The organism is Gammaproteobacteria bacterium (genome assembly GCA_022340215.1).
In the GTDB taxonomy this organism is placed as follows: Bacteria; Pseudomonadota; Gammaproteobacteria; order JAJDOJ01; family JAJDOJ01; genus JAJDOJ01.
In genome coordinates this window covers 1-41,751 of the sequence record JAJDOJ010000089.1, presented here as the reverse complement: position 1 = coordinate 41,751, position 41,751 = coordinate 1, and the positions used below count along the sequence as shown (strand labels likewise).

The 41,751-nt window shown below is 61.0% G+C and carries 30 protein-coding genes, 1 tRNA gene and 1 pseudogene; 11 read left to right on the top strand and 21 right to left on the bottom strand.

The window, feature by feature from the left end; all coding sequences use genetic code 11:
* Nucleotides 1-20: 20 nt before the first annotated feature.
* From LJE91_06870 to moaA, 5 genes are all read right to left on the bottom strand, one after another.
* Nucleotides 21-377 (bottom strand): plasmid pRiA4b ORF-3 family protein, encoded by a 357-nt coding sequence (locus LJE91_06870; protein MCG6868448.1) that lies wholly within the window; start codon nt 375-377, stop codon nt 21-23.
* A gap of 389 nt (nt 378-766) precedes the next feature.
* The gene (locus tag LJE91_06865; GenBank protein MCG6868447.1) at nt 767-997 is read right to left on the bottom strand and encodes a DUF4258 domain-containing protein; all 231 of its coding nucleotides are present in this window, start codon (nt 995-997) and stop codon (nt 767-769) included.
* A 155-nt stretch (nt 998-1,152) separates the two neighbouring features.
* Nucleotides 1,153-2,607 (bottom strand): glutamate synthase subunit beta, encoded by a 1,455-nt coding sequence (locus tag LJE91_06860; protein MCG6868446.1) that lies wholly within the window; start codon nt 2,605-2,607, stop codon nt 1,153-1,155.
* Between the two features lie 4 nt (nt 2,608-2,611).
* Nucleotides 2,612-7,258, bottom strand: coding sequence for a glutamate synthase large subunit (gltB, locus tag LJE91_06855; protein ID MCG6868445.1), 4,647 nt, complete (start codon nt 7,256-7,258; stop codon nt 2,612-2,614).
* Between the two features lie 449 nt (nt 7,259-7,707).
* A complete protein-coding gene (gene moaA / locus LJE91_06850; GenBank protein MCG6868444.1) occupies nt 7,708-8,715 on the bottom strand; it encodes a GTP 3',8-cyclase MoaA in 1,008 nt (335 codons plus the stop codon).
* A 244-nt stretch (nt 8,716-8,959) separates the two neighbouring features.
* Between moaA and LJE91_06845 the strand changes: the two genes are divergently transcribed.
* The 9 genes from LJE91_06845 to LJE91_06805 all read left to right on the top strand — a co-directional run bounded on the left by LJE91_06845 (nt 8,960) and on the right by LJE91_06805 (nt 19,982).
* Nucleotides 8,960-9,700, top strand: a complete 741-nt coding sequence (locus tag LJE91_06845; protein MCG6868443.1) for a pentapeptide repeat-containing protein — start codon at nt 8,960-8,962, stop codon at nt 9,698-9,700.
* A gap of 98 nt (nt 9,701-9,798) precedes the next feature.
* A tRNA-Arg gene (locus LJE91_06840) sits at nt 9,799-9,875 on the top strand.
* A 435-nt stretch (nt 9,876-10,310) separates the two neighbouring features.
* A complete protein-coding gene (locus tag LJE91_06835; protein MCG6868442.1) occupies nt 10,311-13,451 on the top strand; it encodes a multidrug efflux RND transporter permease subunit in 3,141 nt (1,046 codons plus the stop codon).
* A gap of 125 nt (nt 13,452-13,576) precedes the next feature.
* Entirely contained in the window at nt 13,577-14,638 is a 1,062-nt protein-coding gene (locus LJE91_06830; protein ID MCG6868441.1) for an efflux RND transporter periplasmic adaptor subunit, read from the top strand.
* Nucleotides 14,639-14,709: 71 nt separating this feature from the next.
* Nucleotides 14,710-15,057 (top strand): potassium channel family protein, encoded by a 348-nt coding sequence (locus tag LJE91_06825; GenBank protein MCG6868440.1) that lies wholly within the window; start codon nt 14,710-14,712, stop codon nt 15,055-15,057.
* A gap of 514 nt (nt 15,058-15,571) precedes the next feature.
* Nucleotides 15,572-15,751 (top strand): hypothetical protein, encoded by a 180-nt coding sequence (locus tag LJE91_06820; GenBank protein ID MCG6868439.1) that lies wholly within the window; start codon nt 15,572-15,574, stop codon nt 15,749-15,751.
* 250 nt (nt 15,752-16,001) lie between these two features.
* Nucleotides 16,002-16,676 carry a DedA family protein gene (locus LJE91_06815; protein ID MCG6868438.1) on the top strand — a complete coding sequence of 225 codons (675 nt, stop codon included), beginning with the start codon at nt 16,002-16,004 and terminating at the stop codon, nt 16,674-16,676.
* Nucleotides 16,677-17,171: 495 nt separating this feature from the next.
* The gene (locus LJE91_06810; GenBank protein ID MCG6868437.1) at nt 17,172-17,657 is read left to right on the top strand and encodes a DUF992 domain-containing protein; all 486 of its coding nucleotides are present in this window, start codon (nt 17,172-17,174) and stop codon (nt 17,655-17,657) included.
* Nucleotides 17,658-18,437: 780 nt separating this feature from the next.
* The gene (locus LJE91_06805; GenBank protein ID MCG6868436.1) at nt 18,438-19,982 is read left to right on the top strand and encodes a hypothetical protein; all 1,545 of its coding nucleotides are present in this window, start codon (nt 18,438-18,440) and stop codon (nt 19,980-19,982) included.
* 39 nt (nt 19,983-20,021) lie between these two features.
* Here LJE91_06805 and LJE91_06800 read toward each other — a convergent pair whose 3' ends face one another.
* From LJE91_06800 to LJE91_06745, 12 genes and pseudogenes are all read right to left on the bottom strand, one after another.
* Nucleotides 20,022-20,609, bottom strand: a complete 588-nt coding sequence (locus tag LJE91_06800; GenBank protein MCG6868435.1) for a PqiC family protein — start codon at nt 20,607-20,609, stop codon at nt 20,022-20,024.
* Entirely contained in the window at nt 20,609-22,261 is a 1,653-nt protein-coding gene (locus LJE91_06795; GenBank protein MCG6868434.1) for an MlaD family protein, read from the bottom strand. The genes LJE91_06800 and LJE91_06795 overlap by 1 nt, the downstream gene beginning before the upstream one ends.
* Entirely contained in the window at nt 22,254-22,895 is a 642-nt protein-coding gene (locus LJE91_06790; protein MCG6868433.1) for a paraquat-inducible protein A, read from the bottom strand. The genes LJE91_06795 and LJE91_06790 overlap by 8 nt, the downstream gene beginning before the upstream one ends.
* The gene (locus LJE91_06785) at nt 22,892-23,590 is read right to left on the bottom strand and encodes a paraquat-inducible protein A (protein ID MCG6868432.1); all 699 of its coding nucleotides are present in this window, start codon (nt 23,588-23,590) and stop codon (nt 22,892-22,894) included. Before LJE91_06785 ends, LJE91_06790 begins: the two co-directional genes overlap by 4 nt.
* 501 nt (nt 23,591-24,091) lie before the next feature.
* Nucleotides 24,092-24,682, bottom strand: coding sequence for a hypothetical protein (locus LJE91_06780; protein ID MCG6868431.1), 591 nt, complete (start codon nt 24,680-24,682; stop codon nt 24,092-24,094).
* Nucleotides 24,683-24,883: 201 nt separating this feature from the next.
* Entirely contained in the window at nt 24,884-25,360 is a 477-nt protein-coding gene (locus tag LJE91_06775) for a hypothetical protein (protein MCG6868430.1), read from the bottom strand.
* A gap of 16 nt (nt 25,361-25,376) precedes the next feature.
* Nucleotides 25,377-26,186, bottom strand: a complete 810-nt coding sequence (locus LJE91_06770; GenBank protein ID MCG6868429.1) for a DUF2092 domain-containing protein — start codon at nt 26,184-26,186, stop codon at nt 25,377-25,379.
* A gap of 69 nt (nt 26,187-26,255) precedes the next feature.
* Entirely contained in the window at nt 26,256-26,471 is a 216-nt protein-coding gene (locus LJE91_06765) for a hypothetical protein (protein MCG6868428.1), read from the bottom strand.
* Nucleotides 26,471-26,959 carry a hypothetical protein gene (locus LJE91_06760; GenBank protein MCG6868427.1) on the bottom strand — a complete coding sequence of 163 codons (489 nt, stop codon included), beginning with the start codon at nt 26,957-26,959 and terminating at the stop codon, nt 26,471-26,473. Before LJE91_06760 ends, LJE91_06765 begins: the two co-directional genes overlap by 1 nt.
* A gap of 312 nt (nt 26,960-27,271) precedes the next feature.
* A pseudogene (locus LJE91_06755) lies at nt 27,272-27,942 on the bottom strand (DUF1254 domain-containing protein).
* Between the two features lie 237 nt (nt 27,943-28,179).
* Nucleotides 28,180-28,479, bottom strand: a complete 300-nt coding sequence (locus tag LJE91_06750; GenBank protein ID MCG6868426.1) for a hypothetical protein — start codon at nt 28,477-28,479, stop codon at nt 28,180-28,182.
* A 163-nt stretch (nt 28,480-28,642) separates the two neighbouring features.
* Nucleotides 28,643-29,563 (bottom strand): copper-binding protein, encoded by a 921-nt coding sequence (locus LJE91_06745; protein MCG6868425.1) that lies wholly within the window; start codon nt 29,561-29,563, stop codon nt 28,643-28,645.
* Between the two features lie 201 nt (nt 29,564-29,764).
* Here LJE91_06745 and LJE91_06740 point away from each other — a divergent pair, with 201 nt between their 5' ends.
* Nucleotides 29,765-30,811 carry an AraC family transcriptional regulator gene (locus tag LJE91_06740; GenBank protein MCG6868424.1) on the top strand — a complete coding sequence of 349 codons (1,047 nt, stop codon included), beginning with the start codon at nt 29,765-29,767 and terminating at the stop codon, nt 30,809-30,811.
* 150 nt (nt 30,812-30,961) lie between these two features.
* Here the strand turns inward: LJE91_06740 and LJE91_06735 are convergent, their stop codons facing one another.
* Together LJE91_06735 and LJE91_06730 are read right to left on the bottom strand one after the other, a co-directional pair.
* Nucleotides 30,962-31,816, bottom strand: coding sequence for a hypothetical protein (locus tag LJE91_06735; GenBank protein MCG6868423.1), 855 nt, complete (start codon nt 31,814-31,816; stop codon nt 30,962-30,964).
* A 112-nt stretch (nt 31,817-31,928) separates the two neighbouring features.
* On the bottom strand, nt 31,929-32,852 hold the full coding sequence (locus LJE91_06730; GenBank protein ID MCG6868422.1) for a copper-binding protein: 924 nt from the start codon (nt 32,850-32,852) through the stop codon (nt 31,929-31,931).
* A gap of 236 nt (nt 32,853-33,088) precedes the next feature.
* On the opposite strand from LJE91_06730, the gene LJE91_06725 reads away from it, so the two are divergent.
* Nucleotides 33,089-33,505: an AraC family transcriptional regulator gene (locus LJE91_06725; GenBank protein MCG6868421.1), complete on the top strand. Its 417-nt coding sequence runs from the start codon at nt 33,089-33,091 to the stop codon at nt 33,503-33,505.
* A gap of 549 nt (nt 33,506-34,054) precedes the next feature.
* On the opposite strand, the gene LJE91_06720 is transcribed toward LJE91_06725, so the two are convergent.
* Entirely contained in the window at nt 34,055-36,178 is a 2,124-nt protein-coding gene (locus LJE91_06720; GenBank protein ID MCG6868420.1) for an AAA family ATPase, read from the bottom strand.
* A 1-nt stretch (nt 36,179) separates the two neighbouring features.
* Nucleotides 36,180-41,751 (bottom strand): DUF1998 domain-containing protein (locus LJE91_06715; GenBank protein ID MCG6868419.1); only part of this gene is annotated, 5,572 nt, incomplete at its 5' end.

Here is a 41,751-nt window from a genome sequence, read left to right as displayed (position 1 = left end):
CAGCTAGGCGATTTCTTGAATTAATACTCATGATCAGGATATTGCTCTGGATTCTCTCCTATTTTTTCGACGACCCTTGGATAACTTACGCCAGCCTCTTTTTGTTTTATCTTCTTTCTTGATTTAGTGATTCTGAAATACCAACTATCTCCATAGTCGAATAAGTAAAAAAGCTTTTTGTTTTTTGGCAAAGGAAACAAGTCGCCTACTGAATGTTCCCACAATCCTTGATTTTCATTATCAAATCTTCTTTTCTCGGAGCTATGAAATGAGTTCGCAATAAAAAATTCATACAGGTGATCGTTCTCGAAATTTACAGCATCTTGTATACAAAGATGCAAAGCCTCCAAATCAGAGTCAGATTCAATTTCAATCATCCTGTACCAATCCTCTGACGCCTTATCAAAACTCCCAAACACGCTTTCTAGCTTCAACGTAATTATCATTTTCTTGAGATCCTAGTGGCGCGATAAAGTCACGGGCAAGCTGGCGCCTACTGCGCCCGCAAGATGGCTTAGCATTGCTACGAGCTCGATGCGCAGTAGACGGTCAGCTTTACCCGCGTGTCAAGCCATTGCCTGATTGAAACTCACGACCTTAACGTTAAGCTGTTCTTTTACAACATGCTGCTCGGAAAGATATGCATCAAGTGCATCTAGAGTGTTTGCATGGAAGTCCCTCTCACCACGCTCTGTGCAAACCTCTGCTTGTACATTCTCAACGATATACAGTTTTTTGTTTAGCCAATGTTGGCGCTTAACGTTCTTTATAGTGCGTACACGGCGATGATTGTGAGATTGATGTCTTCCCGAAACATACATATTACGTGGATCAATCTACCATCTCTTGTTGGCCCCTCAATACGGTACCTCGTTCCTCTTTCGTCACGCGTCATTTTCTTGTCAATTTTGCCCTTTAGGATCGCGTTTTCCATGTCTTTTCTTTCAAGATCATCGTCCAACATCTCGTCTTCAGTATGGGACGAATTAAAATATATCTCGATCGATTATTCTTTGTCATATTTTCTTGATGTCAGACATTACCTGTCGTAGACGATAATTCGGGAGTATAGACGGCATCGTTCGCGCCAAGCGGACGGGGCGGCTCCCCGTGGTGCTGGAACCGGGTGAGGTGCGGGCGATAGGGCCCTGCTCAGCGCGGCAGGTCGCTGGATCCCATCAGGTATTCGTCGACGGCTCGGGCGCATTGGCGGCCCTCGCGGATTGCCCAGACGACCAGGCTCTGGCCCCGGCGCATGTCGCCCGCCGAGAATACCTTGTCGATCGAGCTACGGTAGGCACCCGGCCCCTCGGTGTCCCCCTGGACATTGCCACGGGGATCCAGTCCGACGCCGATCTCCTCCAGCATCCCCTCGTGCACCGGATGGACGAATCCCATCGCGAGCAGCACGAGGTCGGCCTTGAGTTCGAATTCGCTCCCTTCGACCTCGCTCATGCGCCACGCGCCGGTCTCGTCCTTTTCCCATGAGACCTCGGCGCCGTGCAGGGTGGCGACGCTGCCCTGCCCGTCACCCGTGAGGCGACGCGTGATCACCGACCACCTGCGTTCGCAGCCCTCGTCCTGGGAACTGGAAGTCCGCAGCTTGTTGGGCCAGTTTGGCCAGGTGAGCCCCTTGTCTTCCTTCTCCGGTGGCCTGGGGAGGATCTCGAGCTGGGTGACGGATAGTGCGCCCTGCCGGATCGACGTGCCGATGCAGTCCGAGCCGGTATCGCCACCGCCGATGACGACGACGTGCCTGTCCGCCGCCAGGATGGCCTCCGTTTCCGGGATCTCGACACCGGCAAGGCGGCGGTTCTGCTGTGCGAGGAACTCCATGGCGAAGTGGACGCCGCCGAGTTCCCTGCCCTCGACGGGAAGATCGCGCGGCTGTTCGGAGCCGCCGGTCAAGATCACGGCGTCAAAACGCTCCAGCAGCTTTTTCGCGGGCATGTCGACCCCGACATGGGTCTTGGGATGAAAATGCACGCCCTCGGCGCGCATCTGTCCGATTCGCCGGTCGATGAGCGCCTTATCCATCTTGAAGTCCGGAATACCGAAACGCAGCAGCCCCCCGATGCCTTCGTTCTTTTCATAGACCTCCACATGGTGGCCGGCTCTGGCCAGTTGCTGCGCACAGGCCAGGCCCGCGGGTCCCGAACCCGCAACGGCCACCTTACGACCGGTCCGATGCGGGGCGATCTCCGGTTCGATCCAGCCGTTTTCCCATCCCTTGTCGACGATCGAGCACTCAATTGTCTTGATGGTCACCGGCGAGTCGTCGATGTTCAGGGTACACGCAGCTTCGCAGGGGGCCGGGCAGATCCTTCCCGTGAATTCGGGGAAGTTGTTGGTCGAGTGCAGGACCTTGAGGGCCTGGCGCCATTCCTGCCGATATACCAGATCGTTCCAGTCGGGAATGATGTTGTTGACTGGACATCCCTGGTGGCAATACGGGATCCCGCAATCCATGCAACGGGCGCCCTGGCGGCTGACATCGTCGTCGGTCAGCGGGATGACAAACTCCTTGAAGTTCTGTATACGGTCCGACGGCGGGGCGTAGGTCCGCTCCTGGCGATCGTACTCCATGAATCCTGTCGGCTTGCCCATAAATCTAGTGGCCTCCCTGCATTTCTTCGGCGACGGATTCGTTCTCCCGTGCGGCCTTCATCTGCTCGAGGGCACGACGGTAGTCCACCGGGATCACCTTCACGAAACGGGGAAGGAAGGCCTCCCACTTTTCAAGGACCTCCCGGGCGCGGGTACTGTTTGTGTAGTGCAGATGCTGCTCCACCAGACGCCGAAGCCGGCTGGCATCGTGGCGGGTCATATCATGGCGAATATCCACCTTGCCGTGAGTCTCCTGGTCCCCGCCCTGATGATCGAGTTGCTCCAGGGCCTTGTCTTCCTCGGCGATCGGTTCCAGCTCGACCATAGCCAGGTTGCACCGTTGCTCGAAGCTGCCGGCCTCGTCGAGGACGTAGGCGATGCCCCCGCTCATACCGGCGGCGAAGTTGCGTCCGGTCGCCCCCAGCACCACGACGATCCCGCCGGTCATGTACTCACAACCGTGGTCACCGACGCCCTCGACGACCGCGATCGCACCGGAATTTCGCACCGCGAAACGCTCGCCCGCCACACCCCGGAAGTAGCACTCGCCGCTAATGGCGCCGTACAGGACGGTGTTGCCGACGATGATGTTCTCCTCAGGGACGATCCGGCTGACCGCCTGAGGATAGATCACGATGTGCCCCCCGGACAGTCCCTTGCCGACGTAGTCGTTGGCGTCGCCCTCGAGTTCGAGCGTGACCCCGGCGGCAAGCCAGGCGCCGAAGCTCTGTCCTGCGGTGCCGCGCATCTTGATGTGGATCGCGTCCTGCGGCAGGCCCTCATACCCGAAACGCCGGGCCACTTCCCCGGACAACATCGCGCCGACGGACCGGTTGCGATTGATCACCGGGGTCTCGATCCGCACCGGCTTGCCGCCGTCGAGAACGGACTGTGCCTGACGGATCAGTTCGTGGTCCAGGGCGCGCTCCAGCCCGTGGTCCTGTGTCTCGCAGTTGTAGACGGCAACCCCCGGCCCTGCCTCCGGGCGGCTCAGGATCCGGGAGAAGTCCAGGCCCCTGGCCTTCCAGTGGTCGATGGCGCGGCGCATGTCCAGACGATCGCTGCGGCCCACCATGTCGTCGAAGCGGCGGAACCCAAGCCGGGACATCCACTGGCGCACCTCCTCGGCGACGAAGAAGAAGTAGTTCACCACGTGATCGGGACTGCCGGTGAAGCGGCGCCGCAGTTCGGGGTCCTGCGTGGCGATACCCACGGGGCAGGTGTTCAGATGACACTTGCGCATCATGATGCAACCCGAGACGATCAGGGGTGCGGTCGCGAACCCGAACTCATCCGCCCCGAGCAGCGCGCCGATGACGACGTCGCGCCCGGTGCGCATCCCGCCGTCGACCTGGACCGCGATCCGTCCCCGCAGGCGATTGAGCACCAGGGTCTGATGCGTCTCGGCCAGTCCGATCTCCCAGGGAGATCCCGCGTGCTTGATCGAGGTCAGCGGGCTGGCGCCGGTACCGCCGTCGTAACCCGCGATGGTCACGTGGTCCGCATGCGCCTTGGACACCCCCGCGGCGACCGTGCCGACCCCGACCTCCGAGACCAGCTTGACGCTGATGCGCGCCCGGGGGTTGACGTTCTTGAGGTCGTGGATGAGCTGCGCCAGGTCCTCGATGGAATAGATGTCATGGTGCGGCGGCGGGGAGATCAGACCGACACCCGGGGTGGAGTGCCGCACGCGGGCGATGGTGCTGTCCACCTTGTGGCCCGGTAACTGACCCCCCTCGCCGGGCTTGGCGCCCTGGGCCATCTTGATCTGTATGTCGTCGGCATTGACCAGGTATTCGGTCGTCACCCCGAACCGGCCGGAGGCCACCTGCTTGATCGCCGAGCGCTTCGAGTCGCCGTTCTCCAGCGGTACGAATCGCTCCGGCTCCTCGCCACCCTCGCCGGTGTTGGACTTGCCGCCGATCCGGTTCATGGCAACGGCCAGCGTGGTATGCGCCTCGTAGGAGATGGAGCCAAACGACATCGCTCCGGTGGCGAATCGCTTCACGATCTCCGCCGCCGGCTCCACCTCCTCGAGCGGCACCGGTTCGGCGGCGGATTTCAACTCGAACAGGCCGCGCAGGGTCAGCAGGCGTTCGTTCTGATCGTTGACCCCGCTCGCGAAGGCCTGGTAGGTCTCGAAGTTGTTGGCGCGCGTTGCGTGCTGCAGTTTCGAGATCGACTCGGGGGTCCAGACGTGGTCCTCGCCGCGCAGGCGATAGGCGTAGTCGCCGCCGACGTCCAGGTGATCGCGATAGACGGGGGCATTACCGAAGGCGTCGCGATGCCAGCGTACCGCCTCCTCGGCCACCTCCCGCAGGCCCGCCCCCTCGATGGTCGTCGCGGTGCCGGTGAAGTAGCGCTCGACGAATTCGCTCGACAGCCCTACCGCGTCGAAGATCTGCGCCCCGCAGTAGGACTGGTAGGTCGAGATCCCCATCTTGGACATGATTTTCAGCACGCCCTTGTCCACGGCGCGGATGTAGCGGCGATGGATCTCCTCCTCGCCGAGGGTCTCGGGCAGGCCGTGACGTAACCGCGACAGCGTATCGAGCGCGAGGTAGGGGTTGATCGCCTCGGCGCCGTACCCGGCGAGCACGGCGAAGTGGTGCACCTCCCGCGCCGCCCCGGTCTCGACGACGAGACCCGCCGAGGTTCTTAGACCCGCACGCACCAGGTGGTGGTGTACCGCAGAGGTCGCCAGAAGCGCCGGTATGGCGACCCGGTCCGCGTCCATGCAGCGGTCGGAGAGGATGATGATGTTGTAACCCTCACCGACCACCTTCTCGGCACTCCAGCACAGGGCGTCCAGTGCCGCTTCCATCCCGCTCGCGCCCGCCTCGGCGGGGTAGCACATGTCCAGCGTAAAGGTACGGAATGCGCCCCCGGTGTAATCCTCGATATGGCGAATGCGGCCCAAGCTCGAATTGGTCAGGATCGGCTGCTGGACCTCCAGGCGCATGTGTGTCCCCGCCTCGTCGAGTCCGAGCAGGTTCGGTCTCGGGCCGATCAGAGACACCAGGGACATAACCAGTTCCTCGCGGATCGGGTCGATTGGCGGGTTGGTGACCTGTGCGAAATTCTGCTTGAAGTAGTTGAACAGCGGCTTGGCCAGATTGGACAGCACCGCGATCGGGTTGTCGGCGCCCATCGAGCCGATACCTTCTTGCCCGGCGACCGCCATCGGCATCATCAGGAGCTTGATGTCCTCCTGGGTGTAGCCGAAGGCCTGCTGCCGGTCCAGCAGCGTGCTCGAATCCGGGGCCATCGGCCCGACCTCCCGCGGGAGGCTGCGCACCTTGATCTGGGTCCGGTCCAGCCACTCCTGATACGGCTTGGCTGCTGCCAGTTCTTCTTTGATCTCGGCGTCGTCGATGATGCGGCCCTGCTCCAGGTCGATCAGGAACATCTTGCCGGGTTGCAGGCGCCACTTCTTGACGATGCGTTCCTCCGGGACGTCGAGTACGCCCATCTCGGAGGCCATCACCACCATATCGTCGTCGGTGATCAGATAACGAGCGGGACGCAGGCCGTTGCGGTCGAGGGTGGCACCGATCTGCCGCCCGTCCGTGAAGGCCACCGCCGCCGGGCCGTCCCAGGGTTCCATCAGGGCGGCGTGATATTCGTAGAAGGCCCTGCGACGATCGTCCATCAGCGGATTGTCGGCCCAAGCCTCGGGAATCAGCATCATCATCGAGTGGGCCAGCGAATAACCGCCATGAACCAGCAGTTCGAGGGCGTTGTCGAAACTGGCCGAGTCGGACTGTCCCTCGGCGATCAGGGGCCAGAGCTTGTCGAGGTCCTCCCCAAGCACGCTGGACGCCATCATGTGGCGGCGCGCGAGCATCCAGTTGACGTTGCCGCGCACGGTATTGATCTCTCCATTGTGGCAGATCATCCGGAACGGCTGCGCCAGTTCCCAGGTCGGGAAGGTGTTAGTGGAAAATCGCTGATGGACCAGCGCCAGGGCGCTGACCAGTCGCTCGTCTTTCAGATCCGGGTAGTAGCTGGCCAACTGATTCGCCAGAAACATCCCCTTGTAGAGCAGGGTTCGCGAGGACATTGAGGGGATGTAGAACTCCCCGCGACGTTGCAGACCCGAATCCCGCACCGCATTCTCGATCCGCTTGCGAATCACGAACAGCTTGCGCTCGAAGCTGTCCTGGTCGGGGCAGTTTTCGCCTCGGGCGACGAAAACCTGGGCAACGACCGGCTCCAGGGGCTTGACGCTTTCGCCAAGACAGGCGCTGTCGGTCGGGACCTGCCGCCACCCGAGAACGTCCTGCCCCTCTTCGCGCGCCATCGTCTCGACGAGCCCACGGCACTTCGCGGTCACTCCGTCGACCCGGGGCATGAAGATCATGCCGACGCCGTATTCCCCCGCGGCGGGGAGGGACACACCGAGCGCGGCGCATTCCACGCGGAGAAATGCATCCGGAATCTGGAGGAGGATACCCGCCCCGTCTCCGGCCAGCGGATCGGCGCCTACCGCCCCGCGGTGTGCCAGGTTCTCGAGTATCTTTAGGCCCTGCGCAACGATTTCGTGGCTCTGCCGTCCCTTGATGTTGGATACGAACCCGACGCCACAGGCATCGTGCTCGTTCTCCGGGTCGTACAGTCCCTGCCTTGGAGGCAACGTCCGCTGATTCATTGTATCACTCACCCTCTCGCCATCGATTTTCGGGGTTGCCGGAGTCGTTTGACACCTCCGGACGGGTAGAATTCTACGCGCAGCCAAAGCGCGCCCCCGTCCCTTTCGGGACGGTGGATGTCGGTTTCGCGTATCGACCTTCGTCCACCGGCACCGCGACCGCACCCTGCGTGCCGCGCGAATCTCCGAGGCCCGGGCCGTGTCAGGGCGCCTATCGGGGCTGAAAGGCCCGGGGCCTGGCACACTCCCGGAAGGCTGCTCCCGCCAGGGTCTCAGCACGCAGCGGCGGGAGAGTCGGATTGGTGGAACTCCTGAGTCCCGTGCCGGTCGCCGATGACGCCTGACCGATTGCGGGGTATCTCGCTTGCATAGGATAACTTAGCGCCAGTTTGCTGCAAAGCATCCCCACGGGAGGTAGGGTACAACGCTCGCTGCACTCAGGACCCGCCTCAGCCCCCGATATGGGACATCTCGACCCTGGACAAGGGCCTATCGGTTTGTTCGCCGCGGATCTCCGAGTAACGGTCAGTTCGCCGACTCCAGATTGCCCGCAGACAATCCAGGATCTCTGTGTCACTCCCCCCGCTTCTCAACATCGCGCGCAGGTCGTGTCCGCCGGTCGCGAACAGGCAGGTATAGAGCGAACCACTCGCCGAAAGTCTTGCGCGGCCGCAGCCGCCGCAGAACGGCTCGGTGACGGAAGCGATCACCCCGATCTCGCCCCCACCGTCGAGATAGCGCCAGCGCCGGGCAACCTCTCCCGGATAGTTGGGGTCCACCGGCCGCAGGGGAAACTCCTTGTGAATTCGCGCCACGATCTCCCGGGCCGGAACCACGTCGTCCATGCGCCAGCCGTTGGTGCATCCGACATCCATGAACTCGATGAAACGCACGATATGGGGTGTTTCCCGGAACTGCCTGGCCATGGGGACGATATCGCCCTCGTTGAGACCGGCCTTGACCACCATGTTGACCTTGACCGGGGACAGACCGGCGGCCGCCGCGTTGTCGATCGCGTCGAGCACTCGGCTGACCGGAAGACTGACGTCGTTGATCGCATGGAAGGTCTCGTCGTCCAGCGCGTCCAGGCTGACGTTGAGCCGCCGCAGGCCCGCATCGCGGAGCGTCCGTGCCTTTTCCCGGGTCAGCAGCGAGCCGTTGGTGGTCAGGCTGATATCGTCGATACCTTCGACCTTCGCCAGCATTGCCACGAGCCGCTCGACATCGCGACGCACCAGCGGCTCACCCCCGGTAATGCGGATCTTCCTCACACCGAGGGCGGCAAACAACCCCGCCACCCGCGCGACCTCCTCAAAACTCAGGAGATCCGAGCGCGGAATGAACCGGTAATGCGAGTGAAAGATATGCTTGGGCATGCAGTAGGTGCAACGGAAGTTGCACCGGTCCGTCACGGAGATGCGCAGATCGCGCAGCAACCGTCCGGATGCATCCTGCATCTCTGGTCGGGTTCCCGTCATCTGTGGTCGATCAGCATCCACGGGTAGACTTGACCCTCCATTCTAATCCCATTGCGGTCCCGACGATAGTTGGCCGACCCGGCCATCCTGATCGCGCGGATTCGCGTATAATTCCGGCTTTTCCCGTCAAGACCCCCGGATGGAACGCCCACACCCCGATCGATCCCGATGCGCCCCCGGCGCGCGATCCCTGCGCGCAGCTGCCACACTCGCCGAATTGTTGATGATTCCGGCCCTGCTCGCGATTCTGGCGATGGCCCCATCGGCCTGTGTGCAGGCCGCCTGCGAAGATCCGCCGGCCCGGGGCGTCCTCTGGCTGGACTGCGACCTCTCCGGCGCCGACCTTAACAAGGTGGATCTGCGCAGCGCCACACTCGTCCGCAGCCGTTTCGAAGGCGCCATCCTGACGGGCGCCAAGATGGACGGCGCCGATCTCGGGTTCGCGAACCTTTCTGGCGCGGACCTCTCCGGGGCCCGTCTGAAGCGGACCAATTTCACCAACGCCGATCTCGGCGGCGCCCTGCTGGTCGACAGTCTGCTGGACTCCGCCAAGTTCGGACGCGCCACCCTGGCAAAGGCCGATCTGTCCGGCGCACGCATGCCGGAAGCCACCCTCTACCAGGCCAATTTGAAGGGCGCGACGCTGAAGGGCACAAACCTCCAGGGTGCCAATCTGGAACAGGCGTCGCTGGAGGAAATCGATGGCAGCGGGGCCGACCTTTCCGACGCGAATCTCACCAGCGCCTCGCTGGAGGATGCGAACCTGAGCGGCGCGAACCTTGCCGGTGCGAACCTGCAACGCGCCAACCTGCAGTACGCGGATTTCAGTGGCGCCGACCTCAGCCGGGCCAGGCTCGAGGAGGCCGTGATCCTCGACGCCAACTTCGAAGACGCCCGGCTCGACAAGACCATGTGGGTCGACCGCCGCCGTTGCCGGGCGGATTCCGTGGGTGAATGCCGTTAGAGCAAGGGTTGCGGCGCGATCCGTTGGCCAGCCGGGAAAAGATGGGGAATCGCGGCGGTGGCAGGTGCCGTAACGGGGTTGCTATACTCGCTCGCCCTGCCCTCGTAGCTCAGCAGGATAGAGCAATCGCCTCCTAAGCGATAGGTCACAGGTTCGAATCCTGTCGAGGGCGCCACACACCCTTCCGAGCACGTCACAGGGTCAACGGGATAATTGCCCGAAAGCTTACCCGGCACCTGCCCGGGCGGCGAAACGGGTTGGCGTGGCAGGCGCAAGGGAATGGTCGAATCATGTTCCGCTCAATACTCGACGCACTCCCTCCTCTCGTTGCGATCGCGAAATATCCCGGGTGTGCCGCCATACAAGCGTATAATCATGAGTTTCTACCAATCAGCGCCCCAGAGGGGGTGGTTTGATGGAGTCCCCGAGGGGGCCAGTTGTCGCTAAAGGCCCTGTAACCGCGTCTGCTCCTGGCGCATCTCCCCAGCCTCCTGGTTACGGATGTAAGCACGGATGACCTGCCCATCCAGACCCTGCCTGCTCACACAGCAACCTCGGACCCAAATGGACAGCTTGCCCGTTTCCTGCCGCGGGTAAAGACCGGTATTCCATGAACTTCTTTATCAACCGCCCTGTATTTGCCGCTGCCATCGCCTTGATGATGATCCTGGCCGGGCTTGTCAGTATGTTCGTGCTGCCTATTGCGCAGTACCCGCCGCTGGTGCCCTCCCAGATCCAGGTCTCCACGCAGTATATCGGTGCCAGTTCCGACGTGGTGGCCAATACCGTCACCACGCCGTTGGAAGAACAGCTCAACGGGGCAGAGGGCATGGTCTATATGTCCTCCAACAGCACCAACAACGGCAATTCGCTCATTACCATGACCTTCGAGGTGGGCTATGACCAGTCCATCGCCCAGATGGAAGCGTTGACCCGCAGTAACCAGGCCCTGTCCCAGTTGCCGCCCGAGGTGAACCAGGTCGGGCTGACGATCGAAAAGCACTCCAGCAATATCGTGCTGATCGTTAACCTGACGTCCCCCAACGGCACATTCGACCAGGCCTTTCTGCAGAATTATGCGGACATCCATATCACTGATCGCCTCGCTCGTATCGACGGGGTAGCCTCGATCAACAATTTCGGTCTGCGTAAGTACGCCATGCGCATCTGGCTGGATCCGGACAGGCTGGCCAATATGGGCATGACGGCGATGGACGTGGAGAACGCCGTCGAAGAACAGAACAACCAGGTCGCGGCGGGCAAGCTGGGTGCCCCGCCGGCGCCTGATGGCCAGGCATTCGCCTTTCAGCTGAACGCCCTGGGTCGCCTCGAGAGCGTGCAGCAGTTCGAGGAGATCGTTATTCGCGCCAATCCAGACGGCACCGTGGTACGGATCAAGGATGTGGGGCGAGTGGAACTGGGTGCGGAAGACTACTCCTGGTCCACCAGCCTCAACAACAAGCCCACCGCCGCCATTGCCGTCTACCAGCTGGCCAACGCGAATTCGATCAGGATCGCCAAAGCGGTGCGCGAGGTGATGACCGACCTGGCGGTGCATTTCCCGGACGATCTGGAATGGAGCGTGCACTATGACACGACCCGCTTCATTGAGGAATCCACCCGCGAAGTCATTATTACGCTGGTGGAGGCCATCCTGCTGGTCATGCTGGTGGTGTTCGTGTTCCTGCAGAACTTCCGCAGTACCCTGATTCCGACGATCGCCATCCCGGTTTCGCTGATCGGCACCTTCGTCTTCATGCTGGCCTTCGACTTTTCTATCAACACCCTCAGCCTGCTGGGTCTGGTGGTCGCCGTGGCGCTGGTCGTCGACGATGCCATCGTGGTGGTGGAAAACGTCAACCGTCACCTGGAAGCCGGTGCCACCGATATGAAGAAGATTACCGAGCAGGCCATGTCGGAGGTGCGTGGGCCGGTCATCGCCACCACCATCGTGCTGATGGCGGTATTCGTCCCGGTAGCGTTCATCCCGGGCATGACGGGTCAGCTCTACAACCAGTTCGCCCTGACGATTGCCATTGCGGTCGGCCTGTCGGGTTTCAATTCCCTGACGCTGAGCCCGGCGCTCGCGGCGGTCCTGCTGCGCCCGGAGACTGGTGAAAAGAATCGCTTCTTTCGCGCATTCAACACCGCCTTTGACCGGCTCTCCAATGGTTACGCCAACGCGGTGAAGACCCTCTCCGGGGTCTGGGTGCCGGTAGGAATCGTCTTTGCCGGCCTGTGTGTCCTGGCCCTGGTCCTGTTCCTGTCGACGCCCTCCGCCTTCGTGCCGGACGAAGACCAGGGTTATGTGATGGTGTTAACCAAGTTACCGTCCGGGGCGGGCATACAGCGCACTGAGCAGGTGGTGAATCGGATCAACCAGATCGCGATGAGCTCGCCGGGCGTTGCCGACGTCATTTCCGTACCGGGTTACAACCTCATCGATGCGGTTCAGGACATGAGCGCAGCCTTCAGTTTCGTCGTGTTCAAACCCTATGCCGAGCGCAAGAGCCCTGAAACCCAGCTCGAGGGCATCATTGGTCACATTCAGTCCCGGGTGGCCGGGATCCCGGAAGCCGTCATCCTGGTGGCCAACGCGCCACCGATTCCCGGCCTGGGTTCCACCGGCGGTTTCAACTTCGAGATCCAGGACCTCAACAGTCTAGGCGTGGATGCGTTGGCCAAGGTGCTGCAAAATTTTCTCGTCGAGGCGCGAAAACGGCCGGAACTTGCCAAAGTTTATTCGACCTTCGACCCGGATGTGCCGCAGCGTTACCTGGAGGTCGACCGGGTGAAGGCCAAGACCCGTGGTGTTTCGCTGGACAATATTTTCAATACACTGCAGATCAACCTGGGGTCGCTGTACGTCAACCAGTATAACCAGTACGGACGGGTGTACCGGGTCTATCTTCAGGCCGAAAAGGATGCACGCTTCCAGGATGATGACATCACTCGGCTCATGGTGCGGAACAACGAAGGAAAGATGATCCCGCTGAGCGCGTTTGTCAGCATCCGGCCCATTACAGGGGCGTACAACATCCCACACTACAACGAATACAGCTCGGCCCAGGTCAACGGCGGCGCCGCGCCGGGTTACAGCTCCGGGCAGGCCAATGCCGCCATGGAGGAACTCGCCGATACGGTCCTGCCGGAGGGTTTTGGTTATGAATGGACCAACCTGGTCTATCAGCAGAAGGAGGCCGGCAACCTGGCGCCGGTGGTGTTCGCCATGTCGCTGATCTTCGTGTTTCTGGTGCTGGCCGCGCAATACGAGAGCTGGTCCATGCCCGTCATGATTCTGCTGGCCATTCCGCTGGGGCTTTTGGGAGCGATCGGATTCCTGGTGCTGCGGAACATGGATCTAGACGTTTACGGCCAGATCGGCCTGGTTATGCTGATCGGCCTGGTGGCGAAGAACTCTATCCTCATCGTGCAATTCGCCAAGGACCTGCACGAGCAGGGCGCGGGCATCGTCGACGCCGCGATGGAGGCGGCACGCATCCGCTTGCGGCCGATCCTGATGACTGCGTTCGCTTTTATCCTCGGCCTCATGCCACTGGTGCTGGCGAGCGGTGCGGGCGCCAATGCGCGCCGTTCTCTGGGTACCGCCGTAGTGGGCGGACTCACGCTGGCCACCGTTCTTATCCTGTTCGTGCCGATCTTCTATGTGGTGATAGAGCGCATGCGCGAACGCAAGACAGGGCGTCCGGCAAATACCTCCAGCGCAGAACCACAGGATCAGCAAGCCTGAAACAGGCCACTACCATGCATACAACAGTGCACAATCGATACTTGATCAAAGCAACGGTTCTTATCGCAGCGTGCAGCCTATTGCTGGGATTGGCGGGCTGTGAGAAATCCGAACAGAAACCCCAGATGCCCTCACCCGGCGTGGTTGTTTCCGAAGTTAAACACGAAACCGTACCCATCGTTATGGAGGTGGCGGGTACTGTTCAGCCGATGAAGACCGTAAAGATTGTGCCGCGCGTGTCGGGCTACATCTTCGAGCGCAACTTCACCGAAGGCACCAACGTCACTGAAGGTGACCCGCTATACCTGATCGATCCCCGTCCTTACCAGGCAAAACTCGAGTCGCTTCAGGCGCAACTCGCGCGGGATCAGGCGAGTCTTAAGTTGTGGGCCAGTGAAGCGGCGCGTTACAAACGGCTCGCCAGCAAGGGCGCCGGTTCGGTGGAAGACAAGGAAAAGGCTGTTGCCAGAGAGGCGGAGGCGCAGGCATCGATCGATAAGGACAAGGCGGATATCGAAAACGTCAAGCTCGACCTGAGCTTCACGATGATCGCCGCGCCGTTCAGCGGCCGCATTCAGGATACGCTGGCGCACGTCGGCGACCTGGTGCACGAACAGGAAACCGAGTTGACGACGGTGATTCAGATCGACCCGGTTTATGTCGTCTCCAACATCAGCCGCGAGCAGGTTTACCGGGTACAGAAACTGCAGGAACAGGGGTTGGCACCAACCGCGCAGAATGAATTTACCGCTGAGCTGGTCATGCCGGACGGCAATATCTATCCCCAGCAAGGTGACTTGAATTACATCAGCGGCCTGATTGACTCGTCAACCGATACACTGACAGTACGCTTTGAATTTCCAAACCCGAAACAGGGTGACCAGCGGTCACTCATACCGGGACAATACATACCGCTACGGATGATCGTTGGACACCAGCCCGACGCGCTCCTGATTCCCGAAAAGGCCTTGCTTCAGACCCAGGAGGGTACCCACGTCCTTATCGTTGGCAAAGACAACAAGGTCGAGAAACGCATGGTGACGACAGGCGCATCCCACAAACAGCAATGGATCGTCACGAAGGGCCTGAAAAAGGGCGAGCGCGTCATCTCTGAAGGCCTGCAAAAGGTTCGCCCGGGTATGGAAGTCAAGGTTACGGACGCTGCGGTTGACAAACCGGCATCCTGAAACTTAAACGCGAAAATCGCATCCGACCAGGGGCGATGACCTGCGCCTTTACTGAAAAGCGGGACAATCCCATGGAGTTCACTCTTGATTTTGTCCATTTGTTTGCTGTCGGGCTGTTTTATACTGGCCCGCTCTTGCTTGCGCTGTTACTGATCATTGTCATCCTGGGACACTTTATCGGGAAGATAGAAGGCTGGTCGAAACTGGACGCCTTGTATCATTCCTTCATCACTGCAACGACAGTCGGCTATGGGGATATACATCCCAGTCAAAAGCTGTCAAAGATTCTCGCGGTTATCATTGCATTCATCGGAATTGTTTTCACCGGGATCGTGGTTGCAGTTGCGATTCACTCAGCCACCCTCGCGTTCGAGAACACACACGATGCGGCGAAGATTGCTGAAGAAGCGAAGGAATGACGGCCCTCCGATCGGCGCTGAACCGGGTGGTTGTTTCCGGCTGCGTGGCTAGCGTGGTCACTTGACCGAATAGACTTCAGGATTCATATCGCTTCCTAATCCACAGGATGGTGGTAACTGTTCGATAGGTTGGAGGAGGCTCCACGATGTGGGAATCGAAGCCGCGATGCCGGCGCGCGACTCAATGATTGCAAATGAGCCAACGATGCTTAATCATATTGCCGGAGGTTGGGTTCGCCCGACAAAGCGTACGCGGACGGACAACGGCGGAGGCATGGGATCATGTCAGGTTGCGCTGCGCTGACCCGTATGTGGTTTATCTCGTTTTGTAAGGACTCGAATTGCGTGAGATCAGAAGCAGGACTCTGCGTCCGTATATCCGTGTTCTGTATGGTCGATTGATAGCGACCTGGCCTTGATGAAGTCCGGGCGCATCGTCCTTATCGACCTAACGGCATTATCAAACCGTAGGAGATCACACCACATAACCCACAGGGGGTTTGTCATGCCTTCAATGGAAGAGATCGAGATGGATAAACGCCGCAAGGCGCTTGACAAAGATGTCATATCGCTGGTTGATAAATATCTCAGTGAGATGGAATGGTCCATCCCCGATGCTGATGAAACAAAGGCGCAGCAGATCATCCTGGATGAGATCAGACAGGCGATCAACCGGATAGAAAGCCAGCCCTGAACTACGAACGAGCTTTCCTTGGAACAGTCTTTCCTTGGAACAGTAGAGTGTTCTACGCGGAAATCTGACTACATGGAGCCCATCACTGCGAAACTTTGGCTCGGCTAAGTGTCTGGCACATGGCCTTTTATTTCCAGAACGAGGAAAGGGGAAGAGGTTTGTTCCAGGGTAACGACAGGGCGCTCGGCTTGGGCAGGATTTTCTCGGCCCTGGCGCGAATTCGGTGGATCAGATTTCCGGGGCTGCGAACATGACGCTTATCGATCACTATTTCGCCATGGCGCGAGCATTCTTCGCGCATCTCGGAGCCGATGCCACCAGCACGCTGGATCACTACGGTGCGTTGGCGGAACCGGTACTGGATCAATATGGTTATATGGCGGTGTTCGGGGCCGTGCTGGTAGAAGGTTTCGGGATACCCGCCCCAGGTCAGACCATGCTCATGGCCGGGGCGATCCTGGCGGCGCGCGGGGGGATGTCCATTGGGCTGGTGCTGGGACTGTCTCTCCTGGCAGCGGTGCTCGGTAATACCCTGGGCTACCTGCTGGGGCGCTGGGGTGGTCGCCTGATTTTGGGAAAAGCGGGTGTCAGCGAGGCACGAATGCAGCGGGTGGAAAGCCTTTTCAATCGCTATGGCGGTGGTCTTGTATTTGGTGGCCGGTTTTTCGACGGTCTGCGCCAGCTTAGCGGCATCGTGGCGGGCACCCTCGAAATGCCGTGGTGGAAGTTTTCTATTTTTAATGTACTGGGGGCAGTGGCCTGGGTCGCGCTCTGGGGGTTGGGCGCATATTTTCTCGACAAGGACATCAAGGGCGTGTTCTCGGTGTTTCACAGTCTCGAGCCTTATCTGATCGTTATCAGCCTGCTCGCGGTGGTGGTTCTGGTGCTTTATCTGCGGCGTGGCCGAATGCGGATTGACAATTGACGCCAGGAACAGCGGGACCATATCCGCGCAGCGATAGAAAAACCGGGCGACAAACCAAGAACCCGATCAACCCCCGGAGATTGCGCCGCGCCGGGTCGTGCCGTTCGAAGCTCCGATAGGGAAGGGTTTACTCAGGCTGATGGCGCCGGCGGCGGTATACGCCAAGACCCGTCCCGGCGGTTCTTGCTCCAGGGGCGCCGACGCTTGAGACTGAGCCACCCCAGGACCGACACTGGCTCCGAACCCGCAGAAATCGGTCTGGAGGGAGCGAGTTTGGGCCCGGATGCTCCCCGCCAGCGGGACGGACCCGTTGCGGCGCGAACTCCGGTTTGGGGCGAACGTATACAATCCATTGAAAAATGGGTGTTTCAGATTGTGCGTCGATGTAAGGCATGGCTGTGCCTCAGGGTCGGTCGTTGTCAGGGAAACATCTACTCAATTTGCTGTTTGTCGTTTAAAATTTCGCTGGGCAAACAATTCAGGAGAACGACACTTATGAACTCATCGAAATACTTCGTACTGCTTCTGGGCGCGATCATGGCATTCGCGCCGGTGCAGACGGTCCTGGCCAAGAGGGGCGAAATCGGCGTTCTGAAATGCAAGACGGTACCCGGAACGCGGCACAATCTGTATATACGCAGCACCACGGACATCGTTTGTGACTTCGATCGCAAGGGTGGTGGCGTCGAGAAGTACAAAGGAGAGGCCGGCATCGCGCTCGGGTTGACTCTGACCTTTAAACAAAAGGAAGAGAAGTTCTACTACACGGTCCTGTCCGCCACCACGGACGTCAAGTCGGGCGCGCTCGCGGGCAAGTACGTCGGCGGTGCGCTCAGTGGTTCAATTTACAAGGGTGGTGGTGTGGAGGTTCTCATCGGCGGTGGCGAAAACAACTTCACGTTACAGCCATTGGTCGGGGAGACCGAGGAAGGCTATGGTATATCCGGGGGGCTCGGCTTCCTGTACATCGAGCCCAATTAAGGGAAAGGCGGCTACTTAGGCGATTTCTGTCAAATGACATACCATCCTGCTTGTCTTTGTCGTCCGTCCTCTGTGTTGCGACAACAGTGACATCGTTCGACGATGCGCCTGTGATCGCGCCTTGATAACGAACGAAAATCTGGCGCAATCTGGTATGCCATTTTCCGGCAATCGCCTAAGGGGAACTACGCAGGAATTGAGGCTGTCCCGGGGTATTCGGTACGAGGGCGTCTGCAGCATGAATGCTGCAGTACGCCCCTGAAGGTATGGATTCGCCGCATACCTCGAATCGAATCACCCGGGGCAGATTCGCCAGACACCGGACCATCCCAATGATGGGCATGGACTATGCCCGGTGGACGAATGGTGTTGTGTGTCTGACGGCGATCCGATTCAAACATTCTTCGCCACACCTTTCCAAAATCATCGGGCCAATCACCACCTTAAGTTGTGACCGACTTGAGGAGATGTGCGTCATATGATGTACCATCCGCTTGCGACCTTTAGGTTGCGATAACCGTTCCCTCGTTCGGGCCTGTGACGGTTGTCGTGCCTTGATGATCAACGAAAAGCCACTGCGATCTGGTATGGCGTTTTCCGGATCGCCTAAGGAACCTCTGAGCAAATGGCTGCGCCAGCGAATGCTGCGTTGCGTGGAACTGGCTTCCTCGCCTATCTGCTTGATATACCTGTCCGTGACGGGTATATGTCCAGGCCGATGCGCTCCGTGCGCCTTTCGCCGCATCCGTTTCTCTCAATTGTTCAGGGGTTTCCTAAGTGATGACCAGCACCGCCAATTTCATGAAAACCCTATTCGCATTAGGCGTACTGACGACCTTGCTTGTTTCCGGCTGCGCCGGCATACGGGGAAAGGAATCCCCCAAGGAAGTCGTCATAACGCCATCGTCGGTAGATTCGAATTTACGGGTCATTCAGTCCATCGAACCCCATCTGGACGAGCTTGACGCCGAGTTTCGCGCCTTTCCTCACCCAAGCAAGCAGGGCCGCGATTACTTTGATGCCGAGGAAATCGACGCGATGGAAGGTCTGCTGTTTCGCTTTCTGGCGAGTCAGACGACTCTCTGGGATCTCGTTGATTCATACGGCGGGCTGGATGCTAAATTCCCGGACGACGTAACGGATACGAAAGCACAGGTGCTTGCCATTACAGCGACGCTATTGATCGCTAGCCACACGGCATTTGTCGTTGAGCAGTTTGCCGAAGAACCGGTCGCTATCAAGCTGATGAATGAGCCCTTTTTCCGGTCGGAGATTCCTTTCGGGACCTATGATCGTATGCGGGCAAACATGACAGCCCCTGGCTTGCTTGATGCCGTGGCGGACGCCAAGAACCTGTACGCCAAGGAGCTGGCCGATCCGCAATCGGCACTTGCCGCGCTGGCCAGGTCAGACACCGCGTATTCGGACCTTATCGGACAGATTCCGGCGTTGCATGATGAAGCGCAGCGACGCCTGCAGCAGGTTGCCAGGCATTATCCGTCGCACGCCGCAGCCGAAGCCCTGGCCAAGGAGGATATCAGGGGACAACACAAGGTACTGTACGCGATTCGGGCGTCTTTGTTTAAAGATGTCAGTCGCTTGAAGAACCCCTCCGCGCACGTCCTGGTATTTAACGACGCGCAGAAACGCGAGATATTCAGCCTGCTGGAACCTGGAGATCTGGTCCTTACATACACCGCGGGTTACATGAGTGACATCTTCATACCCGGAGCGTTTAAACACGGTATCACGTACATAGGCGCACAAGACGATCGGGAATCGCTCGGCCTGTCTGCGGATGTATTGCCCCCCGACGATCGCTTCGATGTTCAGGAGCTGGCTGCGAATCTGCAGGAATCTTCCCTGCCTGACGGAACTCAGGCAGACATGATTGAGGCCGTGGCTGAAGGCGTGATTTTCAATGACCTTGAGCACATTATGGATACGCACATCAACCGCATGCTGGTACTGCGGCCGCGACTGAGTGATGCCGAACGAGCGGCCTTTCTGGTAGAGGTGTACTCGTACCTGGGAGACGGCTACGATTTTCGCTTCGACTTCGCCGATGCATCAAAGCAGGTTTGCACTGAAGTCATTTACCGCGCGATCGATGGCAAGGGCTCGATCGAATTTCCACTGACGGAGCGCGGGGGTCATGAAACCTTGAGCGCCGACGACATCGCGAATTATCACCTGAATTCGGAAGCGTTCGATTTTGTACTACTTGTCGAGCCGGACCCTGACAGCAAAACCAACGAAGCACTGGTTCTCGTCGGCCCGGAAGGTGAAGATCGAATGAAAGCACTCATGAAGGCAGCGAAATAGCGGTTGCCAGGGTCCCCGGTTGCTCGGAGGTCATGCGCGTCAGCGCGACGCACCCTCTAGCGTCCGCACCGCGTCCGCGATGTCCCGACTCAGGCGAGCGATCGCGCGGCTGTGCGCAGCGGCCAGCCCTTCGTAGCCTTCCTGCTGCACTTTCTCCTGCACGCTCGTACGCCCTGTCATGGAGTTGTCGTCCTTGTTTCGGCTCACGGTCCAAACCGCATCCAGCCTAGCGGACTCCCCCTGCGCCGATTCGAAGCGCTGCACCTCGATGGAGGCGCGATAGGCCGCGTCCCCGCTCAAGACCTGGAGAGATTGGGTCACCTTCCCGGTACCCAGCATCGCGACGAGGTTCTCGGCGACCACGCGCGAGATTTCGTCCTTCAGGGGCGACACCCAACGGTTGAACTCCTCGAGCCGCACCTGATTCGCGCCGATTGAGACGACCATCTCGGGACGATCGACCGCGGCCGGCACGGAGACCGGGCCTACGGACACGGACAGCTGGGATTCAGGTTCGGCGGCTGAAGTCGTGGCGCTCAGGGTATAGAAGCGCGACACCGGCGACGCACATCCCCCGACGAGGATCGCGACTAACGCAGAAACAAGGAGAGTAGCGGGTCGTCTCATCAGGGCTTCTCCGCGGATTTACCCCGAAGCAGCGCATCGGGGTGGAGTTCGAGATAGTCGCTGAGCACTCGCACCGAGCGCGCGGCGCGTGCCACCTCCTGCAGGGCGTCGCGCAGCTCGAGCTGACCCGGGGCATCCTTGCCGAGCAGGGTCGCGTCCGTGTTCTTGAGCACGCGGTCGGTGGTTGCAAGCACGCGGCGGAGTTCGACGATTGACGACTTCAACTCCGGGGTGATACCTGCGTCAATATGCTCGATCGCCTTGTTGAGCGTCTCGAGGGTCTTCTTGGTGTCGTTGCCGATCGCCTCGTAGGGGATCTTGTCCAGCTTGTCGAGGATTCCGGTGACCTTGGCCTCCAGGTCCGGCAGGGTGCTCGGTACCGTTGGAACCACCGGGATCTCCTTGTTCCAGTCGATCTCTGCCTTGGGAGCGTCCGGAAAGAAATCCAGGGCCACGTACCGCTGTCCGGTGATCAGGCTTCCGGTGCGGAGTTGGGCGCGCAGCCCCCATTCCTCGACCAACCGCTCAAAGAAGGCGTTCGCTTGTTGCTTGCTGCGAACGATATCCTCGCCGGTCGCCGTCTGCTGTGCGTTCAGGCGTGCGACGACGCGCTCCGGATAGGCAACAACCTCCACCCGCGCGCGCGGGTTTAATGTCTCCGGGTCCAGGTCGATCCCCACCTCGGTGATCTCGCCTGCCGGGATTCCGAGGAGCGTAACCGGGGCGCCCGCGGATAGCCCGCGGATCGACTCGCTGAAGTAGACCACGTAGTGTCTTGCAATCGTTTCTGGCTGCTTCATGGCGGTGGTCCGGTCGCCGTACAGGGTGAAGCTACTGTCCGCGGCGGCGGGCTCGCCTGAGGCAGCGAAGGTCGGCGTCTCGAACGCGACGCCACCGATGAGCAGCGCCACCAGCGATTGCGTGCGCACGTCCAGGCCGTCCGCGCCCAGAGAGACGTCGAGTCCGCTGGCGTTCCAGAAGCGAGTCTCCTGGGTGACGAACTGGTCATAGGGCGCGTTGACGAAGGCCTTGATCGTGACATCCTTTCCATCTGCAGCGAGATCGTAGGCCATTACTTGACCCACGCGGATACGGCGAAAATAGATCGGCGAGCCGATCCCCAGGGAGCCCATATCGCTGGCCTTAAGCACAAACTGCCGGCCCGGCTGATCGATGGTGATGACCGACGCCACCTTGAGCCCGGTAAACCTGCGCTGTCTCTTTTTCGAGCTACCCTTTTCGAAGCCGATATAGTTGCCGGAGAGCAGGGTTCCCAGACCCGAGACCCCGCTCAGGGTGATGCGCGGTTCGACAATCCAGAACTTGGCGTCCTCGACCATGAGTCCTTCCGCGTCCTTGTCGATCTGGGCGGTCACCCTGACCTTATCGTAATCCTCGTCCAGCTTAACCGCCGTCACCTGACCGATCTTCACGTCCTTGTACTTGATGAAGGTCTTTCCCGCCTCGACGCCCTCAGCCGCTTTGAAGACGATGGAAATCGTCGGCCCTTCGTTCAGGATGCGGTTGACCGCGATTCCGATCGCCACGACTGCGGCGACCAGCGGAATGAGCCAGATGACCGAGATCCGCACGCGCCTTCTCGGCGTCAGGGTTGCCCGGGGAAGGGTCTCGTGGTCGACGGGTTCAGGCATTTCGGAACTCCTTATCGACACCCGCGTCCCAGATCAGGCGGGGATCGAAGGTGCTTGCCGCGATCATCGTGAGCACGACCACCGCCGCGAAAAACGCCACCCCGGGGCCAGGCTGTATCGACATGAGGGGCTTTAGCTGCACCAGCGCGACGGTAAAGGTATCGACGAACACGTCCAGCATCGACCAGCGGCCGATGATCTCGACCATGCGATAGAGCCGGGTCCGCTCCCGGTTGCTCCGAATCGAGCCACGCTGCACCGTGATCAGCAGATAGCTGAGAGCGACCAGCTTGCCGAGCGGGACCATCACACTCGCGATCAGCACGATGAGGGCCAGCGGCCAGGACCCCGTGGTGTAGAGAAACACCACCCCGCCCATGATGGTGTCGTATTCGGTGGACCCGAGCGTGGTCGTGCCGAGCACCGGCAGGAGATTGGCGGGAATATAGCAGATCGCCGCGGCGGTGACGAGCGCCCAGGTGGTCTGGATGGACCGGGGGCGGCGCCATTCGAGCGCCATTCCGCAACGCGGACAATAGCCAGGTTCCGCCGCACTGGCCGGTTGCGACAGGAGACCGCAGGTCTCGCAGTTTACCAGTCCGGCCTGAGCCGCAGTCAGCGGGGATGTCCTCATGGTGTCGAGCCGGAGGACGGGGGCTCAGGTGTCGAAGTTTCAGGTGCCGGGAGCGGCGACTCCCCGTCGGCCCACTCGAGCCGCGCCCAGATTTCCTCCGGATTCAGGCTGACCGAAATGGCAGGAAAGAGCAGTATCAGGATGCCGACCGCGTACATGCCGATGTCAGGCTCCACCCGGGCCAGGTCCGCAATCTTGACGAGCGCGACCAGTATGCCGAGCATCATCACATCGACCATCGCCCATGGCTGCATCGCATCGGCCCAGCGCAGCATGTCACCGACCCACTGCGGTGCCGGCGGTCTCTTTGCCGCGAGGAGAACGATCAGCATGAACAGGATATAGCCAGCCGGGGCGATCAGCGCACAGAAGGCCACGGTCACGGCCGTTACCTCTTGGCCCTGGAGCCACATCTGGTAGGCGCCACCGCCGATGGTGGTGATTGCCTGGCGCCCCGCGACCGACAGCCCCATCAGCGGCATCGTATTGGCGACGATCAGGACCAGTAAGGCGGTGAGGGTGAGCGCGAGTGGAAGATCGCTCGGGGCGGAGCTCCGCGTCGCAAGCATCCGACCACAACGCGCGCACCGAGCCTTGCCCCCCGGGGGGAGTTCCGGAATGACCTGTAGCAGGTCGCAATCCGGACAGGCGCGGGCCGCGGGGTCCCCCTCTGGAGCGATCGGATCATCCGTCACGCAACGGCCACCTCCTGGCCCATTCGGCGAGTACCTCACTCAGCTAAGGCTAATGGTACTTACTTTGGTGAATCTGCCCCGCGGCATTCGATCCGAGGGACGCCGTGAATCCGTCCCTGGAGGCTCGACTGCAGCATCCCTGCTGCAGACGCCCTCGAATCGAACACCCCGGGACAGCTTCAAATCCTGCGCAGTACCGCTAAGCAAGTGCCATTTCAGTTAAGGCGATTTCTGTTCAATGACATACCGGATCGCGCCGGATCAAGATGATCAATGTACATAGCAAAGGTTTTCGCAACAAGGTGGCGTTCGCCGATGCACTCTACTTTCAGTATGGAGGACCGGGCATCTATCCCGAAGGGGTTTACGGGTAAAAATCACCCCAACAATCAGACGTAGCGCCCATTTTTCCTCATAGTGTCGGTTGACAGCGAGTCGTCGTTCTTTCGCTTCCGACGAATGGCCTTCCCCGGGCGCGAAGAACCAGATCTCAGACTTTCCTCAACGCAAACCTGGGCCGCGAAAACCGACACCCACGCCATGGAAGCCAGGCCCCACGCCACCCCCCGGGCCGATCCAGTCGATGAACAGGGCTGTCGCTCCGCCGCTCTTCGGCAGGGTTCCGTCGATCAGCCTGTAAGCGTAAACGAGATCGGCACCTTCGACGGCCGGCTGTTTGAGCTCGACCACGGCAAGTGTATTCTCGGCCTGTCCCGGCTCATAGACAGACAGTGTTGCATTCGGCGGATCCTCGCCGAAATTATCCTTTCCCCGGGTCCATTCCTTGAGAAAGTCGGCCATCTTCATATGCCCGGCCATGCGCACGGGCCGGTCCGTGAAGTACAGCGTTTGCTGGCCCACGTTCACGAGGCGCAACTTGTTCGCCGCCGTGTCCAATTTGAGGTCATCCGCCGTCTGCACGAACATGAATTGCAGTTTCTGCCCGCTGGCCTCCGTGGCGTTTGCCCCCATTGCGAACAGGTGCTGCGGTTGCCCGGGAGATCCGCCCCATAGGCCGAGCGCCAACAACGCCACCACCAGGTAACGCAGCCTAGGGAAGGGTTTCTTGTACTTCATCTGAATGTTCATCATGCATCTCCTAATCGAATGCCATGCCGATGTCTGTCTCAGTGCGGCGGGCGGCAACGTCCGGCATGATCGCCGCCCATCGTAAATCTCGCCTGACCAGGATCGGCATTGGCTGTTGTTACCGTCGGTAGTTGCTGCAGGCCTCGCCGGCAGGCCATCGGAACTCAGCAGCTAATCCTGTGCATCCAATGCTCAGGATATGACTCAAGGCTTCGCCGTCACATAGACCAGTTTGTTCCCCTCAAACACCGCGCGATAGAAGTTCCCGCCGCAGTAGTAGTATTCCACACCCCCCGCTGGCGTGGAGGTGCAGCCTGCGGGCAGGCTGGGCACAACGGTTCCGATCGGCAAGGGCTTGCCGTCGGCCGCTGGGGCAGAAGCCGGTGCGGGGGCTGGCGCAGCTGCGGGAGCTGGTTGAGGAGGGGGTGCAGTTGCCTGGTGACTCTCTTCGGATGCCGCCGCCGCACTGGCCGCCGCGGCGCCCGAGGCGCTGCCGGCGGCGTACCCGACAGCGAGCCCCCGACGGCGCATCCGTCGCTGCCTGCCAAATAATGCGTGCGCCTCCGAAACCAATTGGAAACCCTGCATCGGCATCGAGCTGGACGACCGGGGCGTCCAGTCAGCCATGAACACAAAGGTGGCCGTAGAGGCGAGTAAAACGAACTTGAAGACGGTCTTCATGAGCTTTTCTCCACTGTCAGCGCGCCGAACCACTTGTCTTTTCGAGCGGCAGGAACGAAATGGCCTGTGCCCCTTCAGGCGGGACAAACTCGAACGCGCTATCGGGCACCTTCGGGGCGAGGTTCCAGTCGCTCATGACGGTGACCGTGCTGATCTGCGCCGGTGTGCTGGTGTCGGTAACGACATACTTGCAAGGCAGGGGCCGATCCCCATCGGCAACCCAGATCTGAAAGTCCACATCGGGCCGACCGAAGGCCAGGTGATCACAGGTGACGCCTCCGATACTCGCCTTGCCGAGGACGACGGCGGAGGTGACGTCCTGCATCATGATCCCGAACGCATTGCGATAGACAAGATCGGACGCTGGAATAACGACCCCCAGGTCTTCGCGCGCATAGTCGAGCATCTTCTCGATCGTTGCGGGCGCGGGTTCCTTCGCATAGACCTCGTCGGAAGGATTGAACAGGGTCAGGGTCTTGCCATCGTAATAGAAATCCTGGCTGACCAGTTCACCCGCGCGTGCGGCATGCAGCTTGTTGGGCCGCCGAACCGTCACGTCCGCCGCGATATCCATATCGATCCTCTGTCCCGAGTCTAGCTGGTCTTCGAGGGTGTTTTCCGTGTGCACGCTGAACTGCGTCAGGCCGCCGATGTAGTCGGTCATACGCTGCAGAATCCGTGTGGCAGCCGGATCCACCGCGGCTGCCTGCGCCCGGACCTGCGGAATCGCAGTCATCGAGAGTGCGAGCACCCCGAGCGAGAACAACGCTGAAGCCATCCTAGAATTCATTACGCTCATACTGATCTCCTCGATCGATTGATTCATTTGCAGTCTGCCTGGATACCCACCAGCCCGCCATGAGGGTACCGGTGAACGGCACATCGGCCATGCCCGCTATCTATCGCCCGCCGCCGGCTTCGGCATGATCTGCAATACATAGAAGCCCTTACCGACCGCGGTCGGGAAGTAGATCCGGCCGCCGAACCCCGGAGGCGTGAGTCCATTGATGGACAGCGGCTCGAAGAAGTCAGATTCGGCGATGATTCTGCCCGTCGCGGCGTCGCGCCAGGTGAGCTGCTCCTTGTAGTTGTTCGTGAAGATGGCCGCCATCAACGGCTCCTTCCGACGTTCGACTTCGCATTCGTGAACAGCAGCACGCGCTTGTCCTTCGGCCCGATGACCGGCTGGAAGGTGCTGGTCACGTCGTCGACGACGAAGGCCACCTTCATCTCGCCGCTGGCCTGGTCGAGCTTGATGCCGGCCACCTTGCCCATGCCCATGTCGGCCGAATAGACCATGCCGTTCTCCGGATCGGCGCCCGCCTTCGGCGGGGCGAAGCTGAACCCGCCAGGCTTCAGCGGGCCGAACGGAAAGATTACCTTACTCCGCTTCGCGTCGTCGCGGTGGATCGCCGTGATGCTCGACGCGACCGTCTTGCTGCCGGCACCGTTGAGCTGGAACACGACCCAGTCGCCGATCACGCTCGGCGCGGTGGCAGTCGTCTGGCCCTTCTGGATCGGGAACACCACCCAGGAGTCGTCCGCCGAGAGCTTCCGCGCCGCCGGATCCCAAAGGTAGCGCCGCACGCTCTCCGCCATCCCGATTTAGACGGCGATCCGGTCGTGGAACTTCGTGACGATGCGCGGCGCCGTAGCAGGCTCCGGCAGCTCGATGCTGTCCAGCACCTCCAGCGTGTCCGGATCGACGGCGGAGAGCTGCGAGGCCGGCTGCTTCATCCCCAAGCCGCGCGGGCCGTGGAACAGCCCGTCGTGCCCGTAGCGCGTGTCGGTGCGGATGAAGTTCTCGAGCGACTTGTCGCCGAAGCGCTTCACGTCGATCGTGTTCAAGTTGCGCACCGGGACCAGCGCGGGTGGCTTCCACGACCCCTTGCCGAGCGGGTACACCGAAGGCTGCTCGGTCTTCGGCCAGTCGACCGCTGGTGCGGCGGGCGGCGCGGGCTGCCCGAGGAACGCCGACAGGGGCTGCACCTCGTAGCCGGCCTGGACCTTCTTGACGTTGTCCATGTCGGCCGGGTTGAAGAGCTGCGTACGGTAGATCACCAGGCTGAACTGGGTCTCGCTGAGGAAGGCCTTCTTGACGTTCTTCGGCGTCTCGCCCCTCCAGTCTCGGGCCCGGCGACGAGATAGCAGCCGGCGCCGTTGCCGGTGGTGCGGCTGCCCATGTACCCGTAGTTGTCGCTGTACAGATCCACGAGCTGCACGTCGTAGTAGCGCGCCTTCTCGATCTCGGGCATGCAGAGCACAAAGGGCTCCGCGCGCAGATCGAGGAACGCCATCGAGTACGGCGTGTCGCTGTTGGGCGTGCTGATGCCCGTGTCCTTGGGCGTGAACACGCGCGCCTCATTGTGGAGTTGGTTGATCGGCGCCTTGAACTGGCCCGAGTCGCGGTCGATGAAGAACTTGTACAGAACGTCGTAACCGACGATCATCGGGAAGCTATAGAGGTAGGCCTCCTCGGCGATCTGCCTGACCTCATCTCCGGTGAATTCCTCCTGGGACGCGTTCGGCGCCCCACCCAGTATCGGGGCAAGGACCACGCTCAGCAGCAGAGTGGTTAGCATGATTCTCGGCATGAGTTTTTCCTGTCTGAGAGAGACCGAACGCCGGCGCCCCCAGAGATTCACATCTCTTTTGAAGCTTTCAATTTCAACCTGTCAGCGCAATTGACCGAATTCGGTGAGGAGGCAACTGACGTCGCGGTCGACGCGTTGCCCTGCCATACTTTCTATGCAGGCGATCCCGTTTCGGAAACGGGGTGCTACCGGATCGAGTCTTTCGGATGCCAACAGCGCGTAGCCCTAGCGGCCGATACCGCCGCCTAGGCGACCGGGCTGGTTAAACCCCCGATCCCTTCCCGGTGCCACGCCACCGACATTGCCCGCAGCACCGGGCTGGTTCACTCCGGGATCCCCGCCGGGTCCCGTACCTCCGACATTGCCTGCCGCACCGGGCTGGTTCAATCCGGGATCCCCGCCCATGTTGCCGACTGCGCCAGGTTGGTTGAATCCCCAATCACGGGCGTACGTCGTGCCGGGCAGGGCGGCCGCCAGTGCACTCACAACCGATACGGACACGTGTTTTCTTGTCCCGATATTCATCGGATCACCTGATTTGACCGACGGGTTTTGTCCCGCCGTGATCATCACCTGCGATGGCCGCGGGTCACGGCTATCGCACCGCAAAGAAAACTCCCCGCTCGGATAGAGCCCTGCAAACTCACACAACGCGGTCAGACGTGAAGTGCCACACTCGAGAGATGGATCACTCCACGAGCTTGATCTTGATGCCTTCGGCGGCAAGCGTCAGACGAGCCCCTTTCTGCTCGGACTTGAGCTGCATCACCACGCCCTTGGTATTCTTCAGGGTCATGACGGAGCCACCCTTGACGAGCGCCGCACCCGCGGCCCCGGCGGCGTAGGTCCCCGCGAAGTCCTTCGGGTCGGTGAGCTTGTACACCTGCCCCGAGGCCTTGATGTCGGAGAAACCGACGTCGAGCAGGGAAAGACCCTTGACCTTGAACTCATGCACCGAACCGTCATACATGGTCAGTGTGCCATGGCCCCACTCGTAGCCGACACCGAGGGCCACCGCCTTACTCTCGAGCTTCACCTCGCCGGAGACCTTGGGCGCGGGCTCCACGGACACCGCGAGGTATTGAACGTAGGTCACGACCACCTCGTCGCCGACGTTGACTTTGCTCAGATCGATGTCATCGGACACCTTGAAGGTGGCAGTCCGCTCGGGCCCTTTCAGGGTTACTGTGCGCGACTTCTCGTCAACACCCTGCACGGTGGCCACCAGATCGAGGGTATCGGTCACCGTCGCGGCCGGTTTCTCACCCGGCTCGGCGCGGGTCACGGCCACCCCCTCGGTTCGCTCCGGGGCTCCCGCGCCCCTCGGCTCGAGGGCGATCGCCAGGCCATCGAAGTACCCGATGATCACGACATCGCCCTTGTTTACCTGTGCGAGGTTACGCACCTCGTCGCCCGCGACGAATGTCGACGTGGTGCCGTCCGGAAACCGCAACGTGACCGCACGGGTTGCTTGGTCGATGCTTTCCACCGTGGCGATGGTGACCGCCGCATCCGCGGCCGCCGCTTCTTTTTCGTCGGCCAGGGCCCCTGCGAACGGCACAAAGCTTGCTATCAGGAAGGAACTCAACAACGGTATCAGGCGCTTCATTCGGTTCTCCTCACTCGGTTAGGGGTCAGACAGGTTGAAGGCAAGTCCAGTATTACAGCGCCGTCGCGATAACCTGCCTATCAGGGTGGAATAATAGGACCCTCGAATTAGATCAGATCGGCGCCACGCATAGTATTGCCAGTTCAAGACAATAGATTGACAATTGCTGACAATCTCGCAAACCATGAAAGGAAACTGACCGTGGCGCGCAAGCTGGCGTATAGGTGTTCACCTGTGCATGACAATGGAGTTGTCCCGGATGGAACCATCCGCGTCAGCCCGCTGATGAACCTGCCTGAAATTCTGCGCGAATTCGATTGTGATCCACAGGACGTCTTCGCAAAGTCGGGGTTCACTCTGGAGCAGTTCAAGGAACCGGATACTGAAATTTCCTATGCCGCTGGCAGCAAGCTGCTGGCAAACTGCGTAGCGGTAACCGGAGTCCAGCACCTGGGGTTACTCATCGGTGAGCGCGCAAACATGTCTACCCTAGGTATCGCGGGTTTCATCGCGCGGTCCGCCCCCAATGTCGGCGCCGGGCTTCGTGATCTCGTGCACAACCTGGACCTGCACGATCAGGGCGGCTCGCCGACACTGGAAAAGCGTGGCAGCGTTACCTTACTGGGCTACTGCGTCCATCAGCCTGGAGCGGAGGCGCTCGACCTGATCTACGACATCGCTTTAGCTCAGGCTTGTAATATCCTGCGCGATCTTGCCGGAGCGAACCTGAACCTCTCCGAGGTGATGCTTTCGCGGCGAGCGCCGCACGATCTTGCACCCTACAGGCGGTTCTTCCGGGCGCCACTTCGATTCGACTCGGAGCAGAACGCCGTGGTGTTCCCGACCTGTTGGCTGGACCATCCGCTAACCAGTGCGGATCCGCTGCTTCACGACCATCTCGTAAAGGAGGCCAACGAGCTTCACAATCACCGACCCGAGGACACGATCGAAATATTGCGCCGGTTGCTGCGCAAGTCATTGCCAAGTCGGAAAATCGCGGTGAACCACATCGCCAGCCAGCTCTCCCTCCATGAGCGTACCTTGCTTCGGCGACTACATGAATCGGGCACGACCTACCGCCGCGAACTCGAAACCGTGCGCTACGAAGTCGCGCGGCAGATGCTTGCCGAGAGCCGGACGACTCTGCCAAAAATCGCGAAGGCACTCGGCTATACCGATGTCAGTACGTTCATCCGCGCCTTCAAACGTTGGTCGGGGACGACGCCGGCGCAGTGGCGCGAAACTTGAGGCTCATGGCCGCACGGCGTTCCACGGGTGTTTTCTCCAGGCCCTCGTCGGTGGATTCGGGCTTGCTGGCCTTACCCCGCTTCGCTGGAGTCACCTGATGCCCGCAGCGTTTTTGTCCGGCGCGTGGTATGCCATTCTCCGGCAATCGCCTTAAAACCGGAAGTTGGCACCCAGCGCGAAGCCACCGAAGCTAAGGTTGTCGACCAGCTCGTCTCCGCTCTGGCTGTAGTACAGATAACGGTAATCAAGCTGGATATCGCCCCAGTGGAAGGCATGACCGATTCCCGCAACACCCTGCCAGGTGAACGTGTCGGACCCGCCGCCGATATCCGCGTAAACGTTCGTGAACCAGCCGCCCCCGCCCAGGCGGTAGTTCCCTCTGACCGCCGCGATGCCGGCCCAGATGTTCTCCGACCGCTTCACGGTTCCCGTTCTGGAGAAGGTCACCGAATCTCCCTGCGGCCCAGTACCTGTGACCGTCCCCGTCAATTGCCAGTCGGTACTCGCATCCACGCCGAGGTAACGGAAGCCGGCGAGCACGGCGAGGTCGAGCTTTGGCTTCTGCACGACGGTGTAGCCACCCTCCAGCGTCCAGACCCAGCCCGTCAGCGAACTGCTGGTGCCGGCATCAAGGTTGGTCGTGGAGATATTGATCGGGCCCGAACCGGGATTGAAATCGACCCCCTCGACGGAGCTGTTCGCATCGGAGAAATTGAGATAGATGACATCGCTGCCGACGATCCACCGGCCCTTGCTCACCGTCCCGACGAGCATCAGGGCAAGATCGAGGTTGTCGAGAAGGTTGTCCGCGTCAATGCTCACGGAGGGGGCACTGCCACCCGATGACGGGGGCCCGTAGTTGAGGTCGCCGTTCAGACTCGGCAGCCACAGGTACGGCATGATCGAGAACTTCCAACGATCGTCCGGCTCCTGCGCAAACGCACGCAGCGGCAGCGACAGCACGAGGCCAACCAGCGTCGCGGCGAACAGGTGTTGTCTTACCACTTTTCTCTCCCGTCTTCGCAGAACAGGTGTTCCACATTCGGGGTACGCCTGCCTCCTGCAGGTGCACCCCGCGGTCATACATGAAGTGTCACGCCACAGAGACGCTCACGGATCACTCCTTCAGCTTGATCTTGATGCCCTCGGCAGCGAGGGTCAGGCGGACCCCTTTCTGCCCGGATTTGAGCTGCATCACCACGCCCTTGGAGTTCTTCAGGGTCATGACAGAGCCGCCCTTGACGAGGGCCGCACCCGCTGCTCCGGCGACGTAGGTGCCGCCGAAGTCCTTCGGGTCGGTGAGCTTGTACACCTGCCCCGAGGCCTTGATGTCGGAGACGCCGATATCGAGCACGGACAGCCCGTTGACCTTGAACTCATGCACCGAACCGTCATACATGGTCAGTGTTCCATGACCCCACTCGTAGCCGATACCCAGAGCCACCGCCTTGCTCTCGAGTTTCACCTCGCCGGAGACCTTGGGCGCGGGCTCCACGGAAACCGCGAAGTATTGAAGGTAGGTCGCGACCACCTCATCACCGACGCTGATCTCGCTCAGGTCGATATCGTCTGACACCTTGAAGATGGCAGTCCGCTCGGGCCCTTTCAGGGTCACTGTGCGCGACTTCTCGTCAACGGCCTGCACGGTGGCCACCAGTTCGAGGGTCTCGGTCACCGTCGCGCCCGGTTCCTCACCCGGCTCGGCGCGGGTCACCGCCACCCCCTCGGTTCGCTCCCGCACGCCGGCACCCTTCGGCTCGAGGGCGATCGCCAGGCCATCGAAGTACCCGATGATCACGACATCGCCCTTCTTCACCTGTGCGAGGTTGCGCACCTCGTCGCCCGCGACGAAGGTCGTCGTGCTCTCGTCCGGAAACCGCAGCGTGACCGCGCGGGTTGTTTGGTCGATGCTCTCCACCGTGGCGATGGTGACCGCCGCGTCCGCGGCTGCGGCTTCCTCGTCCTCAGCAGCCAGGGCCCCCGAAAACGGCGTTATGGACCCGATCAACAAGGCACTCAGCAGTACTATTACGCGATACATCGGTCTCTCCTTTTAAGCCATTGATAATTGTTCTTGCACTCGAGCCGTCATGACCGTCAATTCCCCAACGATGAACATCGACTCAGCGTCGCGGCTCGCATTTTCCGGTGAGGGAACCTCGGCCCAGCCAGTCCGGTTTCCCGTGCTCGAAGTGGAGTACGCACCGCCACACCGCTTCTTGACTGAAGTCAAGCCTCAGCAATATTCTGCACATGGTACTGTAGCATTTCCGGACAATTACTCGACAATATCGGACAGTTCGCAAAAGGGAATCGGAGATTGCCAATGCTGCGGGACAAAGAGCCACAACATCGAGGAACCGGGATCAAACTGCCCGGGTCGACGGAACCGTTCGCGTCAGCCCCCTGATGAGCGTGCCGGAGATTCTACGGGAGTTCGGCGGTGACCCGCAAACACTCTTCGACAAGGCGTGCCTCTCGAGGCGAGCGCCGCCGAACCGGGAGCCATATCGTCAGTTTTTCCGAGCGCCTATTCGGTTCGACTCGGAGCAGAACGCCGTGGTGTTCCGAACCCACTGGCTGGACCATCGGCTGAGCAGTGCGGATCCACTGCTTCAGCACCATCTCATGTCGGAAGCGAACGAACGCCACGCCCGCCGTAGGGAGGACACCGTCGCAAGACTGCGCCGGTAACTGCGCCGGTCACTGGCAAGCGGGAATTTCGCGGTGAGCAACCTGGCCAGCCAGCTCTGCATGCACGAGCGCACGCTGCATCGACGCCTTCAGGGGCCCCGAGCTGGTGACGCAGGAAACGCATCTCGAGAGCCCTGCGCACGCACGAGAGATACCGGTTCTCGTCTACGGGTTTGACCAGATAGTCGAACGCACCGGCCTTCATGCAGGCCACTGCCGTATCGATCTCCTGGGAGGCGGTCATGACCACGAACAGAACTATCGCCGCTGGCATGCCCGATCGGGCGATAAGGCGATTTCTGTCAAATGACTACCGTTTCCGGTGTCCTTCTTGTTGCAGACTGCGTGTCGCCTTGTGTTTCCGGAGAAAAAGGTCATCCAGAACAGTTAATTACAGCCGATGCAGAGGCGAAAAGGAGGGCTAATGGGGGTGTAACGATCTGCACAGGCAGGTGCCGAACGAGGCGGCGTCACGCCGCCAAACACCCATATCCAGTCGCTTAGGACCTTGAATGAGGAACTGCGCCGATCAGGACATGATACAAAGATTCAGCTTGGCGATTGGAGATACGGACTCTTCGTGCCGTAACTCAAGACGTACGCTTCCTTCTTTGCCCGGGTCACGGAAACATACAGCAGGGATCGCTCTTCCAGATCGGCCTGTCGGGCCTCGACTGGGTCCCCCCTGTCACTGGTCACCGCCTGAAGCGGTACGACCCCATCGTTGATGCTCGCGAGTATGACCCGATCGAACTCAAGGCCCTTGACGCGATGCATCGTGGCCACCCTGACGGCTTCCGGGTTCCCGTGGTCGCTTCCGTTGGCCTCTATACGTTGCGTCCTGATCCCCTCACCATCGAGAAACGACACGATTGCGTCGACCTCCCGACGGATTCGCGCGACCGCACAGGTATGGGACAACGGGCTTCCGTCCTGCGATGACTTACCCAACAGATCGACGATGAAACCGGCCTGTTGTTCCCAGGTTTCGAAATGTCTCAATTCGGGTTGGTCCCCGTGCGTCAGCGCCTTGTATCCCGCAGTGGTATCCCACCCTCCGTCGAGATCGTCTATAGAGCACCCCTCCAGCAGGCTGACCGCCCAGCGCCGAATCTCTTCCGTAGTTCTGTAGTTGATCGTCAGTCGGCTGGATCGCCCACGGATATTGATGCCGCATCGACCGAGCACGACCCGGTTTCGCCCGTAGATGCGCTGATGTCCGTCTCCGACGATGAAAAGGTCGTTGGCGCCCTCGGGAACGATCTTCCTCAGCAGCAGGAAGGCCTGGGTGCCCATGTCCTGCGCCTCGTCGACGATGACCGACACATATCCCAGCACGCCCCGCTCATGTTCCAGTAGGCACGCGGCGTCACGATAGGCATCGTCTACCTCTTTCTTCTTGTGGATCGTGAGCTGATTGCGGTATTCCTCGAAAACCGGCCAGATGGCGACCTTCATCGAACGGCTCAGGGCGATCCCGCGACCGATCCGCGACGCACGCTTGTACTGATCCACCGTCTCGATACTCTGGGGCTGGATGACGCGCTGCCACTCCTCGCGAAAGAAGGCATCCGGCAAATTGGCGTTCGCCGGTTTCAGATCCAGGGCGCGTTGCCAGAAAGGTTCGGCGTCCTTCCCGAAAGCGATGCTGTAGTCGTACTTTCGTTTTCGAAGGAATCGCGTGACCCACCGATCGAGATTGACGACCTCGATCCGCGACATCTGTTCCGGCGTGCAGATCGAACGCAGGTTCTCCTCGAGATCCGTCGCCAGGTTTCGGGTAAAGGTCGTGAACAGGACCTTTTTCGTGTCCGTGGCGACGTTCTCTGCCAGCCATTTCGCGCGATGCATGGCGACAACCGTTTTACCGGTACCGGCGCCACCGAGGACCCTTACCGGACCGTTCTTCGTCCCCCGAACGAGGCGGTACTGCGAGGGATGCAGAAAAACGCGCCAACGGTCCAGGGGCGCGTTGAGCATCGCCGCAAGCTCCAGCTCGTCTTCGACGACGACAAACCGCGATCTCGACTCCGAGCGGTCGAGGGCCTTTTCGAAGTCATCCGTATCAACCTCCGGCACGGAGAGCGGTTCCCGCTCGTTGATGATCTCATCGTACCGGCTGCCGGCAAGGTAGAGGTAGAGCCCTTCGTAGGCCTCGACGGGCAGCCGGTTCTCGATCTGATCGAGCCCGCCTTCCGTTGTCACTTGTTTCACCAGCGGAAGCAGGGCCTCGGGTACCCCGAGGCGGACGAGTTCCTTGTCTTTCAACGCATCGAACACGCCCGGCACCGAAGCGGGGGGTTGCGCAACGGCTGGTTCACCGGCACGCGTCTTCGCCTCGTAGACCTGTATGGATCCGGTCGCTGGATTGATGTCGCATTGGCGACGCATCGCCCAGTCGTAGGCCGCGTCGTGGTGGTCGACCCAGAGGAGGATGTAGACATCGCCCTCCCCGGGATTGAGCACGATCCCCCGGTAGGTCTGATCGATCCGGACCGAGCGCATGTTCTTGTCGGTCGCATTGGCGATCTTTTCGTAGTTGATGCCCTTGGCGTTCGGATTCTTCTCGAAGTTGGTGACGAACTTGCTGACCTTGGCGTGCTGTACTTTCGGAAGACGCGCGAACGCGGTGAAGAAGTCGGAGGAAATCGCGACTTTCGGCTTTTCCGCCATCCTATTGTCCCCCCAGGAGGTCGCTCACGACCCCTACCCATTGGTTTTCCGAATCCAGCACCAGTATCCGCCACCCCGACGACTCGAACATCGGCCCGAACTCCCGCTGATCGGCCAACAGCCCGGCGATCTTTTCTCTCGCCCATGCGAGTTCGGCCTCGCCCACGATTTCCCCGCCCTCATCCTGCAGTTCGTACGCGACGGAGGGTAGCCGATACCCGGATTCGGATAACCGTCTCAATCCGTCGTGAACCGCTTCCACCGCCTCCTCCAGTACCGCGTCAAGTACCGCGGAGACGGTCCCCGGGGGCGCCGCCGTTTTCGGCTTCGTCACGTCCCAGGCGTATCGCCAGGGAACCGGCTCGTACACCCCTGCGGCGCACCCTCGCGTACTGAAAAAACCGAAGGACGGCAGGAACTGGAGGAGGTTCCACGCGCGAAGCAGGCCTTGCCAGGCGGCCTTGTGAACATCGGGCTCGAAGTCGCGCGAATCGTCGAACGACACGCTGCCCCCCATGAAATCCGGCTTGGGACCCGCACCCCCTTGACCCAGCGCTTCGAGCGGAAGCACGCATCTCACGCTCAAGGGGTCGTCCTCGCGGTCCCAGGCGAGTCCGCCGTAGGCGCGATCCGCGGGTAACGCCGCGAGGGCCTGGCTGAATTCCTCGCTCCCGTTCGAAGCGAACCAGTTCTCGAACCGCTCCCGTACCGTCCCACCTCGCATCGCGCCCTGGTCGAACCAGCCGAGGCACCGGCAGAATGCCAGGCCGGTCCAGGCACGGGAGTCGGGGTTCTCCAGATAACGCATCAGCTGCGTCAATGGCGGCTGGCTGGCAACCTTCGCCAGGTCCCCGATTCCCAGCCTGCCCGCCAGCTCCTCCTGAAGGCCCCGCATCCGCGGTCGAAGGCCCTCGACAAACGGGTTCCGGGACTGGATCGCGGACTTGGCGAACTGCGCGTTGACGTCGTTCCAGGTGAGGCTCCACTGCAGATAGCGGCCGCTCTGTACGATCGCCAGACGCTTGGCGGTATCGTCCGCGAGTTTGTCCCGGTGATACTCGTAGCCGTCGAGAAACACGGCAACCGGCTTGAAGTCCTCCCCAGTACGCGCCGAACGCAACATGAAGTCCGGCTTGCTCGGGAACTGTACGCCATCCGCGGGCCCCACCTTCACCTGAGGCTCGATCGTATACACACACTCGCCGACACGCAGAAAATATCCGGGCTTGCCATTGACCACCTGGGGCTGTAACTGCACGTCCATGTCCCCGGAAGTAAAACGACGGAGCGCTTCGACGAAGCGCGCTTCAAGCTCGCTGTCCAGAACGGGGTTCGACTGGATGTCGCTGATCGTCGCGACCGACTCGAACCGGTCTCCGGCCTCCAGGATCTCGTTGAGCAACGATACGGCGGTGTCGCGGGAGGTCGTCTCCATCCCGTAACTGTTCCGATAGGCGTAGAGGCAGTGATAGCAGCCGTCGCTGTCGGTGTGGTTACACTCGCACCGGACCATGGTGTCCCGCGCCAGCTCGAACACCTCGAGCAGCTGCCGGCTCGACCGCATCAGTTCCTGCAGGTACCCGGTCCCTCCGGGCACCGAATCGAACAGCATGAGATAATGGCGACGGCCGCTTCCCTCACGCTCCGGTTCGTCGTAGGAAAGCAGGCGCAGGTGATCGACCTGCCCGCCGAACTTGCGCTTCAGGCCGAGCTGGATCGCGGCGATGAAGGAATTGAGTGTCCTGTCGTCGCTGCCCATGGAGGAACCCGGCATCAGGATCCGGATGGCCTCGGAGGAAAACTCCCGATACAAATAGAGGCACTCGACCAGGTTCTCCTCGTCGTCCTGGTTCCGCGCCTTGCAGGTGAAGGCATGCTTCTGTCCCTGCCTCGAACCGTCCTGGACCATGCCGCAATGCCGGCACAACCTGAATCCCGGGCGCTGGGCCTCGCGACCGGCGATCACGCTGGGCTCGGGCCCGATGCCGTACTCCCCGAAATTGATTTCGCGGAATCCCGACCTGCGAACGAATTCGAACCCGAACGGCAGTGCGTCATTGGCGACGCGGTAGGCCACCTCGACGTCGTCGAGACTGAAATCAGCCAACATCTGACGCGTGTAGAACACCGGCTCCCGGTCCTCGGATTCGTCCCCGATGCGGCTGTCGCGATCGCTCGTGTTGGCCATGACCTGACGCAGCCGGACCATCTGCCGCCTCTGGCCGATATCCGACCACAAGACATCACCGCAGCGCGGACACCGGTCGTGCACGTCTCTGGTCGCGAGGTTTTCCGCGTGCGTGCAGGCCGGGCAGAAACGCCAGTTTTCGATCTCGGAGAGTCCGAGGTCGATCTGCTCGATACGTACATGTCGGCCGCCGGCGTAGAACCGATTGTAGGGTGCGAACTCGCTGATCGCGGCCGCACCGGGTCGTTCGTATTCGTAGACCTGGTTCTCGTAGCGGCTTTCTCCTTCGGCCGGGTCTGGCCTGCGGCGGTATATCACCGAGCGCAAAGTCACCCCGGCCTCCGGGAACGCGTAGTTGGGCATCAGGCCTTCATCGGTAAGGAAATTGAAGGTATCGCGCCCGTTGATCGCGCGCAGCACCGCCAGCAGGCCCTGCCGCTCCCCGGCTGCATCCTCCAGCACCTTTTCGGTGGAAGGATCGGTAGGCTGACGCTTCATCCGATCGATCTGCCGCTTTAACGCGTCGATGCGGCTGCGCAGTCGCCCGCGCTCGACGACCAGTTCGTGGAGACGCTTGACGATTCGCATCTCGACGCTTTCGACGTCCTGGCTGTCTCCGAACAGGGCGTGGCGCAGCGTCGATTGCGTACGCTCGGTGAAATCCCCGGCGAACAGGCCGAGAAAACCGTCCAGCAGGTCCGGCGCGTTTTCCTTCACCCAGTCCAGGAACGTGAAGGGGAACCGCTTCAAGTCGCCCTGCTCGACGTGATCGAGCACGTTTCGCAGGGTCGCCGGAATCGCGGATTCGTCGATCCCCGAGGCCACCCACCCGTCCATGCAGTACGCCATCAGTTGTCGCGCGACCACGGCCGAGGCGTTCAGAAAGACCCCCGGCGGCTCCACCCGGCCCGCCATCATCTCTAGCGGGTCCGCGTAGAAATACAGGTCGTGTGGTCGGGCATTGGCCACGGCCATGCTGAAGGCGTTGCCGTCCTTACGCCCGGCGCGGCCGATGCGCTGCAGGTAATTCGACTGCGTCGGGGGAACCGAGCACAACAGCACCGAGGACAGGTCCCCGATGTCGATACCCATCTCGAGCGTCGGGGTGGCCGACAGTAGGTTCGGTTGCCAGGGCTCACTGCCCGTGATGAAACGCGACTCCAGTGCCTCGCGCGCCTCGCGCTCCAGCAGTCCCGTATGTTCCGCGGCCACGACGCGGTGGATCTCGCCGTGAAGGTACAGGGTTTCCAGCCAGTGGTCCCGCTCGCGCTGCCGGGCATACGTCCCGGGATCGTTAGTCACCAGGGACGGCATTTCCTCCAGCACGCCAACCATTTTCTCCGGGACGGCGAGTTGACTTCGGCGCCCTTCCGTCGCCAGGGGAACGACTGCTCGACCGAGGTACAGGACATCCGGATTCAGGCCCCAGACACCCGCCCCCCTCGCCTCGAAGCGCTTCAGCACCCCTTCCTCGGTCAGGGTCCGCATGACCTCCTCGTAAACCGGGGCCTCGACCCCTTGTGGCGACAGGGGACCCGGACACAGCACCTTGAGGCACCAGTTCTGGTACCAGCTCCTGCCCTGCCTTCGAATGAGTCTCTCGAACCTGGAATGCCGGTGCGCATCGGTCACGAACACGGGCGCGGTGGAATGCTCGGCGAAGGGCGGCAGATAGGTCAGCCTCGTCAGGAGATAGGCTCTCCCTCCGTGTTCGATATAGGTATCGAGAAAACGGTGCCAGATCGCCCCCTTTTCCTTGAGATGCAGCAGCAGGCCCCACAGGAACCGGTCCAGATCGCGGCGCTCGAGGTCTCGCAGACCCAGTTCCTCGATCAGTACCGGTGCGATCCGCGCCGCCGACGCCGCGACCGGTTCCTCGAGAATCCCCAGCGCCGCCGTGCCGGTTCGTTCCAGCGACCTGCCGATTCGCGAACGGTAACCGAACTCAGCCAGGACCTCCCATTCCAGCCGCTTGCAGACGTCGGCGAAAAGGCCGCTGCCCCGGGGCAGGGAGCCATCCAGGACCAGGGCCTCATAGTCCCGATACCAGAGCATGTTGGGCGCGATGAACTCGGCAACGAATCGTCGCCCGTCGAAGGCGCCGGGATTCACGGCAGCGTCCGACCAGTACCGGGGAAGCCAGGTGTAGAACTCGCTCAACCCGATCTCCTGACGACCGCTCGCGTCCAGCGCCTGGGCCATCGCCATGCGGATGTTGTTCTGCCAGGTCCTCGCCCCGAAGAACCCGGCGCGGTGCGCGGCGTCCTGTACGGAGTCGGAGAACGTGATCAGTTTCTTGTCGTCGTTGTACTGCGTCGCGTAGGCGTGATGGATGGCTACGCTAGACAGGGTCGCGGTCCTCGCTCCGAAGACCATCATGCTGTCGGTGGCGCCGCAGACCGGACAGAGATGCTCGCTGATCAACGCCCTGGAACCCCGGCGCGTCTTCTCCTTCTGGAGTTCGGGCAGGTAGACGCGTTGCAGCGTCTCCCGCCCGCAGGCCCGGCAGGACCCATCCGTGTCCATCTGAAGATGGCCGCAGGCGCCGCACAGCCCGTTGACGACGCCGCGCGCGGCGGGCGGCGACTCATCGGGCAGCAGCGGGAAAAGCAGCCTCAGCTCCGGTTGACGCTGAAAGAAGGCGTTGTAGATCGCGCGCAGGTCGGACTTGAGCTGCCCCTCGGCGGCGGGCTTGTAGCCCGCCCAGGCGGTGGCGCGGCACTCGGAACACTGCACCAGCGGCAGGAACAGCGCGTCCTTGTCCGATCCGTGGTCGTCGGCGAAGGTCAGTTCCGGCGTCATTGCCTCGGGGTCTCCCGCGCCGACCGGGGGAACCTCTCCGGCGATAGTAGCGCCGGAGGGTACGCGCATCACCATGCGCCGGAGCTCACGCGTCCAGAGCTGCATCCGCAGCTGCAGCAGTGGCCGTCCCACGTCTTGCGGGTCGCGCGCCCAGGAGATCAACGCGCAGAGACTGTCCAGGATCCTGTTGGTGGACGCTCTGGCCTCGCCGCCGGGCAGGGTCCGGGACAGTCCGAACACAATGTCCTGCAGCGAGCGCGGGTTCTCACCCAGCAGCCGAAGCAGGTTGTGGAACAGCAGGTGTTTCTTAAGCGAGGCCCCGAGCGCGCCCCGCCATTGCGGGTCACGCGGGTCCGCCGGGGGTTGATCCGGGAACATCAGCGCGTACTGCGCGGCGATATAGTCCGCCACGGAGTCGAATCGGTAGGGGTCGAGCCGATTCGTCAGGCCCTCCGCGGGATAGAAGGAATACTCGATCAGGTTGTCCCCGAGATAGGCGTTCGCGTCCTGACGTGTCTCACCGATGACGCCCGAGGCGTCGAACACGGACTGGAAGATGCGCGTTGCGTAATCCGCCAGCGCA

Bases quoted from the DNA above. Each gene is read 5' to 3' on its own strand.
- LJE91_06860 (MCG6868446.1), bottom strand. From the start codon at position 2,607: ATGGGCAAGCCGACAGGATTCATGGAGTACGATCGCCAGGAGCGGACC.
- LJE91_06810 (MCG6868437.1), top strand. From the start codon at position 17,172: ATGAACTCATCGAAATACTTCGTACTGCTTCTGGGCGCGATCATGGCA.
- LJE91_06800 (MCG6868435.1), bottom strand. From the start codon at position 20,609: ATGAGACGACCCGCTACTCTCCTTGTTTCTGCGTTAGTCGCGATCCTC.
- LJE91_06745 (MCG6868425.1), bottom strand. From the start codon at position 29,563: ATGAAGCGCCTGATACCGTTGTTGAGTTCCTTCCTGATAGCAAGCTTT.
- LJE91_06765 (MCG6868428.1), bottom strand. From the start codon at position 26,471: ATGGCGGCCATCTTCACGAACAACTACAAGGAGCAGCTCACCTGGCGC.
- LJE91_06730 (MCG6868422.1), bottom strand. From the start codon at position 32,852: ATGTATCGCGTAATAGTACTGCTGAGTGCCTTGTTGATCGGGTCCATA.
- gltB (MCG6868445.1), bottom strand. From the start codon at position 7,258: ATGAATCAGCGGACGTTGCCTCCAAGGCAGGGACTGTACGACCCGGAG.
- LJE91_06830 (MCG6868441.1), top strand. From the start codon at position 13,577: ATGCCCTCACCCGGCGTGGTTGTTTCCGAAGTTAAACACGAAACCGTA.
- moaA (MCG6868444.1), bottom strand. From the start codon at position 8,715: ATGCAGGATGCATCCGGACGGTTGCTGCGCGATCTGCGCATCTCCGTG.
- LJE91_06805 (MCG6868436.1), top strand. From the start codon at position 18,438: ATGACCAGCACCGCCAATTTCATGAAAACCCTATTCGCATTAGGCGTA.
- LJE91_06845 (MCG6868443.1), top strand. From the start codon at position 8,960: ATGATTCCGGCCCTGCTCGCGATTCTGGCGATGGCCCCATCGGCCTGT.
- LJE91_06780 (MCG6868431.1), bottom strand. From the start codon at position 24,682: ATGATGAACATTCAGATGAAGTACAAGAAACCCTTCCCTAGGCTGCGT.
- LJE91_06720 (MCG6868420.1), bottom strand. From the start codon at position 36,178: ATGGCGGAAAAGCCGAAAGTCGCGATTTCCTCCGACTTCTTCACCGCG.
- LJE91_06820 (MCG6868439.1), top strand. From the start codon at position 15,572: ATGGAAGAGATCGAGATGGATAAACGCCGCAAGGCGCTTGACAAAGAT.
- LJE91_06870 (MCG6868448.1), bottom strand. From the start codon at position 377: ATGATTGAAATTGAATCTGACTCTGATTTGGAGGCTTTGCATCTTTGT.
- LJE91_06770 (MCG6868429.1), bottom strand. From the start codon at position 26,186: ATGAATCAATCGATCGAGGAGATCAGTATGAGCGTAATGAATTCTAGG.
- LJE91_06775 (MCG6868430.1), bottom strand. From the start codon at position 25,360: ATGAAGACCGTCTTCAAGTTCGTTTTACTCGCCTCTACGGCCACCTTT.
- LJE91_06825 (MCG6868440.1), top strand. From the start codon at position 14,710: ATGGAGTTCACTCTTGATTTTGTCCATTTGTTTGCTGTCGGGCTGTTT.
- LJE91_06790 (MCG6868433.1), bottom strand. From the start codon at position 22,895: ATGAGGACATCCCCGCTGACTGCGGCTCAGGCCGGACTGGTAAACTGC.
- LJE91_06795 (MCG6868434.1), bottom strand. From the start codon at position 22,261: ATGCCTGAACCCGTCGACCACGAGACCCTTCCCCGGGCAACCCTGACG.
- LJE91_06835 (MCG6868442.1), top strand. From the start codon at position 10,311: ATGAACTTCTTTATCAACCGCCCTGTATTTGCCGCTGCCATCGCCTTG.
- LJE91_06815 (MCG6868438.1), top strand. From the start codon at position 16,002: ATGACGCTTATCGATCACTATTTCGCCATGGCGCGAGCATTCTTCGCG.
- LJE91_06760 (MCG6868427.1), bottom strand. From the start codon at position 26,959: ATGGCGGAGAGCGTGCGGCGCTACCTTTGGGATCCGGCGGCGCGGAAG.
- LJE91_06750 (MCG6868426.1), bottom strand. From the start codon at position 28,479: ATGAATATCGGGACAAGAAAACACGTGTCCGTATCGGTTGTGAGTGCA.